At 60.7% G+C, this 57,671-nt stretch carries 49 protein-coding genes and 2 pseudogenes (1 of these 51 running past the window's edge); 27 read left to right on the top strand and 24 right to left on the bottom strand.

Features of this window, described 5'->3' with window-relative positions:
* Nucleotides 1-181 carry the 3' portion of a translation initiation factor IF-1 gene (gene infA, locus GVN17_RS08575; RefSeq protein ID WP_002553999.1) on the top strand. 38 nt of this gene lie to the left of the window's left edge, so 181 of the gene's 219 nt are visible here — the last part of the coding sequence; its start codon lies beyond the left edge, outside the window; its stop codon occupies nucleotides 179-181.
* A gap of 109 nt (nucleotides 182-290) precedes the next feature.
* Here infA and clpA read toward each other — a convergent pair whose 3' ends face one another.
* Both clpA and clpS read right to left on the bottom strand, forming a co-directional pair.
* Nucleotides 291-2,561, bottom strand: a complete 2,271-nt coding sequence (clpA, locus tag GVN17_RS08570; protein WP_166594819.1) for an ATP-dependent Clp protease ATP-binding subunit ClpA — start codon at nucleotides 2,559-2,561, stop codon at nucleotides 291-293.
* Nucleotides 2,562-2,590: 29 nt separating this feature from the next.
* Nucleotides 2,591-2,953, bottom strand: a complete 363-nt coding sequence (gene clpS / locus GVN17_RS08565) for an ATP-dependent Clp protease adapter ClpS (protein WP_166594818.1) — start codon at nucleotides 2,951-2,953, stop codon at nucleotides 2,591-2,593.
* Nucleotides 2,954-3,175: 222 nt separating this feature from the next.
* Here clpS and cspD point away from each other — a divergent pair, with 222 nt between their 5' ends.
* The 23 genes from cspD to nuoN all read left to right on the top strand — a co-directional run bounded on the left by cspD (nucleotide 3,176) and on the right by nuoN (nucleotide 30,233).
* On the top strand, nucleotides 3,176-3,439 hold the full coding sequence (gene cspD / locus GVN17_RS08560; RefSeq protein WP_166594817.1) for a cold shock domain-containing protein CspD: 264 nt from the start codon (nucleotides 3,176-3,178) through the stop codon (nucleotides 3,437-3,439).
* A gap of 631 nt (nucleotides 3,440-4,070) precedes the next feature.
* Nucleotides 4,071-6,296, top strand: coding sequence for an NADP-dependent isocitrate dehydrogenase (locus tag GVN17_RS08555; protein WP_166594816.1), 2,226 nt, complete (start codon nucleotides 4,071-4,073; stop codon nucleotides 6,294-6,296).
* Nucleotides 6,297-6,606: 310 nt separating this feature from the next.
* The gene (locus tag GVN17_RS08550; protein ID WP_166594815.1) at nucleotides 6,607-7,047 is read left to right on the top strand and encodes an NUDIX hydrolase; all 441 of its coding nucleotides are present in this window, start codon (nucleotides 6,607-6,609) and stop codon (nucleotides 7,045-7,047) included.
* A gap of 71 nt (nucleotides 7,048-7,118) precedes the next feature.
* On the top strand, nucleotides 7,119-8,249 hold the full coding sequence (gene mnmA, locus GVN17_RS08545; protein ID WP_166594814.1) for a tRNA 2-thiouridine(34) synthase MnmA: 1,131 nt from the start codon (nucleotides 7,119-7,121) through the stop codon (nucleotides 8,247-8,249).
* The gene (gene hflD / locus GVN17_RS08540) at nucleotides 8,249-8,869 is read left to right on the top strand and encodes a high frequency lysogenization protein HflD (RefSeq protein ID WP_166594813.1); all 621 of its coding nucleotides are present in this window, start codon (nucleotides 8,249-8,251) and stop codon (nucleotides 8,867-8,869) included. The genes mnmA and hflD overlap by 1 nt, the downstream gene beginning before the upstream one ends.
* Before the next feature lie 132 nt (nucleotides 8,870-9,001).
* Nucleotides 9,002-10,372 carry an adenylosuccinate lyase gene (purB, locus tag GVN17_RS08535; RefSeq protein ID WP_166594812.1) on the top strand — a complete coding sequence of 457 codons (1,371 nt, stop codon included), beginning with the start codon at nucleotides 9,002-9,004 and terminating at the stop codon, nucleotides 10,370-10,372.
* Between the two features lie 84 nt (nucleotides 10,373-10,456).
* On the top strand, nucleotides 10,457-11,623 hold the full coding sequence (locus GVN17_RS08530) for a cupin domain-containing protein (RefSeq protein ID WP_166594811.1): 1,167 nt from the start codon (nucleotides 10,457-10,459) through the stop codon (nucleotides 11,621-11,623).
* A complete protein-coding gene (locus tag GVN17_RS08525) occupies nucleotides 11,616-12,047 on the top strand; it encodes a GNAT family N-acetyltransferase (protein WP_166594810.1) in 432 nt (143 codons plus the stop codon). The genes GVN17_RS08530 and GVN17_RS08525 overlap by 8 nt, the downstream gene beginning before the upstream one ends.
* A gap of 169 nt (nucleotides 12,048-12,216) precedes the next feature.
* On the top strand, nucleotides 12,217-13,005 hold the full coding sequence (locus GVN17_RS08520) for a secretin N-terminal domain-containing protein (protein ID WP_166594809.1): 789 nt from the start codon (nucleotides 12,217-12,219) through the stop codon (nucleotides 13,003-13,005).
* A 482-nt stretch (nucleotides 13,006-13,487) separates the two neighbouring features.
* Nucleotides 13,488-14,813: an isocitrate lyase gene (gene aceA / locus GVN17_RS08515; RefSeq protein WP_166594808.1), complete on the top strand. Its 1,326-nt coding sequence runs from the start codon at nucleotides 13,488-13,490 to the stop codon at nucleotides 14,811-14,813.
* A gap of 485 nt (nucleotides 14,814-15,298) precedes the next feature.
* Nucleotides 15,299-15,712 (top strand): NADH-quinone oxidoreductase subunit A, encoded by a 414-nt coding sequence (locus GVN17_RS08510; protein ID WP_108239282.1) that lies wholly within the window; start codon nucleotides 15,299-15,301, stop codon nucleotides 15,710-15,712.
* 10 nt (nucleotides 15,713-15,722) lie between these two features.
* Entirely contained in the window at nucleotides 15,723-16,397 is a 675-nt protein-coding gene (locus GVN17_RS08505) for an NADH-quinone oxidoreductase subunit B family protein (RefSeq protein ID WP_074755324.1), read from the top strand.
* Between the two features lie 72 nt (nucleotides 16,398-16,469).
* The gene (nuoC, locus tag GVN17_RS08500) at nucleotides 16,470-18,251 is read left to right on the top strand and encodes an NADH-quinone oxidoreductase subunit C/D (RefSeq protein WP_166594807.1); all 1,782 of its coding nucleotides are present in this window, start codon (nucleotides 16,470-16,472) and stop codon (nucleotides 18,249-18,251) included.
* Between the two features lie 2 nt (nucleotides 18,252-18,253).
* On the top strand, nucleotides 18,254-18,751 hold the full coding sequence (gene nuoE, locus GVN17_RS08495) for an NADH-quinone oxidoreductase subunit NuoE (RefSeq protein WP_166594806.1): 498 nt from the start codon (nucleotides 18,254-18,256) through the stop codon (nucleotides 18,749-18,751).
* Nucleotides 18,748-20,109: an NADH-quinone oxidoreductase subunit NuoF gene (gene nuoF / locus GVN17_RS08490; protein ID WP_166594805.1), complete on the top strand. Its 1,362-nt coding sequence runs from the start codon at nucleotides 18,748-18,750 to the stop codon at nucleotides 20,107-20,109. The genes nuoE and nuoF overlap by 4 nt, the downstream gene beginning before the upstream one ends.
* Nucleotides 20,110-20,249: 140 nt before the next feature.
* Nucleotides 20,250-22,967, top strand: a complete 2,718-nt coding sequence (gene nuoG / locus GVN17_RS08485) for an NADH-quinone oxidoreductase subunit NuoG (RefSeq protein WP_166594804.1) — start codon at nucleotides 20,250-20,252, stop codon at nucleotides 22,965-22,967.
* Nucleotides 22,964-23,953, top strand: coding sequence for an NADH-quinone oxidoreductase subunit NuoH (gene nuoH, locus GVN17_RS08480; protein WP_166594803.1), 990 nt, complete (start codon nucleotides 22,964-22,966; stop codon nucleotides 23,951-23,953). Before nuoG ends, nuoH begins: the two co-directional genes overlap by 4 nt.
* An 11-nt stretch (nucleotides 23,954-23,964) precedes the next feature.
* Nucleotides 23,965-24,513 carry an NADH-quinone oxidoreductase subunit NuoI gene (nuoI, locus tag GVN17_RS08475; protein ID WP_062380730.1) on the top strand — a complete coding sequence of 183 codons (549 nt, stop codon included), beginning with the start codon at nucleotides 23,965-23,967 and terminating at the stop codon, nucleotides 24,511-24,513.
* 9 nt (nucleotides 24,514-24,522) lie between these two features.
* Nucleotides 24,523-25,023: an NADH-quinone oxidoreductase subunit J gene (gene nuoJ, locus GVN17_RS08470; protein WP_062380728.1), complete on the top strand. Its 501-nt coding sequence runs from the start codon at nucleotides 24,523-24,525 to the stop codon at nucleotides 25,021-25,023.
* Between the two features lie 4 nt (nucleotides 25,024-25,027).
* Complete coding sequence (gene nuoK, locus GVN17_RS08465) at nucleotides 25,028-25,339, top strand: NADH-quinone oxidoreductase subunit NuoK (protein ID WP_166594802.1); 312 nt, start codon at nucleotides 25,028-25,030, stop codon at nucleotides 25,337-25,339.
* The gene (gene nuoL / locus GVN17_RS08460) at nucleotides 25,336-27,183 is read left to right on the top strand and encodes an NADH-quinone oxidoreductase subunit L (protein ID WP_166594801.1); all 1,848 of its coding nucleotides are present in this window, start codon (nucleotides 25,336-25,338) and stop codon (nucleotides 27,181-27,183) included. The genes nuoK and nuoL overlap by 4 nt, the downstream gene beginning before the upstream one ends.
* Before the next feature lie 52 nt (nucleotides 27,184-27,235).
* Nucleotides 27,236-28,768 (top strand): NADH-quinone oxidoreductase subunit M, encoded by a 1,533-nt coding sequence (gene nuoM, locus GVN17_RS08455; RefSeq protein WP_166594800.1) that lies wholly within the window; start codon nucleotides 27,236-27,238, stop codon nucleotides 28,766-28,768.
* Between the two features lie 7 nt (nucleotides 28,769-28,775).
* The gene (gene nuoN / locus GVN17_RS08450; protein ID WP_166594799.1) at nucleotides 28,776-30,233 is read left to right on the top strand and encodes an NADH-quinone oxidoreductase subunit NuoN; all 1,458 of its coding nucleotides are present in this window, start codon (nucleotides 28,776-28,778) and stop codon (nucleotides 30,231-30,233) included.
* A gap of 978 nt (nucleotides 30,234-31,211) precedes the next feature.
* Here nuoN and GVN17_RS08445 read toward each other — a convergent pair.
* The 7 genes and pseudogenes from GVN17_RS08445 to GVN17_RS08420 form a co-directional block, all read right to left on the bottom strand.
* The gene (locus GVN17_RS08445) at nucleotides 31,212-32,276 is read right to left on the bottom strand and encodes an AI-2E family transporter (protein WP_166594798.1); all 1,065 of its coding nucleotides are present in this window, start codon (nucleotides 32,274-32,276) and stop codon (nucleotides 31,212-31,214) included.
* A 131-nt stretch (nucleotides 32,277-32,407) separates the two neighbouring features.
* Nucleotides 32,408-33,163 (bottom strand): methyl-accepting chemotaxis protein, encoded by a 756-nt coding sequence (locus tag GVN17_RS29890; RefSeq protein WP_371928521.1) that lies wholly within the window; start codon nucleotides 33,161-33,163, stop codon nucleotides 32,408-32,410.
* A gap of 102 nt (nucleotides 33,164-33,265) precedes the next feature.
* Nucleotides 33,266-33,997: pseudogene (locus tag GVN17_RS29885) on the bottom strand (cache domain-containing protein); the annotation flags it as partial.
* A gap of 194 nt (nucleotides 33,998-34,191) precedes the next feature.
* Entirely contained in the window at nucleotides 34,192-35,529 is a 1,338-nt protein-coding gene (locus GVN17_RS08435) for a sensor histidine kinase (RefSeq protein WP_166594796.1), read from the bottom strand.
* Complete coding sequence (locus tag GVN17_RS08430) at nucleotides 35,526-36,194, bottom strand: response regulator transcription factor (RefSeq protein ID WP_166594795.1); 669 nt, start codon at nucleotides 36,192-36,194, stop codon at nucleotides 35,526-35,528. Before GVN17_RS08430 ends, GVN17_RS08435 begins: the two co-directional genes overlap by 4 nt.
* On the bottom strand, nucleotides 36,194-36,523 hold the full coding sequence (locus GVN17_RS08425) for a PepSY domain-containing protein (RefSeq protein WP_166594794.1): 330 nt from the start codon (nucleotides 36,521-36,523) through the stop codon (nucleotides 36,194-36,196). The genes GVN17_RS08430 and GVN17_RS08425 overlap by 1 nt, the downstream gene beginning before the upstream one ends.
* Nucleotides 36,523-36,831 (bottom strand): PepSY domain-containing protein, encoded by a 309-nt coding sequence (locus tag GVN17_RS08420; RefSeq protein WP_166594793.1) that lies wholly within the window; start codon nucleotides 36,829-36,831, stop codon nucleotides 36,523-36,525. The genes GVN17_RS08425 and GVN17_RS08420 overlap by 1 nt, the downstream gene beginning before the upstream one ends.
* 165 nt (nucleotides 36,832-36,996) lie before the next feature.
* On the opposite strand from GVN17_RS08420, the gene GVN17_RS08415 reads away from it, so the two are divergent.
* The gene (locus tag GVN17_RS08415) at nucleotides 36,997-38,079 is read left to right on the top strand and encodes a patatin-like phospholipase family protein (protein WP_166594792.1); all 1,083 of its coding nucleotides are present in this window, start codon (nucleotides 36,997-36,999) and stop codon (nucleotides 38,077-38,079) included.
* A gap of 120 nt (nucleotides 38,080-38,199) precedes the next feature.
* Complete coding sequence (queD, locus tag GVN17_RS08410; protein ID WP_074755358.1) at nucleotides 38,200-38,556, top strand: 6-carboxytetrahydropterin synthase QueD; 357 nt, start codon at nucleotides 38,200-38,202, stop codon at nucleotides 38,554-38,556.
* A gap of 137 nt (nucleotides 38,557-38,693) precedes the next feature.
* Here queD and GVN17_RS08405 read toward each other — a convergent pair whose 3' ends face one another.
* The 7 genes from GVN17_RS08405 to GVN17_RS08375 all read right to left on the bottom strand — a co-directional run bounded on the left by GVN17_RS08405 (nucleotide 38,694) and on the right by GVN17_RS08375 (nucleotide 46,465).
* Nucleotides 38,694-39,647 (bottom strand): omptin family outer membrane protease, encoded by a 954-nt coding sequence (locus tag GVN17_RS08405; RefSeq protein ID WP_166594791.1) that lies wholly within the window; start codon nucleotides 39,645-39,647, stop codon nucleotides 38,694-38,696.
* 242 nt (nucleotides 39,648-39,889) lie between these two features.
* On the bottom strand, nucleotides 39,890-42,553 hold the full coding sequence (gene pepN, locus GVN17_RS08400) for an aminopeptidase N (protein WP_166594790.1): 2,664 nt from the start codon (nucleotides 42,551-42,553) through the stop codon (nucleotides 39,890-39,892).
* A gap of 36 nt (nucleotides 42,554-42,589) precedes the next feature.
* Nucleotides 42,590-43,420: a DUF2797 domain-containing protein gene (locus GVN17_RS08395; protein WP_178115711.1), complete on the bottom strand. Its 831-nt coding sequence runs from the start codon at nucleotides 43,418-43,420 to the stop codon at nucleotides 42,590-42,592.
* A complete protein-coding gene (locus GVN17_RS08390; protein ID WP_062380693.1) occupies nucleotides 43,417-43,677 on the bottom strand; it encodes a YeaC family protein in 261 nt (86 codons plus the stop codon). The genes GVN17_RS08395 and GVN17_RS08390 overlap by 4 nt, the downstream gene beginning before the upstream one ends.
* A 29-nt stretch (nucleotides 43,678-43,706) precedes the next feature.
* Nucleotides 43,707-44,579, bottom strand: coding sequence for a rhomboid family intramembrane serine protease (locus tag GVN17_RS08385; protein ID WP_166594788.1), 873 nt, complete (start codon nucleotides 44,577-44,579; stop codon nucleotides 43,707-43,709).
* A 24-nt stretch (nucleotides 44,580-44,603) separates the two neighbouring features.
* Nucleotides 44,604-45,575, bottom strand: coding sequence for a metallophosphoesterase (locus GVN17_RS08380; RefSeq protein WP_166594787.1), 972 nt, complete (start codon nucleotides 45,573-45,575; stop codon nucleotides 44,604-44,606).
* Nucleotides 45,575-46,465 carry an NAD(+) kinase gene (locus GVN17_RS08375; RefSeq protein ID WP_120127105.1) on the bottom strand — a complete coding sequence of 297 codons (891 nt, stop codon included), beginning with the start codon at nucleotides 46,463-46,465 and terminating at the stop codon, nucleotides 45,575-45,577. The genes GVN17_RS08380 and GVN17_RS08375 overlap by 1 nt, the downstream gene beginning before the upstream one ends.
* A gap of 465 nt (nucleotides 46,466-46,930) precedes the next feature.
* On the opposite strand from GVN17_RS08375, the gene GVN17_RS08370 reads away from it, so the two are divergent.
* Nucleotides 46,931-47,914 carry a DUF1853 family protein gene (locus GVN17_RS08370; RefSeq protein WP_166594786.1) on the top strand — a complete coding sequence of 328 codons (984 nt, stop codon included), beginning with the start codon at nucleotides 46,931-46,933 and terminating at the stop codon, nucleotides 47,912-47,914.
* Here the strand turns inward: GVN17_RS08370 and GVN17_RS08365 are convergent.
* From GVN17_RS08365 to glyA, 8 genes and pseudogenes are all read right to left on the bottom strand, one after another.
* Nucleotides 47,877-49,160, bottom strand: coding sequence for an arsenic transporter (locus tag GVN17_RS08365; RefSeq protein ID WP_166594785.1), 1,284 nt, complete (start codon nucleotides 49,158-49,160; stop codon nucleotides 47,877-47,879). The genes GVN17_RS08370 and GVN17_RS08365 overlap by 38 nt on opposite strands.
* The gene (locus tag GVN17_RS08360) at nucleotides 49,160-50,365 is read right to left on the bottom strand and encodes an MFS transporter (protein WP_166594784.1); all 1,206 of its coding nucleotides are present in this window, start codon (nucleotides 50,363-50,365) and stop codon (nucleotides 49,160-49,162) included. Before GVN17_RS08360 ends, GVN17_RS08365 begins: the two co-directional genes overlap by 1 nt.
* Nucleotides 50,366-50,614: 249 nt before the next feature.
* Nucleotides 50,615-51,955 (bottom strand): MFS transporter, encoded by a 1,341-nt coding sequence (locus GVN17_RS08355; protein ID WP_166594783.1) that lies wholly within the window; start codon nucleotides 51,953-51,955, stop codon nucleotides 50,615-50,617.
* Between the two features lie 309 nt (nucleotides 51,956-52,264).
* Entirely contained in the window at nucleotides 52,265-53,173 is a 909-nt protein-coding gene (locus GVN17_RS08350; protein ID WP_166594782.1) for a 1-aminocyclopropane-1-carboxylate deaminase/D-cysteine desulfhydrase, read from the bottom strand.
* Nucleotides 53,174-53,354: 181 nt separating this feature from the next.
* Nucleotides 53,355-55,394, bottom strand: coding sequence for an NADPH-dependent 2,4-dienoyl-CoA reductase (locus GVN17_RS08345; protein WP_166594781.1), 2,040 nt, complete (start codon nucleotides 55,392-55,394; stop codon nucleotides 53,355-53,357).
* A gap of 216 nt (nucleotides 55,395-55,610) precedes the next feature.
* Nucleotides 55,611-56,042 (bottom strand): hypothetical protein, encoded by a 432-nt coding sequence (locus GVN17_RS08340; RefSeq protein ID WP_166594780.1) that lies wholly within the window; start codon nucleotides 56,040-56,042, stop codon nucleotides 55,611-55,613.
* A gap of 100 nt (nucleotides 56,043-56,142) precedes the next feature.
* Nucleotides 56,143-57,090: a lipoyl synthase gene (gene lipA / locus GVN17_RS08335; protein WP_166594779.1), complete on the bottom strand. Its 948-nt coding sequence runs from the start codon at nucleotides 57,088-57,090 to the stop codon at nucleotides 56,143-56,145.
* 89 nt (nucleotides 57,091-57,179) lie between these two features.
* Nucleotides 57,180-57,671: pseudogene (gene glyA / locus GVN17_RS08330) on the bottom strand (serine hydroxymethyltransferase); the annotation flags it as partial.

Raw genomic sequence — 57,671 nt, 5'->3', positions numbered from 1 at the left:
CGTCGACACCCTGCCCAACACCATGTTCCGTGTGGAGTTGGAAAATGGGCACGTCGTAACCGCGCACATCTCCGGCAAGATGCGCAAGAACTACATTCGTATTCTGACCGGCGACAAGGTCCGCGTTGAACTGACGCCGTATGACCTGAGCAAAGGGCGCATCACCTACCGCGCCCGCTAACAGGTCCACACAAAAACGCCCGGCTTATGACCGGGCGTTTTTGTTGGTGCGACTCAAGACAGCAAAAAGGCGCCAATCGGCGCCTTTTTGCTGTGCAGGGGTTGAAACGTCAGGCCATTTCCGCCGTGGTTTCGTAATCGAACGTGATCTCACCATCCTTGAAGTCGATGTGAACCACACCGCCATGCTCGGACAACTCGCCGAAGAGGATTTCCTCGGCCAGTGGACGCTTGATCTTGTCCTGAATCAGACGTGCCATTGGGCGAGCGCCCATTGCCGCGTCGTAGCCACCTTCGGCCAGGTAACTTCTGGCAGCGTCGGTGACTTCCAGCAGAACCCGCTTGTCTTCCAGCTGCGCCTGAAGTTCGGTGAGGAACTTGTCCACCACGCTTTTGATGACCTCATGGCTGAGGCGACCAAATTGGATGATGGTGTCCAGACGGTTGCGGAATTCCGGCGTGAAGCTCTTCTTGATGACTTCCATCGCATCAGACGAGTGATCCTGATGGGTGAAGCCAATCGAAGCACGCGCCGCGGTTTCAGCACCGGCGTTGGTGGTCATGATCACAATCACGTTGCGGAAGTCCGCTTTGCGACCGTTGTTGTCAGTCAGCGTACCGTGGTCCATCACCTGCAGCAGCAGGTTGAAGACTTCCGGATGCGCCTTTTCGATCTCATCGAGCAACAACACGCAATGTGGCTGTTTGGTGATGGCTTCGGTCAGCAAACCGCCTTGATCGAACCCGACATACCCCGGAGGCGCACCGATCAGACGCGAAACGGTGTGGCGCTCCATGTACTCGGACATGTCGAAACGAACCAGCTCGATCCCCAACGCCTTGGCCAGCTGACGCGCCGCCTCGGTTTTACCCACACCGGTCGGGCCTGCGAACAGGAACGAACCGACAGGCTTGTCAGGCGACTTGAGACCGGCACGGGACAGCTTGATCGCCGTGGACAGCGAATCAATGGCTGCATCCTGACCGAAGACGGTCAGTTTCAGATCGCGTTCGAGGTTACGCAGCAGTTCCTTGTCGGAACTGTTGACGTGCTTGGGCGGAATCCGCGCGATTTTTGCAACGATGTCTTCCACCTGCGGCACTTCGATGCGCTTGACCCGAGACTCGACCGGCTGCAGACGCTGATAGGCACCCGCCTCGTCGATGACGTCAATCGCCTTGTCGGGCATGTGACGGTCATTGATGTAGCGCGACGCCAGTTCAGCAGCGGCGCGCAGGGCTTCATCGCTGTATTCGATGTTGTGGTGTTGCTCGAAACGACCTTTCAGGCCACGCAAAATACCGATGGTGTCTTCGACCGACGGCTCGGAGACGTCGACTTTCTGGAAGCGACGGGCAAGCGCACGGTCTTTTTCGAAGATGCCGCGGAATTCCTGGAACGTGGTCGAACCGATGCAACGGATATCACCCGAAGACAGCAGCGGCTTGAGCAGGTTGGAGGCGTCCATCACGCCGCCCGACGCAGCACCGGCACCAATGATGGTGTGGATTTCGTCGATGAACAGGATGGCATGCGGGCGTTTTTTCAGCTCACCGAGTAACGCCTTGAAGCGCTTCTCGAAGTCACCACGGTATTTGGTACCGGCCAGCAAGGCACCGAGGTCCAGGGAGTAAACGACGCTGTTCGCCAGCAAATCGGGTACCTGATTGTCGACGATGCGCTTAGCGAGGCCTTCGGCGATGGCCGTCTTGCCGACACCGGCCTCACCGACCAGCAACGGGTTGTTCTTGCGACGGCGCGCGAGAATCTGAGCAACACGCTCGACTTCCAGCTCACGGCCGACAAGGGGATCGATGCGGCCTTGACGGGCCAATTCATTCAGATTGCTGGCATAGGCATCCAGAGGATTGCCCGAAGAAGAAGACTCACCGCCCTCATCATCCTGCATATCTTGCTCACCTTCAGAGTGATCGCCATGCCCAGGCACTTTGGAAATGCCATGAGCGATATAGTTGACGACATCGATACGGGCAACGCTCTGCTGTTTCAGCAGAAATACCGCCTGACTTTCCTGCTCGCTGAAAATCGCCACCAGCACGTTGGCGCCAGTGACTTCACGCTTGCCGGAACTCTGCACATGGAAAACCGCACGTTGAAGCACACGCTGGAAGCCCAAAGTCGGTTGCGTCTCGCGATCCTCATCATGAACGGGGATCAACGGCGTCGTGGAGTCGATGAACTCCTGAAGGTCGTGTTTGAGTTTGTCGAGGTTCGCGCCGCAGGCACGGAGAACAGTGGCGGCAGCCTCATTGTCCAATAGGGCCAACAGAAGGTGCTCGACGGTCATGAATTCATGACGTTTGGAGCGGGCCTCCTTGAAAGCCAAATTGAGGGTGACTTCGAGCTCACGGTTTAACATAGCTTCACCTCTTACCCAAGTGTCCGGCGTTAACCGTCCTTCTCGATCTCACAGAGTAGCGGATGCTGGCTTTCCCTGGCGTATTGGTTGACCTGCATTGCCTTGGTCTCGGCGATGTCGCGGGTAAACAATCCACATACTGCCCGTCCCTCTGTATGGACGGCCAGCATGACCTTGGTCGCCAGCTCACGATTCAGATTGAAGAACACCTCCAGCACTTCAACAACGAAATCCATGGGGGTGTAGTCATCGTTGAACAAAACCACCTTGTACATCGGTGGCACCTGCAATGTCGGCTTGGCTTCCTGCACCGCGATGCCCGCCGCTTCGTCCTCATGGGACTGCGGGTCATCCTGATTGAATGTTAGTCGAATCTTGCTCATTGCATGCATGGTAAAGGACGTTCGTAGGGGACGAAATTAAATAGATTGGTCATGATCATGCACATTATCGATTGGACCGCCACATGACCTTGACTATCGGCTAATCGGTGTTACAAACAATAGAACCCACATTGGGTAAAAAGGGTCCGCGCAGTCAACCAAAATTTTTTAGGTCCGGCGGATGAGAGGTGATGATACTCCCATCGGAGTCCTTTGCAGAGGGATGTGACTATGCTAAGCGGTAAGGTCAAGTGGTTTAACAACGCCAAGGGGTATGGCTTCATCGTTGAAGACGGCAAGTCCGAGGACCTGTTCGCCCACTACTCGGCGATCAAAATGGACGGCTACAAGACGCTCAAGGCCGGTCAGCCGGTCAACTTTGAGATCATCCAGGGCCCCAAAGGTCTGCACGCGGTACAGATCAGCGCCGCAGCGACCAAAGATCCCGTTCACGCTCCTACCACGCAACACGAACACAGCAAGGATCACGCCTGAGCCGGACCGTTCAAGCGCGAGACTCTAAAACCGGCCAGCCCTTCATTGGGCTGACCGGTTTTTTTATGCGTCGTCACCGTGGTTTTCTATCTATAGAGGCAACGCAGGCCTGCAAAGACAGCAAACTGGCCCTGACCCGCTACCGCTCTTGAGCTTGTGTGCGGGATCGCTGATACCCTCCCCCGGCATCCAATGCTCCTTTAGTCGAAAACCGGCTTGCGATTCACGAAGCCTTCACTACGCTTCAACGACTGCGACAGTCTGCCGCAGACCCCGTGAGACGCGGGCTTCAAGGTTTTGCGGAATTTCTGCGGTGGCAACCGGGAGGCTGAACCGATCAACGCGAGCGTCAAGCGTTCACACTACTATCGTATTAATGGCCGGGACCGGTGGTATACTCGCCGCCGGTGACCATAGGGTCATTGGGGGCCGAGCCATCTGAAACGCGACTTTCAGCCCTCCGAGGCCGAACGCTCAACCCGCATTCGGCCGCTTGACGCTCGATTGATGAACCCCATATCACGCGACGAAATTCTCGACTTTCGGCTCATCGTTTCCTTGGGCGAAAGTGCCTACCCTGCGCATCTCGAAATTTTGTGTACGCTCAGCAAAGAAGAGAGTTATCCCGAAAATGTCCAACCGCTCGAAGATCATCTATACCTTCACCGACGAAGCTCCTGCCCTCGCCACCTACTCACTGCTGCCGATCATCGAAGCGTTCACCGCTTCCGCTGACATCGCCGTCGAGACTCGCGACATCTCCCTTGCAGCCCGTATCCTTGCCAGCTTCCCTGAGCAGCTGGGCGACAAGAAGGTTTCCGACGATCTGGCAGAGCTGGGTGAACTGGCGACCACGCCGGAAGCCAACATCATCAAGCTGCCGAACATCAGCGCCTCGGTTCCACAACTGAAGGCCGCGATCAAGGAACTGCAAGCCAAGGGCTACAACGTCCCGAACTACCCGGACGAAGTTGTCACCGAAGCCGACAAAGTCGCTCAGGCCGGTTACGACAAGGTAAAAGGCAGCGCCGTGAACCCGGTTCTGCGTGAAGGTAACTCCGATCGCCGCGCACCGCTCTCGGTCAAGAACTACGCGCGCAAGCACCCGCACAAGATGGGCGCCTGGGCTGCAGACTCCAAGTCCCACGTTGCCCACATGGACAGCGGCGACTTCTACGGCAGCGAGAAATCCGCGCTGATCGAAAACGCCGGCTCCGTGAAGATCGAACTGATCGGCAAGGACGGCAAGAACACCGTTCTGAAAGAAAAGACACCGGTCCTGGCCGCTGAAATCATCGACTGCGCCGTCATGAGCAAAAAAGCCCTGCGCGCATTCGTGGCCAAGGAAATCGAAGACGCCAAGAAGCTGGGCGTGCTGTTCTCCGTTCACTTGAAAGCCACCATGATGAAGGTCTCCGACCCGATCATGTTCGGCGAGTTCGTGGCCGAGTACTACCAGGACGCGCTGAAGAAGCACGCTGAAGTCCTGAAAGAAATCGGTTTCAACCTGCACAACGGCATCGGCGACCTGTACGCCCGCATCAAGGATCTGCCCGCTGACCAGCAGGCGCAGATCGAAGCGGACGTCAAAGCCGTGTACGCGACCCGCCCTCCTCTGGCAATGGTCAACTCCGACAAAGGCATCACCAACCTGCACGTGCCGAGCGACGTCATCGTCGACGCTTCGATGCCTGCGATGATTCGTGATTCCGGCAAGATGTGGAACAACGACGGCGTCCTGCAGGACACCAAGGCCGTGATCCCGGATCGTTGCTACGCCACCATCTATCAGGCTGTCATCGAAGACTGCAAGAAACACGGCGCCTTCGATCCGACCACCATGGGCAGCGTACCGAACGTTGGCCTGATGGCTCAGAAAGCCGAAGAATACGGCTCTCACAACAAGACCTTCCAGATCGAAGCTGACGGCGTGGTTCGCGTCACCGACGACAAAGGTCAGGTGTTGATGGAGCAGAACGTTGAAGCGGGCGACATCTTCCGCATGTGCCAGACCAAAAACGCGCCGATCCAGGACTGGGTCAAACTGGCCGTCAACCGTTCGCGCCTGAGCAACACCCCGGCCATTTTCTGGCTGGACCCACAGCGTGCCCACGACGCCGTGATGATCAAGAAGGTCGAGAAGTACCTGAAAGACCACGACACCACTGGCCTGGACATCACCATCAAGTCGCCAGTCGACGCGATGAAGGTTTCCCTGGAGCGCATCCGCGCTGGCAAGGACACCATCTCGGTCACCGGTAACGTGCTGCGTGACTACCTGACCGACCTTTTCCCGATCATGGAACTGGGCACCAGTGCCAAGATGCTGTCGATCGTACCGCTGATGAATGGCGGCGGTCTGTTCGAAACCGGCGCTGGCGGTTCGGCACCGAAGCACGTTCAACAGCTGAACGAAGAGAACTTCCTGCGTTGGGACTCGCTGGGCGAATTCCTGGCACTGGCGGCTTCCTTGGAGCATCTGGGCAACGTCTACAACAACCCGAAAGCGCTGGTACTTGCCACTGCCCTGGACAAGGCCACCGGCCAGTTCCTGGACAACAACAAGTCGCCATCGCGCAAGGTGGGCGGTATCGACAACCGCGGTAGCCACTTCTACCTGGCGACCTACTGGGCTCAGGCCCTGGCCGCTCAGACCGAAGATAAAGAGCTGCAAGCCAAGTTCACCCAGCTGGCTAAAACCCTGACCGACAACGAAGCGACCATCGTCGCCGAGCTGAACGGCGTACAGGGCAAGCCTCTGGACATCGGCGGCTACTACTTCGCCACGCCGGAACTGGCCAGCAAAGCCATGCGTCCAAGCAAGACCTTGAACGACGCGATCAACGCGCTAAAGTAAGGCTTGCCGGATCGGCGGTTCAGGCCGTCGAACGCAACTTGAAAACCCCGGCCATGCGCCGGGGTTTTCTTTTTCAGGCGACACAGAGGTCATCCACTGTTCGCAGCCACATATCGGCACCCGCTTGTGGCGGCAAACATCTCATTTGGCTTGGCAACACGATCTGTGGGAGCGAATTCATTCGCGAAAAGGCGTTACTAGCCGATAAATCTCCATCGGCTGTAATATTTCTCGCGAATGAATTCGCTCCCACAGGGAATGTGCAGTTCCTTGCCATCGGTCATCTGCCCCACCTCAGAGAGCCCTTTACATGACCTGGCAACCCCACATCACTGTCGCCACCATTGTCGAAGACAACGGTCGCTTCCTGTTCGTCGAAGAACTGAAAAACGACAAGCTTGTCCTCAATCAACCTGCCGGGCATCTGGAACCGGACGAAACGCTGCGCGAAGCTGCGATCCGCGAAACCCTGGAAGAAACCGGCTGGGAGGTCGAGCTGACCGGCGTGGTCGGCATTTATCTGTACACCGCGCCCAGCAACGGCGTGACCTACCAGCGCGTGTGCTTCGCCGCCAAACCGATCAAGCATCATCCGGGGCGCGAGCTGGACACCGGCATCGTCGGCGCCCCGTGGCTGACCCGCGACGAGCTGGCCCATCAGCCCGACCGCTGGCGCAGTCATCTGGTGCTGGACTGCCTCGACGACTACCTCGCAGGCCCCCTACACAGCCTCGATGTTGTGCGCAATTGAATAGCTTTTAGCCTTGGCGCCGACTCCCTGCTAGAATCGCGTCCTTTTCCAAGCTACCCATCGAAACCCCTATGTCTGATTCAGCCTTTTCCAATACAGAAAAGAAGCGCGTCATTGTCGGCATGTCCGGCGGCGTGGATTCTTCGGTCTCCGCCCTTCTGCTCATGGAGCAGGGGTATCAGGTGGAAGGCCTGTTCATGAAGAACTGGGAAGAAGACGACGGAACGGAATACTGCACCGCCATGGACGACCTCGCGGACGCCCAGGCCGTGTGCGACCGAATCGGTATCAAGCTGCACACAGTGAACTTCGCCGCCGAGTACTGGGATAACGTCTTCGAGCACTTCCTTGAAGAGTACAAGGCCGGTCGCACGCCGAACCCGGACATCCTGTGCAACCGCGAGATCAAGTTCAAAGCGTTTCTCGATTACGCCTTCATGCTCGGCGCCGACCTGATCGCCACCGGACACTACGTGCGGCGTCGCGACATCGATGGCCGCACCGAGCTGCTCAAGGGCCTGGACCCCAACAAGGACCAGAGCTACTTCTTGCACGCCGTCGCGGGCGAACAGATCGCGAAGACCCTGTTCCCCGTTGGCGAACTGGAAAAGCCGGAAGTCCGTGCCATCGCCGAGAAGTACGAACTGGCCACCGCCAAGAAAAAGGATTCCACCGGCATCTGCTTCATCGGCGAGCGCCGCTTCACTGACTTCCTGAAGCAGTACCTGCCCGCTCAACCGGGCGAGATCAAGACCACCGAAGGCGACGTCATCGGGCGCCACGCTGGCCTGATGTACCACACCATCGGTCAGCGTCAGGGCCTGGGCATCGGCGGCCTGAAAGACGCGGGCGACGAGCCGTGGTATGTGCTGGAAAAGGACCTGGTGAACAACGAATTGATCGTCGGCCAGGGCAACGAGCACCCATGGCTGTTCTCCCGCGCCCTGCTCGCTTCGGAAATCTACTGGGTCAACCCGATCGACCTCAGCACACCACGCCAGTTAACCGCCAAGGTCCGTTACCGCCAGGGCGATCAACACTGCACCCTGGAACGCACCGCCACCGGCTACCGCGCCACGTTCGACGAGCCGCAACGCGCCGTGACGCCGGGCCAGTCCGTGGTCTTCTACGACGGCGAAATCTGTCTCGGCGGTGGCGTCATTGAAATCGCCGAACCCTGGCACAGCAAGGACCCTCGTTGATGAGTCCGATTCAAGAGCAACTCACCGCATTGGGCGGCGTGTTTCAGGCCGCCGTGCTGGTGGACCGCATCGCCAGGACCGGTCAGGCCAGCGAAACCGCCGTGGGCTGCCTGCTGGGCGGTCTGCTGGTGATGGACCCCAAGGACACACTGGAGGTGTTCGGCGGGGACGATCTGAACCTGCGCGAAGGTTATCGCGCCCTCGCCAGCGCTCTTGAACGCGACCCGGGCACATTGCAACGGGAGCCATTACGTTACGCACTGGCCATGCTCGGCCTGGAACGTCAGTTATCCAAGCGCGACGACATGCTGGAAACCATCGGCAAACGCCTGCCTCAGATCCAGTCGCAAGTGGAGCATTTCGGCATCGTTCACGAGAACGTGATCGCCGCCAGCGGCGCGCTGTATCAGGACACCCTGAGCACCCTGCGCCAGCGGATTCAGGTCCACGGCGACATGCGCAACCTGCAACAACCCAACAACGCCTCGAAAATCCGCGCCCTGCTGCTGGCCGGGATTCGCTGCGCACGGCTTTGGCGACAAGTGGGCGGTCACCGCTGGCAACTGGTCATCAGCCGTCGCAAGTTATTGAAAGAACTGTATCCGCTGATGCACGGCTGATCGCCGCGCACCTGGAAACAGCCCGTTACGCACACACGGCGCGATCCATCTCGGTCAGTCGGCCTCGGCTGACCCGAATTTTCATGTATGATACGCGCCCCATTTCGTTGCCCGACTGTCCGAGAGCACCCCATGCAGCTTTCTTCGCTCACTGCGGTTTCCCCTGTAGACGGCCGCTACGCCGGCAAAACCCAGGCCCTGCGCCCTATATTCAGCGAATACGGCCTGATCCGTTTCCGCGCCCTCGTCGAGGTTCGCTGGCTCCAGCGCCTGGCGGCACACCCGCAAATCCCTGAAGTCCCGGCGTTTTCCGCCGAAGCCAATGCCATCCTCGATGCGCTGGCCGATGACTTCGCCCTCGAACACGCCGAGCGCGTGAAAGAAATCGAGCGCACCACCAACCACGACGTCAAGGCGATCGAATACCTGCTTAAAGAGCAGGCGGCCAAATTGCCGGAGCTGGCCAAGGTCAGCGAATTCATTCACTTCGCCTGCACCAGCGAGGACATCAACAACCTGTCCCACGCGCTGATGCTGCGCGAAGGCCGTGACACCGTGCTGCTGCCGCTGATGCGTCAGATCGCCGAGTCGATCCGCGAGCTGGCGATCCGTTTCGCCGCCGTGCCGATGCTGTCGCGCACCCACGGCCAGCCTGCCTCGCCGACCACCCTCGGCAAAGAGCTGGCGAACGTCGTCTACCGCCTGGAGCGTCAGATCGCTCAAGTCGCCGCCGTTCCGCTGCTGGGCAAGATCAACGGCGCCGTCGGCAACTACAACGCGCACCTGTCCGCCTACCCGGACATCGACTGGGAAGCCAACGCGCGCGCCTTTATCGAAGGCGAGCTGGGTCTGGGTTTCAACCCGTACACCACGCAGATCGAACCGCACGACTACATCGCCGAGCTGTTCGACGCCATCGCGCGCTACAACACCATTCTGATCGACTTCGACCGCGACATCTGGGGCTACATCTCCCTCGGTTACTTCAAGCAGAAGACCGTCGCAGGCGAAATCGGCTCGTCGACCATGCCGCACAAGGTCAACCCGATCGACTTCGAAAACTCCGAAGGCAACCTGGGCATCGCCAACGCGCTGTTCCAGCACCTGGCGAGCAAGCTGCCGATTTCCCGCTGGCAGCGCGACCTGACCGACTCCACCGTCCTGCGCAACCTCGGTGTGGGCTTCGCTCACAGCGTGATTGCCTACGAAGCCAGTCTCAAGGGCATCGGCAAGCTGGAGCTGAACGAGCAGAAGATCGCCGCTGATCTGGACGCGTGCTGGGAAGTCCTGGCCGAGCCGATCCAGACGGTGATGCGTCGCTACGACATCGAGAACCCGTACGAAAAACTGAAAGAGCTGACACGCGGAAAGGGCATCAGCCCAGAGGCGTTGCAGACTTTCATCGACGGCCTGGACATGCCTGCCGAAGCCAAGGCCGAGCTGAAAAAGCTCACCCCGGCCAACTACATTGGCAACGCCGTGGCACAAGCCAAGCGTATCTGATCCAGCCGCACACGCTCTGAACGCCCGGCTGAGCCGGGCGTTTTTATTCCAGTCTGAAAAACACGTTTTTTCAATAGGTTACACATGAATCCTGATATTCCTGTTCAGCTGCTTGGTGGCATTACAGCGCGAGAGTTCCTGCGCGATTACTGGCAGAAAAAACCCCTGCTGATCCGCCAGGCGATTCCGGACTTCGAAAGCCCGATCGACGCTGACGAACTGGCCGGCCTGGCCCTGGAAGAAGAGATCGAGTCGCGCCTGATCATCGAGAACGGCATTCGCCCATGGGAACTGCGCCGCGGCCCGTTCGCCGAGGACGAGTTCAGCAAGCTGCCGGAAACCGAGTGGACCCTGCTGGTTCAGGCCGTCGATCAATTCGTGCCTGAAGTGGGCGAGCTGCTGGACAATTTCCGCTTCCTGCCGAGCTGGCGCATTGACGACGTGATGATCAGCTACGCCGCGCCAGGGGGCAGTGTTGGCCCGCACTTCGATAACTACGACGTGTTTCTGCTACAAGGCCATGGCAAGCGTCACTGGAAAATCGGCCAGATGTGCGACACCGACACCCCGCTGCTTGAGCATGCCGACCTGCGCATCCTCGCCGACTTCCAGGGCACCGATGAGTGGACGCTGGAACCGGGCGACATGCTGTACCTGCCGCCACGCCTGGCTCACTGGGGCGTTGCCGTCGACGACTGCCTCACCTATTCGGTCGGTTTCCGCGCCCCGAGCGCGGCGGAAGTGCTGACCCACTTCACCGACTTCCTCAGCCAGTTCATGTCGGACGAAGAGCGTTACACCGACGCCGACGCGCAACCGGTCAGCGACCCGCACGAAATTCAACGCGACGCGCTGGATCGCCTGAAGGCCCTGCTCGCCGAACACATGAGCGACGAGCGCCTGCTGCTGACTTGGTTCGGCCAGTTCATGACCGAGCCACGCTACCCGGAAATGGTGGTCGGGCCGGAACTGGACGATGCTGAACTGCTCGACAGCATGGAACAGGGCGCGATCCTGATTCGCAACCCGAGCGCGCGCCTGGCGTGGTCCGAAGTCGACGAGGACCTGCTGCTGTTCGCCAGCGGCCAGAGCCGTCTGCTGCCCGGTCGTCTGCGCGAGCTGTTGAAACTGGTCTGCTCTGCCGATGCACTGCATATCGACAATCTGGGCCAATGGCTGGCAGATGACGATGGTCGTAACCTGCTCTGCGAGCTGGTCAAACAAGGAAGTCTGGGGTTTGCTGATGAATAAGATCCACGTACGGGTAGCCGACTGGCAGAAAGACAACGCCGACATCCGGCGTATTCGCGAAGCTGTGTTCATCGCCGAGCAATCGGTGCCGCCCGAACTGGAGTGGGACGCCGAAGACGCAGGCGCAGGCGCACTGCATTTTCTGGCACTGGAAGGCGACTACCCGATTGGCACGGCCCGGCTGCTACCAGACGGCGAGATCGGGCGATTGTCGGTCCTTAAAGACTGGCGCGGCCTGAAAGTCGGCGACGCGCTGCTCAACTTCGTCATTGCCGAAGCGGAAAAGCGCGACCTCAAGGAGCAGAAACTCAGCGCCCAGGTGTACGCCACGGCGTTTTATGAGCGTTTTGGCTTTACCGTGGTGAGTGAAGAGTTCCTCGAAGCCGGTCTGCCTCACGTGGACATGGTGCGCAGCTCGCGCTAAACCGGCGATCTCGCGCACACTGAACGCCCTGCCGCCCTCGCCTTGGCTGACTATGCTGAGACCAGGACGCCGGGGCGTTCTGCTGTCTGCGATTCAATTTGGCCGTGTGCAGGCCGACAAACTGGCACACTCAACGCTTTGATGCGCCCCCTTCGCGGAGATCACACCGATGTCGTTACGCACCCTGCTCGCTTCAGTGCTGTTGGTTTGCAGCTTCACAGCCGTTGCCGCCACCGAAGTCATTCCCTTGAATTACCGCACCAGCGACGACCTGATGCCCACCGTGAAATCCTTTCTCGGCAACGAAGGCACCGTGAACGCCTACGGCAATAAGCTGATCGTGAATGCTGAACCGGCGAAAATCGGCGAGCTGCGCGACCTGCTGTCTCAGCTCGACACCGCGCCGAAACGCCTGATGATCAGCGTCGACACCAGCGACAACACCGTCCAGAACGACCAGGGCTATTCGGTCAACGGCACCGTGCGCTCACAAAATGGCCGCGTCAGTGCCGACGGCAAAACCCGGATCATTAATTACGGCACTGCCAGTCGTGACGGCGGCGTGCAACAGGTGCAGGCCAATGAAGGCACCCCGGCACTGATCCAGGTTGGTCAGAGCATTCCGATCACCAATGTGCAGACCGACTCATACGGCTATGCACAGACCAACACCCAATACCGCAACGTCACCCGCGGCTTCTACGTGACAGCCACGATTACTGGCGACATCGTTCACCTGAACATCAGCACCAACAACGACCGCATGAGCCAGCAACAGGCCGACGCGATCAAGGTGCAGAGCACAGACACGCAAGTCAGCGGGCGATTGGGCGAATGGATCACCCTCGCCGGGGTCAGCGACCAGTCCCGCGCCGACGAGCAGGGCGTCACCCGCCGCTATTCGACCCAGGGCCGCGACGACATGACCTTGCGCGTGAAGGTCGACAGCCTCGACTGAGCCCCTCCTGAGACACCTTTCCCTCCTTCAATATGTAGTGCCATTCAGAGCACTACATTTCGCCTGTTTCCCGTGACCACCCAGTATTCCCGCCGACTCCCCCGTACCAGCACCTCCGAGCCCGAAACTGACTGATGAGTCGTATTAGACGAAAGATGTAGTGCGCTAAAAATATCACTACAAAACGTTTGACGACGAAAAAAAGCCGAGGCATGATGGCCTCGCTCCCGCAGAAAAGAAGGTTTTGTAGAACGCAGCAGAATCGCGTCCGAACTTAACAAGATCGAGCCGATTCGCGTCTTTTAAGCCCAAAAGGCCGTTTCATCGCCTCACCACCGTGATCGCGAACAAACACCCCGATTGCAACGCATGCTTTCCGATTTCGTGAGCACCCAAAAGTGCGCCTTGAAGAAACCTCAGGCGCTGACAGAGCAACGAGCTTCACCTCTAGACCCACAAGACCAAGCGACGAGGTTTACCCCATGGCACTGACACGCGAACAACACATTGCAGCCATCGAGAAAGACTGGGCCGAGAATCCACGCTGGAAAGGCGTGACCCGCACCTACTCCGCTGCTGACGTCGTCCGCCTGCGTGGCTCGATCCAGCCAGAACACACGTTCGCCAAATTGGGCGCTGAAAAGCTCTGGAACCTGGTGACCCAAGGCGCGAAACCGTCCTTCCGTCCCGACAAAGACTTCGTCAACTGCATGGGAGCCCTGACCGGCGGTCAGGCCGTGCAACAAGTGAAGGCCGGTATCCAGGCGATCTACCTGTCCGGCTGGCAAGTGGCCGCGGACAACAACTCCGCCGAATCGATGTACCCCGACCAGTCGCTGTACCCGGTGGACTCGGTGCCGACCGTGGTCAAGCGCATCAATAACTCGTTCCGCCGCGCTGACCAGATTCAATGGAAAGCCGGCAAGAACCCGGGCGATGAAGGTTACATCGACTACTTCGCGCCGATCGTGGCGGACGCCGAAGCCGGTTTCGGCGGCGTACTGAACGCCTACGAGCTGATGAAAAGCATGATCGAAGTAGGCGCCGCAGGCGTGCACTTCGAAGACCAACTGGCCTCAGTGAAGAAATGCGGCCACATGGGCGGCAAGGTGCTGGTGCCGACTCAGGAAGCCGTGCAGAAGCTGGTGGCTGCGCGCCTGGCGGCTGACGTCGCTGGCGTTCCGACCATCATCCTGGCCCGCACCGACGCCAACGCGGCGGACCTGCTGACCTCGGACTGCGACCCGTACGACAAGCCGTTCGTGACCGGCACCCGTACCCCGGAAGGCTTCTACAAAGTGCGCGCCGGTCTGGATCAGGCCATCGCTCGCGGTCTGGCGTATGCGCCGTATGCCGACCTGATCTGGTGCGAAACCGCCAAACCGGACCTGGACGAAGCCCGTCGTTTCGCCGAGGCGATCAAGAAGGAATACCCGGATCAACTGCTGTCGTACAACTGCTCGCCTTCCTTCAACTGGAAGAAGAATCTGGACGACGCGACCATCGCCAAATTCCAGCGCGAGCTGTCGGCGATGGGCTACAAGCACCAGTTCATTACCCTGGCGGGCATCCACAACATGTGGCACAGCATGTTCAACCTGGCGCACGACTACGCCCGCAACGACATGACCGCCTACGTGAAGCTGCAAGAGCAGGAGTTCGCTGACGCTGCCAAAGGCTACACCTTCGTGGCGCACCAGCAGGAAGTGGGCACCGGCTACTTCGACGACATGACCACCGTAATTCAGGGCGGCCAGTCCTCGGTCACCGCACTGACCGGCTCGACCGAAGAAGAACAGTTCCACTGAGTTCAACGCGTCATGCAGAGGCCGCCCATGGGCGGCCTTTGTCATTTGCGGGCATTTAATCTCCTACTCAAGTAGTAGGTCATCAGTCGATAGACATGACGAATGGATCTGCAAAAGTTAATAAGAAAGATCGCCTATTAGCTCGTCATTTGACGGTAGCTGTTACGCCAACTTCATCAGCTCACGGGAACAGATGCAAAAAGCAATTTCAAATGATAGTAATTATCATTTAACCCCTCGCTTTTTCTTTACCGTTTACAGAAAACATAATTAACGAAATGAGCTGTAATGCCCGTGTTCAGAGGCCCCAAGCACGTCATCCGTGATCTGGCTCATTAATCCCGTGAATAAATTTGATGTAGAAAATTTACTTGCCCCTGTTTTGCACATAAAATCCCGTGATTGATCGCTCTGCGACATATCGTCACTGCCTCTACTTCTTTTTCAAGCTCAGAGACCTTTGCTCTCTGCTAAGGATTGCCAGCATGTCCGAATCGACAGGTTTGATTGCCCACAACTGGGGCTTCGCCATTTTCCTTTTGGGCGTCATCGGCCTCTGCGCATTCATGCTCGGTCTCTCCAGCCTGCTCGGTTCCAAAGCCTGGGGTCGCAGCAAGAACGAACCGTTCGAATCCGGCATGCTGCCTACAGGCGGCGCCCGCCTGCGGCTCTCCGCAAAATTCTATCTGGTCGCGATGCTGTTCGTGATTTTCGATATCGAAGCCCTCTTTCTGTACGCCTGGTCTGTGTCCGTCCGCGAAAGCGGCTGGACCGGCTTCGCCGAAGCTCTCGTTTTCATAGCAATTCTGTTGGCAGGTCTTGTCTACCTATGGCGGGTAGGGGCGCTCGATTGGGCTCCCGTTGGTCGTCGTAATCGGCAGGCGAAGCTAAAACAATGAGGCTTTGGCAATGCAATACAATCTCACCAGGATCGACCCCGATGCTCCTAACGAGCAGTATCCGATTGGCGAACGGGAAACCGTTTCCGATCCGTTAGAGGATCAAGTTCACAAAAACATCTTCATGGGCAAGCTCGAAGACGTGCTGAGCGGTGCTGTCAACTGGGGTCGCAAGAACTCCCTTTGGCCGTACAACTTTGGTCTGTCTTGCTGCTACGTGGAAATGACCACCGCCTTCACGGCGCCTCACGACATCGCGCGCTTTGGCGCCGAAGTCATCCGGGCATCGCCGCGTCAGGCCGACTTCATGGTCATCGCCGGCACCTGCTTCATCAAGATGGCCCCGATCATCCAGCGCCTTTACGAGCAAATGCTCGAACCTAAATGGGTCATTTCCATGGGTTCGTGCGCCAACTCCGGTGGCATGTATGACATCTATTCCGTTGTGCAGGGCGTGGACAAGTTTCTGCCTGTCGATGTCTACGTGCCCGGCTGCCCGCCCCGCCCAGAGGCATTTCTGCAAGGCTTGATGCTGTTGCAGGAATCCATTGGCCAGGAGCGACGTCCTCTGTCCTGGGTCGTCGGCGACCAAGGCGTGTACCGCGCCGAGATGCCGTCGCAGAAGGAACAGCGCCGCGAACAGCGTATCGCGGTGACCAACCTGCGCAGCCCCGACGAAGTCTGATCCAGTTTTCTTTACAAAAAGAAGCCTGAACCTGGGTTCATTCTGTACGTTGACCGATAGCGATCGAGACCTATGACTGCAGACACCGCTCTGTACATCCCGCCTTACAAGGCTGACGACCAAGAGGTCGTCGTTGAATTGCACAACCGTTTTGGCGCCGACGCGTTCACCGCCCAATCCACCGTCACTGGCATGCCAGTGCTGTGGGTGGCGCGCGCCAGACTGTTCGAAATCCTGACATTCCTGCGCAACGTGCCCAAGCCGTACTCGATGCTGTACGACCTGCACGGCGTTGACGAACGCCTGCGCACCAAGCGCCGTGGCTTGCCGGACGCTGACTTCACCGTCTTCTACCACCTGCTGTCGGTAGAGCGTAATAGTGACGTCATGATCAAAGTGGCCTTGTCCGAGGGCGACCTCAGCGTGCCGACCGTCACCAGCATCTGGCCGAACGCCAACTGGTACGAGCGTGAAGTGTGGGACATGTTCGGGATCGACTTCCCGGGCCACCCGCACTTGAGCCGCATCATGATGCCGCCGACCTGGGAAGGTCACCCGCTGCGCAAGGACTACCCTGCCCGCGCCACCGAATTCGACCCGTACAGCCTGACGCTGGCCAAACAGCAACTGGAAGAGGAAGCCGCGCGTTTCCGTCCGGAAGACTGGGGCATGAAGCGTTCCGGCACCAACGAGGACTACATGTTCCTCAACCTGGGTCCGAACCACCCTTCCGCTCACGGTGCATTCCGTATCGTGTTGCAGCTGGACGGCGAAGAGATCGTCGACTGCGTACCTGACATTGGCTACCACCACCGTGGTGCCGAAAAGATGGCCGAGCGTCAGTCCTGGCACAGCTTCATTCCGTACACCGACCGTATCGATTACCTCGGCGGCGTGATGAACAACCTGCCGTATGTGCTCTCGGTCGAGAAGCTGGCCGGCATCAAGGTGCCTGAGAAGGTCGACGTCATCCGCATCATGATGGCCGAGTTCTTCCGGATCACCAGCCACCTGCTGTTCCTGGGTACGTACATCCAGGACGTCGGTGCGATGACCCCGGTGTTCTTCACCTTCACCGACCGCCAGAAAGCCTACACCGTGATCGAAGCCATCACCGGTTTCCGCCTGCACCCGGCATGGTACCGCATCGGTGGCGTCGCTCACGACCTGCCACGCGGCTGGGACAAGCTGGTCAAGGATTTCGTCGAATGGCTGCCGAAACGCCTGGACGAATACACCAAGGCTGCGCTGCAGAACAGCATCCTCAAGGGCCGTACCATCGGCGTCGCCGCCTACAACACCAAAGAGGCCCTGGAATGGGGCGTCACCGGTGCCGGGCTGCGTTCCACCGGTTGCGACTTCGATCTGCGCAAGGCGCGCCCGTACTCGGGTTACGAGAACTTCGAATTTGAAGTGCCGCTGGCGCACAACGGCGATGCCTATGACCGCTGCATGGTTCGCGTCGAAGAGATGCGCCAGAGCATCAAGATCATCGACCAGTGCATGCGCAACATGCCGGAAGGCCCGTACAAAGCGGATCACCCGCTGACCACGCCGCCGCCGAAAGAGCGCACCCTGCAGCACATCGAAACCTTGATCACGCACTTCCTGCAAGTTTCGTGGGGCCCGGTCATGCCGGCCAACGAATCCTTCCAGATGATCGAAGCGACCAAGGGCATCAACAGTTATTACCTGACGAGCGACGGCGGCACCATGAGCTACCGTACCCGGATTCGCACCCCAAGCTACCCGCACCTGCAGCAGATCCCTTCGGTGATCAAAGGCAGCATGGTCGCGGACTTGATCGCGTACCTGGGTAGTATCGACTTCGTTATGGCCGACGTGGACCGCTAAGCATGAACAGCACGCTTATCCAGACAGACCGTTTCGCCTTGAGCGAATCCGAGCGCTCGGCCATCGAGCACGAAATGCATCACTACGAGGACCCGCGCGCGGCGTCCATCGAAGCCCTGAAGATTGTCCAGAAGGAACGCGGCTGGGTGCCGGACGGCGCGATTTACGCCATTGGCGAAGTGCTGGGCATCCCCGCCAGCGACGTTGAAGGCGTGGCCACGTTCTACAGCCAGATCTTCCGTCAGCCCGTGGGCCGTCACATCATCCGCGTCTGCAACAGCATGGTCTGCTTCATCGCCGGTCACGAAGACATCGTCGGCGAAATCCAGAACAAGCTGGGCATCGGCCTGGGTCAGACCACCGCCGATGGCCGCTTCACGCTGCTGCCGGCCTGCTGCCTGGGCAACTGCGACAAGGCGCCGGCGGTCATGATCGACGACGACACTTTCGGCAATCTGCAGCCCGCTGGCGTTGCCCAGCTGCTGGAGGGTTACGTATGACCATCACTTCCTTCGGCCCGGCCAACCTGATCCAGCGCACGCCGGAAACCCACCCGCTGACCTGGCGCCTGCGCGACGACGGCGAGCCCGTGTGGTTCGACGAATACGTGGCCAAAGACGGCTACGCGGCTGCCCGCAAGGCCTTCGCCCAGCAATCCCCTGACGAAATCGTTCAGTCGGTCAAGGACTCCGGCCTCAAGGGTCGCGGCGGTGCAGGCTTCCCCACGGGCGTGAAGTGGGGCCTGATGCCCAAAGACGAATCCATGAACATCCGCTACCTGCTGTGCAACGCGGACGAGATGGAACCGAACACCTGGAAAGACCGCATGCTGATGGAGCAACTGCCCCATCTGCTGGTAGAAGGCATGCTGGTCAGTGCCCGCGCGCTGAAGGCCTACCGGGGCTACATCTTCCTGCGTGGCGAATACGTCACCGCTGCCAAGCACTTGAACCGCGCCGTGGCTGAAGCCAAGGCGGCAGGTCTGCTGGGCAAGAACATCCTGGGCACCGGGTTCGACTTCGAACTGTTCGTGCACACCGGCGCCGGGCGTTACATCTGCGGTGAAGAGACCGCGCTGATCAACTCCCTGGAAGGCCGTCGCGCCAACCCGCGCTCCAAGCCGCCCTTCCCTGCCGCTGTCGGCGTGTGGGGCAAGCCGACCTGCGTGAACAACGTCGAAACCCTGTGCAACGTCCCGGCGATCGTGAACAACGGCAACGACTGGTACAAATCGCTGGCCCGCGAAGGCAGCGAAGACCACGGCACCAAGCTGATGGGCTTCTCCGGCAAGGTGAAGAACCCCGGCATCTGGGAATTGCCGTTCGGTCTGCCCGCGCGCGAGCTGTTCGAAGACTACGCGGGCGGCATGCGCGATGGCTTCAAGCTCAAATGCTGGCAGCCCGGCGGTGCCGGTACCGGTTTCCTGTTGCCTGAGCACTTGGACTGCGCCTTCTACGCCGGTGGCGTGGCCAAGGTCGGCACCCGAATGGGTACGGGCCTGGCGATGGCGGTGGACGACAAGGTCAACATGGTGTCGTTGCTGCGCAACATGGAAGAGTTCTTCGCCCAGGAGTCGTGCGGTTTCTGCACCCCTTGCCGCGATGGCTTGCCATGGAGCGTGAAGATGCTGCGCGCCCTCGAAAATGGCCAGGGTCAACCGGGCGATATCGAGACGCTGCTGGGGTTGGTCAACTTCCTCGGCCCAGGCAAGACCTTCTGCGCCCACGCACCGGGCGCCGTGGAACCTCTGGGCAGCGCGATCAAATACTTCCGCTCGGAATTCGAAGCCGGCATCGCACCTCAACGTGCGGCGCCCGGTCTCGTTCCCGGCAAAGCACCGACGATTGTCGGCGCATAAAAAAGACTGACCGGTCGATAAGCCTCAAAAACCTGTCGACCTTTGCCCCGGTTGCGCCTCACTGGCTGTTTGAACCGTGGCAGCACCGAGATTCCATTAGCCACGCCCGCTGACACCGGGCCAACGAAGAACTTTGAACCATGGCTACTATCCACGTAGACGGCAAAGCGCTCGAAGTCGATGGCGCAGACAACCTGTTACAGGCCTGTCTGTCGCTGGGGCTCGACATCCCTTATTTCTGCTGGCATCCAGCCCTTGGCAGCGTTGGCGCCTGTCGCCAGTGCGCGGTCAAGCAGTACACCGACGAGAACGACACCCGTGGTCGTATCGTCATGTCCTGCATGACCCCTGCCACGGACAACACCTGGATCTCCATCGACGACGACGAATCCAAGGCGTTCCGCGCCAGCGTCGTCGAATGGCTGATGACCAACCACCCGCACGACTGCCCGGTCTGCGAGGAAGGCGGTCACTGCCATTTGCAGGACATGACCGTGATGACCGGCCACAACGAGCGCCGGTATCGCTTCACCAAACGCACCCACCAGAACCAGGAGCTGGGCCCGTTCATCGCGCATGAGATGAACCGTTGCATCGCCTGCTATCGCTGCGTGCGCTTCTATAAAGACTACGCCGGGGGCACCGACCTCGGCGTGTTCGGCGCCCACGACAACGTGTACTTCGGTCGCGTTGAAAGCGGCACGCTGGAAAGCGAGTTCTCCGGCAACCTCACCGAGGTCTGCCCGACCGGTGTGTTCACCGACAAGACCCACTCCGAGCGCTACAACCGCAAATGGGACATGCAGTTCTCGCCGAGTATCTGCCATGGCTGCTCCAGCGGTTGCAACATCAGCCCCGGCGAGCGTTACGGCGAAATCCGCCGCATCGAGAACCGCTACAACGGTTCGGTGAACCAATACTTCCTGTGTGACCGTGGCCGTTTCGGCTATGGCTATGTCAACCGCACTGACCGTCCACGTCAGCCGCTGCTGACCCAAGGCAACGTCAAGCTGAGCCTGGACGAAGCACTGGACAAGGCCGCCGACCTGCTGCGCGGTCGCAACATCGTCGGCATCGGTTCGCCACGTGCCAGCCTGGAAAGCAACTTCGCCCTGCGCGAACTGGTCGGTGCCGAGCATTTCTACTCGGGCATCGAAGCCGGTGAGCTGGAGCGTGTGCGTCTGGTCGTTCAGGTCCTGAAAGACAGCCCGCTGCCGATCCCGACCCTGCGTGAAGTCGAAGAGCACGACGCCGTGTTCATCCTCGGCGAAGACGTCACTCAGACCGCCGCACGCATGGCCCTCGGTCTGCGTCAGTCGGTGAAAAACAAGGCTGAAGACATGGCCGCTGCGATGAAAGTCCAGCCATGGCTCGACGCCGCCGTGAAGAACATCGGTCAGCACGAACTGAACCCGCTGTTCATCGCCAGCCTCGCTGACACCCGTCTGGACGACATCGCCGAAGAGTGTGTACACGCCGCTCCCGACGATCTGGCCCGCATCGGTTTTGCCGTGGCCCACGCCATCGATGCAAGCGCCCCTGCGGTTGCGGGTCTGGACGCCGAAGCGCTGGAACTGGCCGGTCGTATCGCTGAGGCCCTGCTGGCCGCCAAGCGTCCGTTGATCGTGTCCGGCACTTCGCTGGGTTCCAACGCGCTGATCGAAGCCGCTGCCAACATCGCCAAAGCCCTGAAACTGCGCGACAAGAACGGCTCCCTGAGCCTGATCGTGCCGGAAGCCAACAGCATGGGCCTGGCCCTGTTCGGTGGTGATTCGGTCGATGCCGCGCTGGATCAAGTGATCTCGGGCAAGGCCGACGCCATCGTCGTGCTGGAAAACGACCTGTTCACCCGCGTTGACGCTGCCAAGGTCGAAGCTGCACTTAAAGCCGCAAAAGTGGTGATCGTCGCTGACCACCAGAAGACTGCGACCACTGACCGTGCTGACCTCGTGCTGCCAGCCGCCAGCTTCGCTGAAGGCGACGGTACGCTGGTCAGCCAGGAAGGCCGCGCCCAGCGCTTCTTCCAGGTCTATGATCCGACCTACCTCGACGCCAGCATCCAGATCCATGAAGGCTGGCGCTGGCTGCACGCCCTGCGCGCGACCCTGCTGAACAAGCCTGTGGACTGGACGCAACTGGACCACGTCACCGAAGCCGTCGCCGCGAGTAATGCGCAACTGGCCGGTATCGTCGGTGCCGCCCCTTCCGCCAGCTTCCGCATCAAGGGCCTGAAACTGGCCCGCGAACCGCTGCGTTACAGCGGCCGGACGGCCATGCGCGCCAACATCAGCGTGCATGAACCGCGTACCTCGCAGGACAAGGACACCGCGTTCTCGTTCTCGATGGAAGGTTACTCGGGCTCCGCCGAACCGCGCTCCCAGGTGCCTTTCGCATGGTCGCCGGGCTGGAACTCCCCACAAGCGTGGAACAAGTTCCAGGACGAAGTGGGTGGTCACCTGCGTGCAGGCGATCCGGGCGTACGCCTGATCGAAAGCAGCGGCGACAAGCTGAGCTGGTTCGCAGCCGTGCCTCGCGCCTTCTCCCCTGCCCAGGGCACCTGGCAGGTCGTGCCGTTCTTCCACCTGTTCGGCAGCGAGGAAAACTCCTCGAAAGCCGCACCGGTGCAAGAGCGTATCCCTGAAGCCTACGTGTCGCTGGCCAAGTCCGAAGCGGACCGCCTGGGCGTCAACGACGGTGCCTTGCTCAGCCTCAACGTTGCCGGTCAGACCCTGCGTCTGCCACTGCGCATCAATGAGGAACTGGGCGCAGGTCTGGTGGCACTGCCATCGGGTCTGGTCGGCATTCCTCCGGCCCTGGCCGGGAAAACCGTTGAGGGTCTGCAGGAGGCAGCACAATGACGTGGTTTACCCCTGAAGTGATCGACTCGATCATCGCGGTCCTCAAGGCCATCGTGGTGCTGCTCGCCGTGGTGGTCTGCGGCGCGCTGCTCAGCTTCGTCGAACGTCGTCTGCTGGGCTGGTGGCAGGACCGTTACGGTCCGAACCGCGTCGGCCCGTTCGGTATGTTCCAGATCGCTGCGGACATGCTGAAGATGTTCTTCAAGGAAGACTGGAACCCGCCCTTCGTCGACAAGATGATCTTCACCCTGGCGCCGGTCGTCGCCATGAGTGCCCTGCTGATCTCGTTCTCGATCATCCCGGTCACCCAGACCTGGGTGGTCGCCGACCTGAACATCGGCCTGCTGTTCTTCTTCGCCATGGCCGGTCTCTCGGTCTACGCGGTGTTGTTCGCCGGTTGGTCCTCGAACAACAAGTACGCCCTGCTGGGCAGCTTGCGTGCCTCGGCACAAACCGTCTCGTACGAAGTGTTCCTGGGCCTGTCCCTGATGGGCATCATCGTGCAGGTCGGTTCGTTCAACATGGGCGACATCGTTCAGTACCAGGCCGATCACCTGTGGTTCATCATTCCGCAGTTCTTCGGCTTCTGTACCTTCTTCATCGCTGGCGTCGCCGTGACTCACCGTCACCCGTTCGACCAGCCGGAAGCGGAACAGGAACTGGCCGACGGTTACCACATTGAATACGCCGGCATGAAGTGGGGCATGTTCTTCGTCGGTGAGTACATCGGCATCATCCTGATCTCGGCGCTGCTGGTGACCCTGTTCTTCGGTGGCTGGCACGGCCCGTTCAACATCCTGCCGCAACTGTCGTTCATGTGGTTCGTCCTGAAAACCGCGTTCTTCATCATGCTGTTCATCCTGCTGCGCGCTTCTATCCCGCGTCCGCGTTATGACCAGGTGATGGATTTCAGCTGGAAGTTCTGCCTGCCACTGACCCTGATCAATTTGCTAGTGACCGCTGCGGTCGTCTTGGCGGCTCAGTGAGGATTTGACCCATGTTCAAATATATTGGCGACATCGTTAAGGGTACGGGTACCCAGCTACGCAGCCTGATCATGGTCTTCGGCCATGGCTTCCGTAAGCGCGACACCCTGCAATACCCGGAAGAAGCGGTTTACCTGCCACCGCGTTACCGTGGCCGTATCGTCCTGACCCGCGACCCCGACGGCGAAGAGCGCTGCGTAGCGTGCAACCTGTGCGCCGTGGCCTGCCCGGTCGGCTGCATCTCGCTGCAGAAAGCCGAGACCGAAGACGGTCGCTGGTACCCGGACTTCTTCCGCATCAACTTCTCGCGTTGCATCTTCTGCGGTCTCTGTGAAGAAGCCTGCCCGACCACCGCGATCCAGCTCACGCCGGATTTCGAAATGGCCGAGTTCAAACGTCAGGATCTGGTGTACGAGAAGGAAGATCTGCTGATCTCCGGTCCCGGCAAGAACCCTGACTACAACTTCTACCGCGTTGCGGGGATGGCAATCGCTGGCAAGCCGAAAGGCGCCGCACAGAACGAAGCCGAGCCCATCAACGTCAAGAGCTTGCTGCCTTAAGGAAGAAAGATGGAATTCGCTTTCTATTTCGCATCCGGCATTGCTGTTGTGGCCACCCTTCGGGTGATTACCAACACGAACCCGGTGCACGCCCTGCTCTACCTGATCATTTCGCTGATCGCCGTGGCCATGACCTTCTTCAGCCTCGGCGCGCCGTTCGCCGGTGCCCTGGAAGTGATCGCCTACGCCGGTGCCATTATGGTGCTGTTCGTGTTCGTGGTGATGATGCTGAACCTGGGCCCGGCCTCGGTTCAGCAGGAACGCGCCTGGCTCAAACCCGGTATCTGGCTCGGCCCGATCCTGCTGGGCGGCTTGTTGCTGGCCGAACTGCTGTACGTGCTGTTCGCCAATTCCACCGGTGCCGGTATCGGTCACACCACGGTGGACGCCAAGGCCGTCGGCATCAGCCTGTTCGGTCCTTACCTGCTGGTTGTCGAACTTGCGTCGATGCTGCTGCTCGCCGCAGCCGTGACGGCGTTCCATGTCGGCCGCAACGAGGCGAAGGAGTAAACCCATGCACTCGACGATCCCTCTCGAACATGGCCTGGCGGTTGCCGGTGTCCTGTTCTGCCTCGGCTTGGCGGGCCTGTTGGTACGCCGCAACATTCTGTTCGTGTTGATGAGCCTGGAAGTGATGATGAACTCTGCCGCACTGGCCTTCGTCGTGGCGGGCAGCCGCTGGGCGCAGCCTGACGGTCAGATCATGTTCATTCTGGTGATCAGCCTTGCCGCAGCCGAGGCCAGCATTGGCCTGGCGATCCTGCTGCAACTGTATCGCCGCTTCCACACTCTCGATATCGACGCTGCCAGCGAGATGCGCGGATGAACCTACTCTTCCTGACGTTCGTATTCCCTCTGATGGGCTTTTTGCTGCTGTCGTTCTCGCGCGGCAAATGGTCGGAAAACCTGTCTGCCCTGATCGGTGTCGGCTCCATTGGCCTGTCGGCCATCGTCGCTGCCTACGTGATCTGGCAATTCAACGTCGCGCCGCCGGAAGGCGGTCACCTGACCCTGGTGCTGTGGCAGTGGATGTCGGTTGACGGCTTCGACCCTAACTTCGCCCTGTACGTCGATGGCCTGTCCATCACCATGCTGGGTGTCGTGGTCGGCGTCGGCTTCCTGATCCACCTGTTCGCGTCCTGGTACATGCGCGGTGAAGACGGCTACTCGCGTTTCTTCTCCTACACCAACCTGTTTATTGCCAGCATGTTGTTCCTGATCCTGGGCGACAACCTGCTGTTCATCTACTTCGGTTGGGAAGGCGTGGGCCTGTGCTCGTACCTGTTGATCGGTTTCTATTACAGCAACCGCAACAACGGCAACGCCGCACTGAAAGCCTTCATCGTGACCCGCATCGGCGACGTGTTCATGGCGATCGGCCTGTTCATCCTGTTCCAGCAACTGGGCACGCTGAACATTCAGGAACTGCTGGTCCGTGCGCCTCAGCACTTCAAGGTCGGCGATTTCTGGATCGTGCTGGCGACCCTGATGCTGCTGGGCGGTGCGGTCGGTAAATCGGCGCAACTGCCGCTGCAAACCTGGTTGGCAGACGCAATGGCCGGTCCTACCCCGGTGTCGGCACTGATCCACGCCGCCACCATGGTGACCGCGGGCGTCTACCTGATCGCCCGTACCCACGGCCTGTTCGCCCTGGCGCCGGACATCCTGCACCTGGTCGGCATCGTCGGCGGTGTGACCCTGGTGCTGGCCGGTTTCGCAGCCCTCGTGCAGACCGACATCAAACGTATCCTCGCCTACTCGACCATGAGCCAGATCGGCTACATGTTCCTGGCGCTCGGTGTGGGTGCCTGGGAAGGCGCGATCTTCCACCTGATGACCCACGCATTCTTCAAGGCCCTGCTGTTCCTTGCCTCCGGCGCGGTGATCGTTGCCTGCCACCACGAGCAGAACATCTTCAAGATGGGCGGCCTGTGGAAGAAACTGCCGCTGGCCTACACCAGCTTCATCGTCGGCGGCGCGGCCCTGGCGGCACTGCCGATCCTGACCGCAGGCTTCTACTCCAAGGACGAGATCCTCTGGGAAGCCTTCGCCAGCGGCCATCAGTATCTGCTCTACGCAGGTCTGGTCGGTGCCTTCATGACGTCGCTGTACACCTTCCGCCTGATCTTCATCGCCTTCCACGGCGAAGCGAAGACCGAAGCCCACGCTGGCCATGGGATTTCCCACTGGCTGCCGTTGAGCGTGCTGATCGTGCTGTCGACCTTCATCGGCGCCTGGATTCATCCACCGCTGGCTGGCGTACTGCCGGAAAGCGCGGGGCACGCCGGTGGCGAAGCCAAGCACAGCCTGGAAATCGCCTCGGGTGCCATTGCCCTGGCCGGTATCCTGCTGTCCGCGCTGCTGTTCCTCGGCAAGCGTCGTCTGGTGACGGCCATCGCCAACAGCGGTCCGGGTCGTTTCCTGTCCGCCTGGTGGTTCGCGGCTTGGGGCTTCGACTGGGTTTACGATTTGCTGTTCGTCAAACCTTACCTGGCTATCAGCCGTATGCTGCGTGGCGACCCGCTCGACCACACCATCGGCCTGATCCCGCGTCTCGCGAAAGCCGGTAACACGTTGATGAGCCGCAGTGAAACCGGTCAGCTCCGCTGGTACGCCGCTTCGATCGCCGCAGGTGCCGTACTGGTACTTGGCGCGATTGTGCTGGTCTGATGAGTCGATCTGACATGAACCTTGCGACTTTGCGAAAGGAATTGAGCCCGTCATGATTCTGCCTTGGCTAATCCTGATCCCCTTCATCGGCGGCCTGCTGTGCTGGCAAGGTGAGCGCTTCGGCCCTACCCTGCCGCGCTGGATTGCGCTGCTGACAATGTCCCTCCTCACGGCCCTGGGTCTGTGGTTGTGGATGACCGGTACTTACAGCTACGCGCCAGCCCCTGGCGCCGATCCGACCTGGGCCGTTGAATTCAAGGCCCAGTGGATCCAGCGCTTCGGCATCAGCGTGCACCTGGCGCTGGATGGCCTGTCGTTGCTGATGATTCTCCTGACCGGCCTGCTGGGTATCCTCTCGGTACTCTGCTCGTGGAAAGAGATCCAGCGTAACGTCGGCTTCTTCCACCTCAACCTGATGTGGATCCTGGGCGGTGTCGTCGGCGTGTTCCTCGCCATCGACCTGTTCATGTTCTTCTTCTTCTGGGAAATGATGCTGGTGCCGATGTACTTCCTCATCGCGCTCTGGGGTCACAGCTCGGCAGACGGCAAGAAAACCCGTATCTACGCCGCGACCAAGTTCTTCATCTTCACTCAGGCCAGCGGCCTGATCATGCTGGTGGCGATCCTCGGTCTGGTGCTGGTGCATTTCAACCAGACCGGCGTAATCACCTTCGCCTACGCGGACCTGTTGAAGACCAAGCTGTCCCACAGCACCGAGTACATCCTGATGCTGGGCTTCTTCATCGCCTTCGCGGTGAAGCTGCCGATCGTGCCGCTGCACTCCTGGTTGCCTGACGCTCACGCCCAGGCTCCAACCGCAGGTTCCGTGGACCTGGCGGGTATCCTGCTGAAGACCGCTGCGTATGGCCTGCTGCGTTTTGCCCTGCCGCTGTTCCCGAACGCCTCGGCGGAGTTCGCGCCGATTGCGATGATCCTCGGCCTGATCGGTATCTTCTACGGCGCCTTCCTGGCGTTCGCGCAGACCGACATCAAGCGCCTGATCGCCTTCTCCAGCGTCTCGCACATGGGCTTCGTGCTGATCGGTATCTACTCCGGCAGCCTGCAAGCGCTGCAAGGTGTGGTGGTTCAGATGCTGGCGCACGGTCTGTCGGCCGCCGCGCTCTTTATCCTCAGCGGTCAGCTGTACGAGCGCACCCACACTCGCGACATGCGTGAAATGGGCGGCTTGTGGAACAAGATCGCGTACCTGCCGGCCATCAGCCTGTTCTTCGCCGCCGCGTCGCTGGGCCTGCCAGGCACCGGTAACTTCGTCGGCGAGTTCCTGATCCTGATTGGCAGCTTCGTCCACGCACCGTGGATCACGGCCATCGCGACGTCCGGCCTGGTGTTCGGTTCGGTGTATTCGCTGATCATGATCCACCGCGTGTACTTCGGCCCGGCCAAGACCGAGGAAATCCTCAAGGGCATGGACGGTCGGGAATTGATCATGGTGCTCGGCCTGGCCGTGTTGCTGGTCCTGCTGGGTATCGCCCCGCAGCACGTTCTCGACACTTCCACGGCGACCATGCATGGCGTGCAGCAATGGCTCGGCACCGCCTTCACTCAACTCGCTTCGGCCCGGTAAGAGCGCTATGGACCTGACGATTCAACACTTTATTGCGCTGGCGCCGCTGCTGATTACCAGCATCACCGTTGTGGTGGTGATGCTGGGCATCGCATGGCGTCGCAATCACTCGCAATCGTTCCTGCTCACCGTGGCGGGACTCAACCTGGCATTGCTGTCGATTTACCCGGCCCTCAAGGTCGCGCCGCTGGTGGTCACTCCCCTGCTGCAGATCGACAGCTTCGCCCTGCTGTACATCGGCATCATCCTGGTCTCGACCCTGGCGTGTGTCACCCTGGCACACGCCTATCTGGGTGAAGGCAAGGCGGGTTACCCGGGCAACCGCGAAGAGCTTTACCTGCTGATCCTGATGGCTGCGGCCGGTGCGATGGTGCTGGTCGCCGCGCAACACCTGGCCAGCCTGTTCATCGGTCTGGAACTGCTGTCGGTGCCGGTCTACGGTCTGGTGGCGTACGCCTTCTTCAACAAGCGTTCGCTGGAAGCCGGTATCAAGTACATGGTGCTGTCGGCCGCTGGCTCCGCGTTCCTGCTGTTCGGCATGGCGCTGCTGTACGCCGACGCGGGCAGCCTGGGCTTCGCAGAAATCGGCAAGGCCCTCGCGGCCACCGGCATGCCAAGCCAGATGGCGAGCCTGGGTCTGGGCATGATGTTGATCGGCCTGGGCTTCAAGCTGTCGCTGGTGCCGTTCCACCTGTGGACCCCGGACGTGTACGAAGGCGCTCCTGCCCCGGTGGCGGCGTTCCTCGCCACCGCCAGCAAGGTCGCGGTGTTCGGTGTGCTGGTTCGCCTCTTCCAGATCTCCCCGGCCGCCACCAGCGGCGTGCTGACCGATGTCATGTCGGTCATCGCCGTCGCGTCGATCATCATCGGTAACCTGCTGGCTCTGACTCAGAACAACCTCAAGCGTCTGCTGGGTTATTCGTCCATCGCGCACTTCGGCTACATGATGATCGCGATGGTCGCCAGCAAAGGCATGGCCGTCGAGGCGATCAGCGTGTACCTGGTGACCTACGTCCTGACCAGCCTGGGTGCGTTCGGCGTGATCACGCTGATGTCGTCGCCGTACAGCGGTCGCGATGCGGATGCGCTGTTCGAATACCGTGGTCTGTTCTGGCGTCGTCCTTACCTGACGGCTGTCCTGACCGTGATGATGCTGTCGCTGGCCGGTATTCCGCTCACCACCGGCTTCATCGGTAAGTTCTACATCATCGCCACCGGCGTCGAAGCTCACCTGTGGTGGTTGACCGGTTCGCTGGTGATCGGCAGTGCGATCGGTGTGTTCTATTACCTGCGGGTGATGGTGACGCTGTATCTGCAAGACTCGAAGATCCAGCGCCACGATGCCCCGTTCAACTGGGCGCAACGTGCGGGTGGTGTGATGCTGTTGGGGATTACGCTGCTGGCGTTCTTCCTGGGTGTCTATCCACAGCCGCTGTTGACACTGGTGCAACACGCCGGGTTGTGATGGTTCGGTAGATATGAAAAAGCCCTGCTCTTGAGCGGGCTTTTTTATGGGCGGGTGGTGCTGTTTTTTGAGTGAAGATCCGTTATCGGTGGCGTCGCTTATATTGGTTCCGCCCTTACGGCGGGTCACTTTTGTAAAAGCGACAAAAGTAACCAAAAACGCATGCTCCTGGTTTGGCCCTGACTTCGTCAGGGTTCCCTCACTCCGGCGACGCTCCGTGGGCCCGCGCCGAACGGACATCCATGTCCTTGCGGCGCTCTCGCGGCATCCATGCCGCTCGACCCACTCCACGCCGCCTGCGTTCGGCCTGCACCCAAGTCGCGTTCGGCGGTGTCTGGACCTTCGCGTTAGAAAAGCTTCGCTGGCTGGAGCTAACGCTCTTCGCGGGTCAGGCGCTCACGCTTTCCCCGTCATACCTCAATCCCCTGTGGGAGCGAATTCATTCGCGAAAAATGGCTCTGGCGATAGAGATGCACCGGATGTACCGGCATTGCGGTCGGGCGCCCACGTAATCTCTGTCATACCTCAATACCCCTGTGGGAACGAATTCATTCGCGAAAAGTGTCTCTGGCGATGGAGATGTACCGGATGTACCGGATGTACCGGCCATTCGCGAATGAATTCGCTCCCACAGTTGAGACCTGTGTCTGGATTAAACCTCTGCGCACGTCATTACATCGCGAAGAGCGTTAGCTCCAGCAAGACCGCTTTTGATCTTTTCCCACGCCAGTCCAAACACCGCAGAACGCGACTTGGGTGCAGGCCGAACGCAGTCGGCGCGGGCCCACGGAGCGTCGCCGGAGCGAGGGAACCCTGACGCAATCAGGGCCAAACCAGGAGCAGGCACCCTTAGTTACTTGGGGGTGGTGCGGCAATCCGACTTTTCCAAGTAACTCGCCGGAGGCGAAATCTTCTGCCCCCAGGCAGAACCTATATCAGCATCACCCGAGACAACGGATATACACACAAAACAAAAAACTACCCCGGCAACCTCACCGTCGTCTTCGCCCCGGTAAACAACCCCCACGTCGACATGAACAACGCCGCAATCATCGGCCCGATCACAAACCCGTTCAGCCCGAACACTGCCATCCCCCCCAGCGTCGAAATCAAAATCAGGTAATCCGGCATCCGCGTGTCCTTGCCCACCAGAATCGGTCGCAGCACGTTATCCACCAATCCGATCACGAACACCCCGAACAACCCCAGCACCACGCCCTGCCAAATCATCCCGCTCAGCAGGAAATACGCTGCCACTGGCGCCCAGACGATCCCCGCCCCTACCGCCGGCAACAGCGACAGAAAAGCCATCGCCACCGCCCACAACAACGCGCTGGGAATGTCCAGAATCCAGAAAATCAGACCGCCCAGCGCACCTTGGGTGATCGCCACCACCACATTGCCCTTCACCGTCGCGCGCACGACACGGGTGAACTTCAGTTGCAGTCGACGCTTCTGCGCCTCCGCCAAGGGAACGGCGATGCGAATACGACGGGTCAGGTCCTGGCCGTCGCGCAGGAAGAAAAACAGCAGGTACAGCATGATGAAAAAACTCACCACGAAATCGAACGTGCCCTGTCCGAAGCTGAACGCCTGGGTCGCCAAGTATTGACTGCCCTGCATCGCCGTCTTTGAAATCTTGTCCTGCAGCCCGTTGAAGTCTCCGATACCCAGACGGTTGAGCCAATGTTGCATCGAGGTCGGCAGCAACGCCTTGAATTCGGCGAGGTATTTAGGGATGTCAAGCTGGCCGCTTTCGACGCTTTTGTACAACGCAGCACCTTCCTGGACCATCAGCATGCTGATGATGATCACCGGCAAGATTGCGATTACCAGGCAGATCATCAATGTGCACAGCGAGGTGAGGTTGCGTTGCCAGCCGAAGCGCGCCACCAGTCGCCGTTGCAGGGGTGCGAAGATGATGCCCAGCACCACCGCCCAGAACACCGCACCGTAAAACGGCAGCAGTATCCAGATGAAGGCCAGCGTCACCAGGACCACCAGCAGCATCAGGGTTTTGTTTTGCAGCGAGGTCTCGTTCATGTTCCTTCCATGTCATTAAGCCCCGCTAAACGCAGGGCCTGATGATTAGTCCGTCAATCGCAACAGGAGTGCCGCCGGAGAGAGGCTGCAGGAAGGAAACGATGGGCCATTGCGGCCCACCGTGTGGCGCATCAGATGCGGAACTGGCCCACCAGTTGGCCAAGACGATGATTGAGGTCGGTCAGGCTGCGCGACGTGGTGGCACTGTGGCGGGTCTCGTCGGCAACGCTTTCGACCGCCACGGCGATCTGATGCACGCTGCGGTTGATTTCTTCGGCCACGGCCGTCTGTTCTTCGGCGGCGCTGGCGATCTGCGCGTTCATCGAATTGATCGTGCCGATCAGTTGGCCGATGGTGTCCAGCGACGCACCCGCTTCGTTGGCCCGGGCGGAGGTGCCATCGCCGGCCTCGCTGGAGCGGCGCATGGCGGCCACGGCGCCTTGGGTGCCCTGTTGCAGGCGGTCGATCATGCCCTGAATTTCTTGCGTGCTTTGTTGCGTGCGGCTGGCCAGGGCGCGGACTTCATCGGCCACCACCGCAAACCCGCGACCCGCTTCGCCCGCCCGTGCCGCTTCGATGGCCGCGTTCAGCGCCAGTAAGTTGGTCTGTTCGGCGATGGAACGGATCACCCCCAGCACGCCGACGATGGACGTCACGTCGTTCTGCAGGCTGTCGAGCGACGCGCCGCTATGACGAATGTCACTCACCAGCGCATGGATCTGCTGAATGCTGCCGTCGACGACGCGCTTGGCGGTCTGGCCTTCCTGATCGGTCTGCTGCGCCGCCACCGACGCGCCTTGCGCGCTCTTGGCGACTTCCTGCGCGGCGGCTGACATCTGGTTGATCGCCGTCGCCACTTGATCGGTTTCGTGACGTTGGCGCTCCATGGCCTGTTCGGAACGCTGCGCCTGACGGGTCACTTCACCCACGAGGCCGGTCAGTTGCGAGGTCATTTCCGCGATCTGCCGCACCAGCCCGTGAATCTTGTCGACGAAGCGATTGAACGAGCCCGCCAGATCACCCAGTTCGTCCTGCGAGGTCACGGCCAGGCGGCGGGTCAAGTCGCCCTCCCCGGCCGCGATGTCGTCCAGGTTGGCTTTCATCAACTGCAATGGCCGCAGGATGGTGCCGGACGTCCAGACGCCGATGACGGCAATGATCACCAGCACCACCAATGCGATGCCGAGGATGGTGATCAGCATCTGCTCGGTTCGCTGGGCGATGGCCTTGCGGACTTCAGCGACCTTGGCGTCGATATTATCCAGGTTCACCGAGGAGCCGATGGCCATATCCCATTTGGGCAGGAACTCGGTGTAGCCAACTTTGGGCAAGGACTCGTTGGAGCCCGGCAATGGCGAGGCGTACTCCAGGTAATGCGTCCCCGATTTACCGGCTTCCACCAAACCGACAACATAAGGAATGCCATTAGTGTCGCGGGTGTCTTTGAAGCTTTTGCCGATGCCGTCAGGACTGTCGCCTTTGAAGAGGCGAACGATTTGAGAGTCGTAGCCAAAGAAGTAACCGTCTTTGGCGTATTTGACTTGGGAGAGCATTTTGATGACTTGGGCGCGGGCCTCCATATCACCTGGAGCCGAGGCGTCGTAGAGCGGCTTGATGGTTCCCATGGCCACCGCCACATAGCTTTGCAAGGTGGCTTTGGCTTCAGCGAGCAAACGCTGACGGGTCTCTTCGACTTCGCGGTTCGCTTGTTCACGGAGCATGAAAACCGTACTGACGCTGATGATCAGCGCAAACAGCAACACCGGAAGCACGGAAAGGGAGAGAACTTTGGCTTTCAGATTTAGCCGCATAGGTGTCATGACCTTTTATTATTGTGGGCATCGGGCCATCCAGGCTCCTTAAGGGTTAACGGCGCCGCGGCGCAGAAGTTGAGGCCGCGACGGCAAGCAATCGCTTAATGGACGCCCGGTTGAGCGATGTGTCGCTCCGGCAGGTCGATGCGCACCTGCAACCCGCCCAGCGGACTGTCGAGCAACTGAACGTGCCCACCCCACGCCTCAACGATGTCTTTGACGATCCCCAGCCCCAATCCGTGCCCGGTCACCTGTTCATCCAGCCGGTTGCCACGGCCCAGCATCTCGACCCGCTGCTCTGGCGGAATCCCCGGCCCGTCGTCGTCGATCAGCAGGCGGTATTGGCCCTGTTCGTGTGTGATGGTGAGGCAGACGGCGCTGTCGGCCCACTTGCAGGCGTTGTCCAGGAGATTTCCAAGCAGTTCCAGGATGTCTTCACGGTCCCACGGCAGGACCAGATCGGCGGCCACGTGGTTGTTCAGCTCCAAGTGCTCGCCATGGATCATTCGCAGGGTGGAAAACAGCCCCGGCAGCTCGGCAGAACAGTCGAATCGCACACTTGGCAGCGCATCGCCTGACAGACGTGCACGATTCAGCTCACGCTCCAGTCGTTGCTGAATCTGTTGCAGCTGATCGCGCAAGGTGGCGCGCACGTGGGGCAATTGTTCCAGCTTTTGCCCTTCCGTCAGGCTCATCAGCACCGCCAACGGTGTTTTCAAGGCATGACCGAGATTGCCCAAAGCGTTGCGAGATCGCTTGAGGCTGTCCTCAGTGTGCGTCAGCAAATGGTTGACCTGGGCGACCAGCGGCTCAAGCTCCAGCGGCACCTCCTGATCGAGCTGCGAGCGCTGGCCCTGTTGCAGTTGGAGTATCTGCGCCCTGGCCTTGTCCAGCGGACGTAAGGCACGGCGTACGGTCACCCGTTGCAGAATCAGGATCAGCATCAGCGCGGCCAGCCCCAACCCCAGGCCAATGCGCTGCACTTGCGCGAAGCTGGCCTGCACCGGGGTGTAGTCCTGGGCGACCGTGATGGAAATCTTCTGGCCAAACTTCCGGTAATCCGATTGAAGCAACAACAGGGATTGCCTGCTTTTTTCCAGCTCGAAGTCGGCGTGCAACCCGGCTTGGTCAGGTTGTGGCAACTCCAGGTCCCACAACGATCGCGAGCGCCAGTGCCCACCGTCGAAGTCAATGCGGAAATAATGGCCGGAGTACGGCCGCTGATACCCCGGCGACAGCCGCTGTTCATCTAACTGCAGGCCATTGGGGCCACGCACGATAGCCACCAGCAGCAATTCGGCGTCGTTGCGCAGCCCCGATTCCAGATAGCGTTGCATACCGACTTCGAACAGCCACAGGCTGACCTGCGCCAGCACCAGACCAATGATCAGCAGCACGCTGATCAGGCCAAGGCTGAGGGTGCGTTGTATCGACCTCACCCGCCCGTTCCGCCAAATCGATAGCCTTGGCCGCGCCGGGTTTCGACCACCGCTCGGCCCAGCTTGCGGCGCAGGTGGTTGACGTGCACTTCGATGACGTTGGAATCACGCTCGTTTTCCCCATCGTACAGGTGCTCGGCCAGGTGGCTCTTGGACAGGATCTGTTCGGGGTGCAGCATGAAATAGCGCAACAGCCGGAACTCGGCGGCGGTGAGCTGGATGTCTTCGCCGTCGCGGCTCACGCATTGACGGCCCTCATCCAGATGCAGGCCCGCCGCTTCGAGTTTCGGCTGGTTCGCCAGGCCTCGGGCACGGCGCAGCAGCGCCTGGATGCGTAGCTGTAATTCTTCGGGATGAAAGGGTTTGGTGAGGTAATCATCGGCACCGGCTTTCAACCCTTCGATCCGCTCGGCCCAGGAGCCCCGAGCGGTGAGAATCAGCACGGGTGTCGCCAGGCCGTCCGCGCGCCATTTCTGCAAGACGTCCAGCCCCGAAAGCCCCGGCAGCCCGAGGTCCAATACGATCAGGTCGTAGGGCTCACTCATCCCTTGGTGAACGGCGTCGCGGCCATCGGCCAGCCAGTCCACCGCGTACCCCTGCCGAGTCAAACCGCTGACCAGCTCGTCCGCCAGGGGCACGTTGTCTTCAACCAGTAACAGGCGCATCAATCGTCTTCCTTGTCTTCCAGCAAACGGCTGTCGCGGGCATCGAATTTGAGTTCACGAACCACGTGATCGGACGTCAGCAACTCGATCTCGTAGACCAGAACGTCGTGTTTCTCTTCCAGCTCCGCTTCCAGGAGTTTAGAACCGGGATAGCGTCCCAGTGCCTGTTCGATGAACTGCTCAAGCGGCAGAATGACGCCCTTTTGCCGAAGGGCGAGGGCCTCATCCTGATCCAGATCCCGTGCAGCGCAGACCGTGCAGGCCGTGACTGCACAGGCGGCGATCAGGCCGTGGGCGAACAGGACGGAAGGACGCTTACCGGCGATCATCAGGTGTCCTGATGGTCTTTGAGGATTTGGCCGTTGGTGGCGTCGAGTTCGACATCCCACTCGACACCCTTACCGTCGCGCAGCTCGACCTGATAAACGTACTTGCCATATTCCTGTTCCAGCTCGGTCTCGGTAACGGTTGCGCCAGGGTGTTTGGCCAGCGCGGCCGCGTTAAGTTTTTCGAAAGATTGAATAGTACCTGCATCTCGCAGGCGCAGCGCTTCGTCCGGGCCCAGATCTTTGGCCTGTACGTAGCCAGCAGTGAGTGCGAGAGCAGAAGCGGCGAAAAAGGCAGTGAACAGTTTCATGGTGAATCTCCGTTGTGGTCGTCTTGTTGACGGAAACAACGATAACCAACCGAACTTAATTGAAGCTGAAAGGTACGGCCACCTGCCATCACCTTTGGCACAGACCCCGCTTTTCGCAGGCGAGCCAGCCGATATACTTCGCCTCTGCTTATCTCCGGAGTGCCCATGAGCGCCATTCAGATCAAGACGCCCGCGTTGACCCTCAAGGCCGGGAAACGGGCGATGGCCCGGATTCATGACCACGGATTGGCCCCCGCCGATGTCGGCATCATTCCGGGTGCGGCGGGCGGGCCCAAGGCGCTGGGTATTCAAGGGCTGGATCTGGCGCTGTTCGGCGAATGGCTGCCACGTTTCAAGCGGGAACGCTCGCTGATCGGCGCGTCCATCGGTGCGTGGCGTTTTGCGAGCGCCTGTCTGCCTGACCCGGTGGAAGGCCTGACCCGGCTCGGTCAGCTCTACAACGAACAAAGCTTCGCCAAGGGCGTGACCATGGCCGAGGTCACGCGCAGTTGCGTGAAGATGCTCGACGACCTGTTGCAGGGGCGCGATGCCCGTGTGCTGAGCACCCCCCACCACCGACTCAACGTGATGATTGTGAAAAGTCACGGCCTGCTCGCGCTGGATCATCGCGGCGGTCTGGGCCTCGGGCTGGGCTCAGTGATCGCCAACAACCTCATCGGACGCGCGCGGTTGTCGCGGCATTTCGAACGGCTGATCCTGCACGACGCTCGCCTCGCCCCACCGCTCTCGCCCTTGACGGATTTTCCCTCCCGCTGCCTGCCCCTCGACGTGTCGAATCTGCGCCAGGCGCTGCTGGCCTCGGGTTCGATTCCGATGGTGATGCAAGGCGTGATGGACATTCCGGGTGTCGGGCCGGGTACGTTCCGCGACGGCGGCCTGCTGGATTACCACCTCGACCTGCCCTACAGCGGCAGCGACATCGTGCTGTATCCGCATTTCACCGATAAAATCATCCCCGGCTGGTTCGACAAAGCCCTGCCGTGGCGGCGCGGTGACCTGGGGCGGTTGCAAGACGTGGTGCTGCTGGCGCCGTCCCGCGATTATCTGGCGACGCTGCCGTTCGGCAAGCTCCCGGACCGCAGCGATTTCAAGCGTTTCATCGGTAACGACCCGGAACGCCAGCGCTATTGGCGAACGGCCATGGAACAGAGCCGAAGGCTGGGCGACGAGTTCATCGACCTGGTGGACAGCGGGCGTCTGGCCGGTCGGCTGGAGACGCTGATCTGACCGGGTGATTTTCAACCGGGCGGTCAGGTTCTGACGGTGCCTCGGCAAACCATTGCTGGTAAACTCGCCCCCTGCATTTTTTCGCCCAGGCGATCGCCACCTTTCAAGGCTCTCAATACCGTGGAAATCTTCAAGGAATTTACGTTCGAATCGGCTCACCGCCTTCCTCACGTCCCGGAGGGCCACAAGTGCGGCCGTCTGCACGGCCACTCGTTCCGGGTCGCGATTTACCTGCAAGGCGAACCTGATCCGCACACCGGCTGGATCCGTGACTTCTCCGAGATCAAGACGATCTTCAAACCGCTGTACGAGCGTCTGGATCACAACTACCTGAACGACATTCCCGGTCTGGAAAACCCGACCAGCGAAGTGTTGGTGAAGTGGATCTGGAATGAGCTGAAGCCGCTGCTGCCGGAGTTGTCGGCCATCCGTATTCATGAAACGTGCACCAGCGGTTGCGTGTATCGCGGGGATTGATCGATGCCAGCGGGGCAGTCGTTTTCGCCCCCCCCTTCGCTTCAAACGTGCTCACGAATACGGCCGGGCCAATCAGCTGAGCATTGGCTGACTGGCGCCTTTCGTGAGCAAGCTCACTCCCACAGGGGCGGGTTCATTCAGAAGCGGTAGTTCAGCGCCAGGCTGGACAGCACAGTCCGGTTGGCTTGGGAGCCGGCTTTGCCACCGTGATACTCGCGTTCCCCCGTCTTCAGATTCTTTTCAAGCATGCTGCCCTTGGCCTCGGCGTACGTTTGATAATCGACGTTCCCCTTGAGCGATAGCTGCGGCGTCAATTTATACGACACGCCCACTGCCAAGCTCTGCATTTTTCCACGATTGCCGTTGTTGCCGGTGAAGGTGACGTTGCGAAGATGATGCTGGTCGTAGTCCCGAGCTTTGACCCACTGGCTGTATTTGAAGCGCCCTTCCAGCGTCCAGTTGTCGTGGGTGTACAACCCGACCAGCCCCACAAACGGCGTAGCGAATGTTTGTTCATAGCTGATGCTTTTCAGTTTGGCGGGAATCTGGCCAGTGATATCTCGGAAACCGTCATCCGATGAATACGTAAAGCGTCCGCCCTTGGCTTCCCAGCCGAACTCGCTGTGCTGGTAGCCGAGCATCGCGCCTAACGCCAGATCCTCCCGCTTGAACGCCCATACCGTGGCTGCGAATTCGGCTTGCCAGGCTTTCTTCACCTTGGTGTCCGGGTGGTCCGAATAGTCGGTCCAAGGCTCGTCCTCGCCGTCCATCCAGTCGTAATCCTTCATGTGGCTACGACCCTTGCCCATCTGCGTCCAGCCCTTGGCATCCAGCGACAGCCATTCGGCGGGGTTAAACGTCACCCCCAGGTGCAACGTTGGCACCTGTTTGATAGCCCAGTTGAGCTGGCTGAGTTTTTTGCCCTCGTCGTAGACTTTTTCCCTGGACTGACCATTGAGCAGTCCCAGCCCCACACTCAGTTCAACATCCCCCGCGCCAAACCGCTGTTCCTCGGTGACATGAGCATGGGCCAACGCCTCTTGCCCCAATGCGGCCAACCCCAGCAACGCCCACGTATTCCGTGACTTCATCAACTCGCCCATACCTTTTTATTGGAAGAAACGCTCGCTGCCCACGCAAGGCATCAACAAGCGGCGAAAGGATGAACGTGACGGCAGGACGTTTCTGCCAGCCGATTCGTATCAGGGTGTGTGAAAGCTGGACGCTAGGACAGGGAGGTTTCCTACAGGATTGGGCGATCAGTGTTGCGGATACGCATAAAAAAGGGCCGCCCGCGTTCACGGGCAGCCCTTGTCAGTAAAGCTAACGGCGATTACGCCAGGCTTTTACTCACCACTTCATACACGTCCGGCGACAGCTGACCGGAAGCGCGAATCCGCTCCAGTTCGCCCTTCATCAGCGCCTGACGCTTGTCGTTATACTTGCGCCAGCGGGTCAGCGGGGCCAGTTGGCGCGACGCGATCTGTGGGTTGAAGCCGTTCAGCTCGATCACCAGATCCGCCAGGAAGCGATAGCCCGAACCGTCTGCCGCGTGGAAGTTGATCAGGTTTTGCCCGGCAAACGCGCCGATCAACGCCCGCACCTTGTTCGGGTTCTTCATCGTGAAGGCCGGGTGCTGCATCAGGGCTTTCACACGTTCCAGACCGCCCGGCAAGGTGCTGCCAGCCTGAACGCTGAACCACTGATCCATGACCAACGCGTTGTCCTTGAAGTTCTCGGCGAACACCGCCAACGCCTTGGCCTTCTCGGCTTCGAACGGCGAGTTGACCAGCACGGCCAGCGCGGTCAGACGCTCGGTCATGTTGTCGGCGCTGTCGAACTGTTCGATGGCCGCCGTCAATACCTCTGGTTTGCCGGTCAGCATCAGGTACGACAGCGCGATGTTTTGCAGGGCGCGGCGGGCGAAGTGCTCGGACTCGGCCACATACGCCGTCCGCTTGGACACCTCGCGGTTAGCCTCGTAACGCTTCCACAGCGCCTCGCTCAGGCTGTTCGCCAGTTGCTGACGGGCGAACTCGCGGGCGGCGTGGATAGCATCGACGTCGGCCACTTCGCTGATTTCGGTGAGGTAGGCCTCCCCCGGCAACGACAGCATTTCCGCGACCATGGCCTGATCCAGCGATTCGTCGGCCAGCACCGTGCCCAGCGCGGTGATCAGACGCTGATCCAGCACCAGCGCCTCGCCTTTCTGATGCTGAGCGACCAGTTCCTGCAACACCTGCACCGACAGCTGCTGACCGGCATCCCAGCGGTTGAAGCCGTCGCTGTCGTGTTGCATCAGGAACATCAGCTGGTCGCGGTTGTACGGGAAGCTGAGTTTGACCGGCGCCGAGAAGCCGCGCAGCAGCGACGGCAGCGGCTGCTCGTTAATGTCGACGAAGGTGAAGATCTGTTCGGCTTCGGTCACAGCGATCACGCGGGACGTGCCGGTGGCCGAGGACTCGCCCTGCAAGCGCAGCGGAATTTCCTGACCTTGCTTGTCGAGCAGGCCCAGGGAAACCGGGATCACGAACGGCTTTTTCTCTTCGCCTGGCTGACCGGGGGTGGTCGGCGCGCTTTGGCGGAAGGTCAAGCTGTAGGTTTTGGCTGCGGCGTCGTAGGACTCGGTCACCGCCAGACGTGGGGTGCCCGCTTGCGAGTACCAGCGCTTGAACTGGGTCAGCTCGATGCCGTTGGCGTCTTCCATGGCCTTGACGAAGTCGTCGCAGGTCACGGCCTGGCCGTCATGGCGCTCGAAGTACAGGTCGCTGCCCTTGCGGAAGCCGTCAGCGCCCAGCAGGGTGTGGATCATGCCGACCACTTCCGAGCCCTTTTCGTACACGGTCAGGGTGTAGAAGTTGGAAATCTCGATGAAGCTGTCCGGGCGCACGGCGTGGGCCATGGGGCCGGCGTCTTCGGCGAACTGGTGGGTGCGCAGGTAGGCGACGTCCTGGATGCGCTTGACCGTGGCCGAGTTCATGTCGGCGGAGAAGCCGGAATCGCGGAACACGGTGAAGCCTTCCTTGAGCGACAACTGGAACCAGTCGCGGCAGGTCACGCGGTTGCCCGACCAGTTGTGGAAGTATTCGTGGGCGACGATGGCCTCGACGCGCTGGTGAGCGGCGTCGGTCGCGGTTTCGGCGCGGGCCAGCACGGCGCTGGAGTTGAAGATGTTCAGGCCCTTGTTTTCCATGGCGCCCATGTTGAAGTCGTTGACCGCCACGATCATGAAGATGTCCAGATCGTATTCGCGGCCGTAGACCTCTTCGTCCCAGCGCATGGATTTCTTCAAGCTGTCCATGGCGTGCTGGCACTTGTCGATGTTTTCCTGCTCGACGTAAATGCGCAGCGTGACTTTGCGGTCGGTCATGGTGATGAAGGTGTCTTCGATGCACCACAGGTCACCGGCCACCAGCGCGAACAGGTAGGCCGGCTTCTTGAACGGGTCTTCCCAAGTGATCCAGTGACGGCCATCTTCGGAAGGACCGGCTTCGATCGGGTTGCCGTTGGACAGCAGGATCGGGAAGTCCTGTTTGTCGGCGATCACCGTCGTGGTGAAGCTGCTCATCACGTCCGGGCGGTCGAGGTAATAGGTGATCTTGCGGAACCCTTCGGCCTCGCACTGGGTGCAGAACATGCCGCTGGACTTGTACAGGCCTTCCAGTGCGGTGTTGGTTTCCGGGTGGATCTTCACGCTGGTGTCGAGGGTGAAGGTCGCGGATTTGGGGTGGACGGTCAGGTTGTCCGGGGTCAGTTCGTAGTCATCCGATGCCAGGTCCACGTCGGCCAGCTTGACCGACAGCAGTTCCAGCAACTGGCCGTCCAGAACCAACGGGGGCAAGCCTGCGCCCCTTTCCGGATTGCGGCGCATGACCAATTGCGCGTGCACCAGCGTGTGGTCGTCGAACAATTCGAAGGTCAGGTGGGTCTCGTCAATGAGGTACTCAGGCGCCTGATAATCCTTCAGGTAAATCATTTTCGGCTGTTCGGTGCGCATGATGCTGTCCTTGTTCTTTGAGCTGAAAATACGAGGCTAGTGGTGCACGGCGAGCTGATAGGCCGTGTACTTGCGGATGTTGATCACGCCGGTGTCGAAGATCAGGTATTGACCCTTGATGCCCAACAACGTGCCCTCGGCAATGGGGTCCTTGTCCAGGTTGAAGCTGACGATCTTGGTCGGGTAGGCCTCGACCGGGTAGCGGATCTCGATCGGCTCGACATCGTTCAGCAGCTGGATGGCTTGCAGGCCGAAACGCGCTTGCAACGCTGTCAGACCCTCAGTGCAGGACTCGAACAATTGCTGACGGATGGCCGCCAGGTCAACCGATGGCGCATCGCCTTTGAGTAATGCGCGCCAGTTCGTGCGGTCGGCCACCTGACTGCGGAACAGGTCTTCGACAAAGCCCGATTGCTGACGGGTCGCCACGCGCACGATCGGCAACGCCTGACTGGCACCCTGATCGAGCCAGCGGGTCGGCAGCTGCGTGGCGCGAGTAATGCCGACTTTCACGCCCGACGAATTGGCCAGGTAAACCACGTGATCGGTCATGCAGAATTGCTCGCCCCAGGACGGATCGCGGCAGGTGCCGTGTTCGTGGTGGCACTTTTCCGGGCTCATGATGCACACATCGCACTGCGCCAGTTTCTGCATGCAGGGGTAGCAATAGCCCTGGCTGAAGCTGGTTTTGGTGCGACGGCCGCAATGGCTGCAATGGATGGCACCCAGGTATTCCAGGCGCACGCTCTTGCCGATCAGTGGATTGACCGGGATTTCCGAGTCACCCAGACGAAACGCGTATTGCACCTGCGTGGCGTCAAGCCGCGCAGACATTTTGTTGACGGAACCTCGACCCATTTCGATCAATGGATGGCATCCGATTTGAAGAGAATGTTCGGCACCGGCGCCGATTTTGACGCGCATTCCTGCGGGCCCATGTAGCCGATGCGCTGTTCTTCGGGCACGTTGCGCACTTCCCAGGCGATCAGCGCCTGCAGCGACAGTTCACGTTGTTCCTGCGTCAGCTTGCGGCCATCGGACCACTTGCCGATCTCCACGGCCAGTTTCAGGCTCTCGTAGATGTCCGGGGTGATGTTTTCGATCATTTCGACAAAAGAGGACATTGGGTTCTCCCAGAATTAAGCGAGCAATTTTAAGGGGTACGGCGCGCCAATGCACCGCCCACAAGACCTGTTGCACAACCGATGATCAGTCCGCCGACGTGCGCCCCGTTGGCGATTTCGCCAAACCCCAGGAGGCTGATCAGCCCGGACATACACAGCACCAGCCACGCCAGCATCATCACCAATACGCCGCGAGGCAGGCGATAAATGGGGTTGGGTGCGAGCAATTGAAAGATCCAACAGTGACCGAGCAGCCCGTAAAGCACCCCGGACAGCCCGCCGAACAGGCTCGGACCGCTCCAGAAATACTGGCCGTAATTGGAAAACGCGCTGAACGCGAGGGTCAACCCCAGCAAATGCCAGCTGCCCTGACGCATCTCGATGCGTCGCCCCAGCTCCCAGAACCAGAGGGCGTTCATCACCAGGTGCAGGATGCCGAAGTGGATCAGCATCGGCGACACGACCCGCCACCACTGCCCTGCCGCCAGCGTGACGCTGACCGGGGTGAACATCACGTAATCGCCGCTGACGCGGAAATCGTTGAAGGTCAGCCAGCTCAGCGCTTCATAGTTGTCGCCCAGCAGCGTTACACCCGCAACGATCAGGCACAGCAGCAGAAAGACACTGGTCACCGGGCTGCTGCGCACTTGCAGCAAAGGGCTTGGGCGAGTCTGCGCCACGACCTCACGACCCGGCGGCAGTTGCGCCGTGGGGTCGCCTTCCGGGTATTGCTGATAGAGCTGGCGCACGTCGTCGGCCAGTTGCGGCGCGTCGGGCACCCACAGCACTTGCTGGCCCGCCTCTTCGCTGACCCGGTGCGGCACGTTGAGGCGCCGCAGCAGTTCGACGAAGCCGCTCAGATCAGTGTTCAACGGCAGACGCAAAACGGCGACCGGATTCATGGGGTACGGCTCATTGCGAAAGGCTCATTGGGAGGTTTCTGGTCGCTTCACATCGACCCACACGAACTTGTTCGGGTCGATTCGGGTTTCCTGGTCCAGTCGATACGCCACCAGCTTGCCGTACAGCACCGCGCTGTAATCCAGGCACGCGAGGTTCGGGCGGATCGGCGCGGGCACGCCGCTGCGCCAGTAGTGACCGACGAACAGCAGCGGCTCATCGACCCCGTAGCGCAGCAAGGCGCTTTTCTCGGTGTCGGACAGCGGCCGCTTGGCCACGGGCTCGGGCAACGCATCCGGCTGGAACACCACATCGCCGTAGGTCTGCGGGTTGTCTTCCCAGAACTTGGTGCGGAACGAGGCGCGGGTCAGGCCGTCGCCGCCGGTGAGCGTCATGCCGTGGGGCAAGCGCATGTCGGTGCCGCGCAGCAGGCGGTCGAACACCGCGCTGGCGAAGCTGCCGGGCACGGCGGACGCCTGAACGAACGCCTGATCCACCCGGCCATCGCCATGGGCGCTGCGCAAGGGCTCGATCAGGTTGGCGTCCCAACAGGCGTGTACCAGCCGGAAGCGTTCGGCGTCGATGAACAACGGCAGTTCGTAGAACCACTTCAGGAAGTCATTCCAGTCAGCGGGATGCCCTTCGAATTGCGCCAGGGTTTCGCCCAACAAACGGGCATGGCGTGGCGTGTGTTCGCGCACGAACTGCTTGCCACTGTCCGGTGGCGCAGGCGTGGACCAGCCCAAAGCGTTGAATTCATGGTTGCCCATGATGCAGAACGCCTGGCCGGCCACGACCATGTCGTGAACGATGTGCAGCGCCTCGCGAATGCGCGGGCCGCGGTCGATAATGTCGCCGAGGAACAGGGCGATGCGTTCAGGGTGGCGCCATACGCCCGCCTGAAACCGGTAACCGAGGGTGTCGAGCAAGTGCTCAAGGGTCTGGGCACAACCATGCACGTCACCGATCAGATCGTAGCTACGCGCGGGATCGAGCATCAGTCGCCCCCGCCGCCAAGCCGACTGCCCCAACCGAGTTTGGTCCGGCAGACTTCGTAATAATTGTGGTCGAGCGGGTGAATCAGGCGCAGTTTCTGCGGTTTCTTTTTCACGGTCACGGTGTCACCCGGCGCGCAGGTGAAGTGGTTTTGTCCATCGCAGGAGACCTGTGGATAAATCGTCATGTCCTTTGAGACAACGATTTTCAGCTCACTGTTGCCGTCGACGACAATTGGCCGTCCGGACAGGGTGTGCGGGTACATCGGCACGATGACGATGGCGTCCAGCTTGGGGTGCATGATCGGGCCGCCCGCCGACAGCGCATAGGCTGTGGAACCGGTTGGCGTGGCGACAATCAGGCCGTCGGCTTTCTGGCTGCAGACGAATTGACCGTCGATGTAGATCTCGAATTCGATCATCCGCGTGGACTTGCCGGGGTGCAGCACCACGTCGTTGAGCGCGTCGCCTTGGCCGATGGCTTCGCCGTGGCGGCGGACTTCGGCTTGCAGCAGGAAGCGGTTTTCTACCAGATAGTGGCCGTCGAGCACCTCGGCGACCTTCACTTCCAGCTCGTCAGGGCGGATGTCGGTCAGAAAGCCCAGGCTGCCCCGGTTGATCCCTAGCACCGGGACGTTGTGCTTGGCCAGCGCCCGCGCCGCGCCCAACAGGCTGCCATCGCCACCGACGACGATGACCATGTCGCAGACCTCGCCCAGCATCTTGCGCGACGACGTTTGCATCCCGTGCCCCGGCAGGACCTCGGCGATGGCGTCTTCGAGAATCACATGCAGATGCCGCGACACCAGGAATTTCTTGAGCCGGCGAACGGTCTCCAGCACCTGGGAACTGCCCAGGCGACCGATGATGCCGATATTACGAAATTGCTCCATGGGGCTCCCGCAGGGTTCAGGCACAGAAAGAACGCGATTATGGGCGAAGGGGTCGGGGGCGGCAAATGGGGCGCGTCCATAATGCCCTGACGACGAAGGACATGTGTCGCCTGCACCGGCGTATCGCGAATGAATTCGCTCCCACAGGTGTTCAGTGGTGCCCCGTAGCCCGGGCTTGGCGCAGTCTCAACTGTGGGAGCGAATTCATTCGCGAAAAATGGGTCCGGCAACGGAGATGTGTCGGCTACCGACCTATCGCGAATAAATTCGCTCCCACAGGGGTTCAGTGGTGCCCCGTAGCCCGTGCTTGGCGCAGTCTCAACTGTGGGAGCGAATTCATTCGCGAAAAATGGGTCCGGCAACGGAGATGTGTCGGCTGTACCGACCTATCGCGAATAAATTCGCTCCCACAGGGGTTCGGTAACGCCGCGCATTCAGAGGCGTCCGCCCTGCTATCCTGAGCCCATGACCCCCTTCCCGACCCTCACCGCCCTGCCCCGTCAACTGCGCACGCCTCAGGTGCGGGATCTGGCGTGGGCGATTCTGTCGCCGCCGATGCTGGCGGTCACCGAGTGGCCGCAGCGTCATCCCTTGAGCGGCAGTGACTGGGTGCAACATCCCCAGGCGCTGGAGGCCTTCTTACGGCAGCTCGATCAGGACAGCGGCGAACTCGTGGAATGGCTGTCGCGCAGTTCGATCCGCCGATTGGGTCTTTATTACGAACGTCTCTGGCATTTCGCGATTCATCACGCGCCAGGGGTGGAGATGCTGGCGGCCAACCTGCCGATTCGCATCGGGGGGCATACCTTGGGCGAGCTGGACATGGTCTTGAAGGACAGGGACGGCATTCATCACGTCGAACTGGCGATCAAGTTCTATCTGGGCGAACGGCACACCGACGGCCATGACCCGGCGAACTGGCTTGGGCCGGGTTCTCATGACCGACTGGGGCTGAAACTGGCGCACTTGCATCAGCATCAATTGCCGATGTCCGGGCGTGAGGAAAGCCGCCACGCACTCTCGGCACTCGGGATCGAATCCTTCAGCGCCGCGCTGTGGCTGGGGGGGTATCTGCTGTATCCATGGCCGGACAGCGGCGCATCCCCGCAAGGCGCGCACCCCGAGCATCTTCGCGGCACATGGGTGCATCGCAAGGACTGGGCCGCCTTCGCTCTGCGTCACGCCGAAGGTCGCTGGCAACCGCTGCCACGCCATGCGTGGTTGGGGCCTGCCCGGTATGACGAGGTGTGGAGCGCAGAAGCGTTCGAGGCCTGGCGCCACCAACTCGCGCCCACGGCTCAAGCGCAATTGCTGGTGCGCCTGACTGAACACCCGGACTACCATTGGCAAGAGGCCGAGCGGGTATTTCTGGTGTCAGACCGGTGGCCGCACGCCCCGGAAGACGACGAGGTCAGACACTCAATCGCAACACCAGCGCCGCCAGTGTGATCAGCAGCACCGGCAACGTCAGCACGATGCCGACGCGGAAGTAATAGCCCCAACCGATGCTGACGCCTTTCTGCGCCAGCACATGAAGCCACAGCAACGTCGCGAGGCTGCCGATGGGCGTGATCTTCGGCCCCAGATCGCTGCCGATGACGTTGGCGTAGATCATCGCTTCCTGCAACGGGCCATGGGCGTGGCTCGCGTCGATGGACAGCAGGCCGATCAGCACCGTGGGCAGGTTGTTCATCACCGAGGACAGCAGCGCCGTCAGTACACCGGTGCCCATTGCCGCGCCCCACAGGCCGTGTTCGGCGAAGCGGTCGAGCCAGCCCGCAAGGTAAGTCGTCATGCCTTCGTTGCGCAGGCCGTACACCACGAGGTACATGCCCAGCGAGAAAATCACGATCTGCCACGGCGCTTCTTTCAGCACCTTGCCGGTGGAAATCTGATGCCCCTTGGCCGCGATGCCCCACAAAATCGCGGCGCACACCGCCGAAATCGCACTGATGGGAATACCCAATGGCTCAAGCGCAAAGCACCCCACCAGCAGAATCCCCAATACCCACCAACCGGCGATGAACGTGGGTCGGTCGTGGATGGCCGACGAAGGCTCGGCAAGCTGCGAGGCGTCGAAGGTCTGCGGGATGTCCTTGCGGAAAAACAGCATCAGGATCGCCAGCGTGGCCGCGACGCTCACCAGGTTGACCGGGACCATCACCGAGGCGTAGCGATTGAAGCCGATGCCGAAATAGTCGGCGGACACGATGTTCACCAGGTTCGACACCACCAGCGGCAGGCTCGCGGTGTCGGCGATGAAGCCCGCCGCCATGACGAACGCCAGCGTGGTTGCCGGGGAAAACCGCAGCGCCAGCAGCATCGACATGACGATGGGCGTGAGAATCAGGGCCGCGCCGTCGTTGGCGAACAGCGCCGACACCAGCGCGCCGAGCAGCACGATGAACGCGAACAGCCTGCGCCCTCTCCCCTTGCCCCAACGCGCCACGTGCAACGCGGCCCAGTTGAAGAATCCGGCTTCATCGAGCAACAGGCTGATGATAATCAGCGCGATGAAGGTGCCGGTGGCGTTCCAGATGATGTGCCAGACCTGCGGAATGTCCGACAGGTGCACGACGCCGAAGAGCAACGCCAGCACGGCGCCGAACGTCGCACTCCAGCCGACGCCCAGCCCTTTGGGTTGCCAGATCACCAGGGTGATGGTGACCAGAAAGATCAGGACCGCTATCAGCATCAGCGTTTCGTTCTCGGAAGCAGGATCGCCAGGATGCCCAGAAGCGGGAGGAAGGAACACAGCGTGTAGACATACACGATGCCGTGAAGGTCCGCGAGGTGGCCTAATAATGCGGCGCCGATGCCGCCGAAGCCGAACATCAGGCCGAAGAAGATCCCGGCGATCATGCCGACGTTGCCTGGCACCAGCTCTTGTGCGTAAACGACGATGGCCGAGAACGCCGAGGCCAGGATGAAGCCGATGATCACGCTCAGCACGCTGGTCCAGAACAGGTCAGCGTACGGCAGCGCAATGGTGAACGGCGCCACGCCAAGGATCGAGAACCAGATCACCGCCTTGCGGCCGATCTTGTCGCCAATCGGCCCACCGAAGAAGGTGCCCGCCGCAACGGCTGCGAGGAACATGAAGAGGTGCAACTGCGAGCTGGCGACCGTCAGCTGGAATTTCTCGATCAGGAAGAAGGTGAAGTAGCTGGTGAAGCTGGCCATGTAGAAATACTTGGAGAACACCAGCATCGCCAGCACCACCAGCGCGCTGGTCACCCGGCCTTTGGACAGGCCGTGGGTCGCGGCGTGGCCGGCCTTGAGCTTGAACAGCGCCAGGTGCTGTTTATACCAGCGGCTGATGACGTACAGCAGGCCCACCGAGAACAGTGCGATCAGCGCGAAGTAGGCGATGTGGCCTTGGCCAAACGGGATGATGATCGCCGCCGCCAGCAAGGGTCCGATGGCCGAACCGCTGTTGCCGCCCACCTGAAACGTCGATTGCGCCAGGCCGAAACGCCCACCGGACGCGAGTCGGGCGATCCGCGAGGCTTCGGGGTGAAACGTCGAGGAACCGATGCCGATCAGGCCCGCCGCCAGCAGAATCAGCGGAAAGCTGCCCACCGTCGCGAGCATCAGCACCCCGGCCAGAATGCACAGCGACCCTACCGGCAAGACCAGCGGATTGGGGTGGCGGTCCGTGAAATAACCGACCCAGGGCTGCAGCAGCGAGGCGGTGACCTGGAATGTCAGGGTGATCAGGCCGACCTGGGTGAAGCTCAGGCCATACGAGGCTTTGAGCATCGGGTAGATCGACGGCAGGATCGACTGAATCAGGTCGTTGAGCAGGTGCGCCAGCGCCACTGCGCCAATGATGCGCAGGACCAGCGGGCTGGATTGGGGGATCGCGGAAGTCGCGGTCGAAGGGCTGGTGACGGCCATCGGGTTCATCCATCGAACGGGTGATGTGCCGCACGCAATTGATGACAAGAAATGTCAGCGGCACTGAGGGCCGTAAATGTGCCATTTTTTGGGGCGGTGTTGCCATGTTTTGTTGCGGGAATTGTGAGCTGCGGGGTGCCCGCACTCGCGCGACCTGTAGGAGTGAGTTTGCTCGCGATGGCGGTCTACTCATGATGAAAATATCGCTGAATGATCGCTATCGCGAGCAAGCTCGCTCTTACAGGGGGGTCAGGCGATGGACTGGGCAGCGGCACGCCGCTCCAGCGACCCGTCCACGTCATGCAGCGAGACCTTCGACGTCTCTGGCAACGCCAACCCGCCCACTAGCCCCAGTGCCGCGACCATGATCAGGTAAAACGCCGGTGACAGGTTGCTGCCCGTCAGGCCAATCAGCCAGGTCGCCATCAGCGGTGCGGTACCGCCGAAAATGGTGTAGGCAATGTTGTAGGTGATCGCCGAGGCCGTATAACGCGTGCGCGTGGGAAAGGTCTCGGACAGCAGCGCCGCCGTGACCACGTTGCACAGCACCGCGCCGGTCGCCAGCAGCATCACGCCGATGATGGAGCCTGCGAACGAACCGGAACTGGCCATCAGGAACGACGGATAGACCACCCCCGCCAGCAGGACACAGGCGGTAATCACCGTGGCTCGACGCCCGACCTTGTCAGAAAACGCCCCGGCCACCGGGCACAACAACGACGCAAACAACAATGCGATCAACGACACCAGCAATGCGGTGGCGCGGGTTAGACCTCCGGCCACTTGCAGGTAGGTCGCGAAGTACGTGGTGAACATATAGAAGGACAGCGCCGTCAGCGAGATGAATGCGCCCAGAGCGAGAATCGCGGCGCCGTGGTTGCGCAGGGTTTCCTTGAGCGGCGAATGGGCCACGGCGTGTTCTTCGGTGACGGCCTGGAAGGCCGGAGTTTCGTCCAGTTTCCAGCGCAGGTACAGGCCGACCAGCCCGAGGGGCGCGGCGACCAAGAACGGCAGGCGCCAACCCCAGCTGCTCATGGCATCCGCCGACAGCGAGGCTTCCAGTGCGTAGGCGAAAATTGCTGCTGATGCGAACGCCGCGAAGGTCGAGACCGGCACGAAGCTGCCGTACCACGCCCGTTTGCCCCGAGGCGCGTGCTCCATCAGGTAGGCGCAGGCCCCCGCGTATTCACCCCCGGCGGAAAAGCCTTGGGCGCAGCGGATGATGGTCAGAAGGATTGGCGCGATCACGCCGATGGCGGCGTAGGTGGGGAGCAGCCCAATGATCGTGGTCGCCCCGGCCATCAACAGAATGGTGAAAGCCAGGGTGCGTTTGCGGCCGATCTTGTCGCCGAGCATGCCGAAAAACACACCGCCCAAGGGACGGAAGGCGAAGGCCACAGCGAACACGGCGAAGGTCTTGAGCAGCGCCGCGCTGGCGTCGCCGCTGGGGAAAAATTGCTGAGCGATAGTCGTAGCTAAAAATCCGTAGACCGCAAAGTCGAACCATTCGACAAAATTGCCGATGCCGGCCGCCACGATGACTTTTCTCAGGGTGGCAGGGTCAACCTGCTCGATGGCTGGAGTGGTCATGAAAACCTCGGCGCGCGTAGGAAAGATCCGATTATCGGTACAGCGCCTGAGCCGCCTTACTCCAGAAGTGTCGTCGACGTACTCAGGACCGACCTGTCATGGGGTCTGATCCGCAGGATTCGTGCCAGAGGCGCTGGTTTAGGGCATTCACCTCAAATTGAACGGCTCGACGCTAACTCTCTGTAGGAGCGAATTCATCCTGGGCGGCGATCCGACGAAAAATGGACCAGGCAACGGAGAGACGTCGTCTGAACCCGCGCCTCGCGAATGAATTCGCTCCAACCGTGGAGGGATGTGTCGTTGCCGGGCTCAGTACGCGGCGCAGAGTGCGTTGGAAGCTCGCTTGCCTTGCAGACCGCCGGTATGCACAAAGATCAGCCGCGTGCCTTGCGCGAACCGCCCCGCTTCGACCGCCTGCTGCAACGCCAACACCGCCTTGCCAGTGTAGAGCGGTTCGAGGGGCACGCCGCTTTGCGATTCGCTGGTGGCAATGAAGTCCAGCAATATTGCGTCAACCTTGGCAAAACCTCCGCGACTGGCGTCGAGCAATTCGTATCGCACATCTCGGTCACCGCCGAGGATGGCGGCCACGTTTTCAGCGACCCCATGCCCTTCCGGAACCGCCATCGCCCCGTACACGCTGCGATTTTCTGCTTCGGCCAGCACCAAGCCGGCCAGCGTGGTGCCCGTTCCACACGCCAGCCACCAGCCGTCATAGTCGTCCCAGCCGATGTCGGAGAGTTGATCACGGGCCTGTTGCACGATCTCGGCGCAACCCAACGCGCCCTCCCGCCCACCGCCACCTTCAGGAATCGGATACAGCTGTGGATAACGCTCACGCCACGGCGTCCAGAAATCCGCTTCGTGTCGGGCACGATAGCCTGCATAGCCAAGCCAGTGGAGTTCCATCCCGAACGCTTGAAGGTCCAGCACGGTGGGCGTTTCCACGGCATGCCCCCGCAACAGCCCGACCGTGGAAAAGCCGAAACGCTTGCCCGCCGATGCCAGTGCGTGCAGGTGATTGGAATGCGCGCCGCCCAGACTGATCACCCCTTCGGCCCCTGTCTCTTTTGCAGCGGCGAGGTGGTGAGAGAGCTTGAACCATTTGTTGCCGCTGATCAGTGGGTCGATCAGGTCCAGACGCAGGATCGCGACGCTGACGCCGGACGCGGCGAGCCAGGGCAGGTTGAGAGGTTGGAGTGGGGCTTGGGGGAGCATGGCGTTCAGCGCGGGACGAAAGGTTCGAAGTCTACCGTGTAGCCCTGTCTGACGCTGAACCCTGTGGGAGCGAATTTATTCGCGAAGCGGCGGCACCCACCAAGCATGTGTGTCGCTCACACCCTTTTCGCGAATGAATTCGCTCCCACAGGAGCGTGCACTGCACACCCAGTGCGTAGGCTTACAACTCCGCCGCCAACCGCGAACCCTGGTTGATCGCGCGCTTGGCGTCCAGCTCGGCCGCAACGTCCGCGCCGCCGATCAAATGCACGTTCTGCCCCGCCGCTTGCAAGCCGTCGAAGAGTTCACGCAGCGGATCTTGCCCCGCGCAGATCACCACGTTGTCCACCGGCAGCACTTTTTCTTCACCCTCGGCGCCGATGCGGATGTGCAGCCCGGCGTCGTCGATCTTCAGGTATTCGACGCTGTTGAGCATCTGCACGTGCTTGTTCTTCAACCCGGCGCGATGAATCCAGCCGGTGGTTTTGCCGAGGCCGTCGCCGACCTTGGAGGTCTTGCGCTGCAACAGGTACACCTGACGCGCCGGGGCGTGGGCGTGTGGCTTGATCCCGGCGATGCCGCCCCGTGCTTCCAGCGCGCCATCGATGCCCCACTCTTCCCAGAACGCATCGCGGTCCAGACTGGTGGCGACACCCTGGTGCACCAGAAACTCCGACACGTCGAAGCCGATCCCGCCCGCGCCAATCACCACCACCGATTGACCGACGGGTTTGCGTTCCAGAATCACATCGAGGTAGCTCAGCACCTTGGGGTTATCCACGCCTGGAATCGCCGGAATCCGTGGCGCGATGCCGGTGGCCAGGATCACTTCGTCATAGCCCTTGCCCACCAGATCCTCGACCGCGACGCGGGTGTTCAAGCGCACATCAACGCCCGTGGTCTGCAATTTGCGGCCGAAATAGCGCAGCGTTTCAAAGAATTCTTCTTTGCCCGGAACGCGCTTGGCGATGTTGAACTGGCCACCGATTTCACTGGCGGAATCGAACAGCGTGACGGCATGCCCGCGCTCGGCGGCGACGGTCGCAGCCGCCAGCCCGGCAGGTCCGGCACCGATCACGGCGATTTTCTTGATCTGTTTGACCGGCAAATAATTCAGCTCGGTTTCGTGACAGGCCCGAGGGTTGACCAGACAACTGGTGAGCTTGCCGTCGAAGATGTGGTCGAGACAGGCCTGGTTGCAACCGATGCAGGTGTTGATCTCGTCGCTACGACCGGCGGCCGCCTTGTTGACGAACTCCGGGTCCGCAAGGAACGGACGGGCCATGGAGACCATGTCGGCGTCACCTTCGGCCAGAATGGCTTCAGCGACTTCCGGGGTGTTGATGCGGTTGGTGGTGATCAGCGGAATCGACACCTCGCCGCGCATTTTCGCCGTGACCTTGGCGAACGCGGCACGGGGCACCTTGGTGGCGATGGTGGGAATCCGCGCTTCGTGCCAGCCGATGCCGGTGTTGATGATCGTCGCGCCCGCCTGTTCGATGGCCTTGGCCAGCTGCACCACTTCTTCCCACGTGCTGCCGCCTTCGACCAGATCAAGCATCGACAGGCGATAAATGATGATGAAGTTGCGGCCCACAGCCTCACGAACCCGGCGCACGATTTCCACCGCCAGACGCATGCGGTTTTCATAGCTGCCGCCCCAACGGTCGGTGCGGTGGTTGGTGTGCGCCGCGAGGAATTGGTTAATCAGGTAGCCTTCCGACCCCATGATTTCCACGCCGTCGTATTCGGCGACCTGTGCCAGCGTTGCGCAGGTCACGAAATCCTGGATCTGCTTTTCGATGCCTTCCTCGTCCAGCTCCTTGGGCTTGAACGGGTTGATCGGCGCCTGAATGGCGCTCGGAGCCACTTGCTTCGGGCTGTAGGCATAACGGCCGGTGTGCAGGATCTGCATGCAAATCTTGCCGCCCGCCTCATGCACGGCGCGGGTGACGATGCGATGGTGCTCCGCCTCTTCCGGCGTGGTCAGCTTCGCCGACCCGGCATAAACGCCGCCTTCAACGTTCGGCGCCACCCCGCCGGTCACCATCAGGCCTACGCCACCCCGGGCACGCTCGGCGAAATAAGCCGCCATGCGCTCGAAGCCACCGGGCTTTTCTTCGAGCCCCGTGTGCATCGAGCCCATGAGCGTGCGATTGCGCAGCGTGGTGAATCCCAAGTCCAGGGGGGCCAGCAAATGCGGGTAGTGGGCGGCGGCCATATGAAACTCCATCAAGCATCATCACGTAGACGCGAACGCTCTTCGGGCGCTCGTCGTGTATTCAGGGACTACAGCGTAGTTCCCGTTCATGACGCCGACAGTAAACAGCATCGCAGTCGTGCTCAATGACCGAATGTGACAATTTATTGATCGAAGTGTGCAGGGCCTCGACCACCATGCTTTACGTGAAAGGTTTTCAGGCGAGATGGCCAGGGTTCAACGCCGACCGCTGTACAGCCGATTACATGCGAGGCGGTCGCTTTTCCAGGTGTTGAAATCGGTCACGATGTTCTGATTGTTGAACGTCAGTTCAAGGATGCATTCGTGATTGGACGTCGAGGTCGAAGTGGTCGGCGTCACCATGGTGCTGCCGCCCGGCCCGGCGCTGAGTTCGTTGATGCCGGTCGTCGTGGTGTTCGAATAGGCATCGTCCCATTTGGCCAGCGACAATCCGCTGGGCAGCTTCGACACGGAGGTTGGCCTGCCGAGCTTGGTGTAGGCCTCGTTGATGTTCGCCCCGACCAGTTGATTCTTGGCGATCAGGTCAGGCCCGGTAGGAATGCCGTTGGCCATGAGTTCACAGCCAGACAGCATCAGCACCGCGCCCCACACCACACAATTCCCTACTGCCTTCCCGATACGCGGCATCTTGTCGTCCCTTTTCCGGTAAAGGCCTTATTTTTTACACTTCATCCTGAAAGCGCAATCCATCGCAGGGGCGACGGGATGAATTCAGACAAACGACAGGCTAGCCGATCCAGGTCGTCTGCTGATCCGCGTGATACGAAGACCGCACCAGCGGCCCGGACGCGACATTCTTGAAGCCCAAACGCAGCCCTTCTTCAGCGAACCAGGCAAAGGTGTCAGGGTGCACGAACCGTTGAACCGGCAAGTGGCTGCGCGACGGTTGCAGGTATTGCCCCAGGGTCAGCATGTCGGTGCCGTGCTCACGCAGGCGTTGCATGACCTCGATGACTTCGTCGTCCGTTTCCCCCAACCCGAGCATCAGGCCGGATTTGGTGGGCACGTGGGGCACACACTTTTTGAAGTTTTCCAGCAGGTCCAGCGACCACTCGAAATCCGAACCGGGTCGGGCGGCGCGATAGAGGCGCGGCACGGTTTCCATGTTGTGGTTGAAGACATCGGGCGGCTCCTGCTCGGTGATGGCCAGTGCGACGTCCATGCGTCCACGGTAATCCGGGACCAGGGTTTCGAGCTGAACACCGGGCGACAGCTTTCGAATCGCGCGCAGGCAGTCGACGAAATGCCCCGCCCCACCGTCCCTCAGATCGTCGCGGTCCACCGACGTGATCACCACGTACTTGAGGCGCAAGTCGGCGATGGCCGTCGCCAGGTTGAGGGGTTCGTCGGCATCCAGCGGTTTCGGCCGCCCATGCCCGACGTCGCAGAACGGGCAACGCCGGGTGCAGATGTCGCCCATGATCATGAACGTCGCCGTGCCGCCGCTGAAGCATTCGCCCAGGTTCGGGCACGAGGCTTCTTCGCAGACGCTGTGCAGTTTGTGTTTGCGCAGCAGGGCCTTGATTCGGCCGACTTCCGGCGAGGTCGAAATGGGCACGCGAATCCAGTCCGGCTTGCGCGGAATGTCTTCGGTGGGAAGAATTTTCACCGGGATGCGCGCCACCTTCTCCGCGCCCCGTAATTTGACTCCGGCTTTCAACGGCTCCGGCAGCATGAATGACTCCTTGAATGAATGAGGCGGCTGTCGGGATTCGACGCGCGCAACGGCCGGCCGCAATGGCCAGCCGTTGACCGGGCGCTGAGTCAGGCCGAATACACCGGAAACAACGCGCACAGGCCTTTGACCTGACGGGCGACGTGGGCCTCCATCTCGGCATCGCCCAGGTTGTTGAGGATGTCGCAGATCCAGTTGGCCAATGCCGTGCACTGCGCGACCTCAAAACCTCGCGTGGTGACCGCTGGCGTGCCGATGCGCAAACCGGAGGTCACGAACGGCGACTGAGGATCGTTAGGCACGGCGTTTTTGTTGACCGTGATGTGAGCGCGGCCCAGTGCAGCATCGGCGTCTTTGCCGGTGATGCCCTGACGAATGAGGCTGACGAGGAACAGGTGGTTGTCGGTGCCGTCCGAGACCACGTCGTAGCCCCGCTGTTTGAACACCTCAGCCATGGCCTGGGCGTTTTTGATGACTTGCACCTGATAGTCACGGAAGGCGGGCTCCAGCGCTTCCTTGAAGCACACGGCCTTGGCCGCGATCACGTGCATCAACGGCCCGCCCTGCCCGCCCGGAAACAC

It is taken from the genome of Pseudomonas sp. SLFW (genome assembly GCF_009905615.1).
GTDB lineage: Bacteria > Pseudomonadota > Gammaproteobacteria > Pseudomonadales > Pseudomonadaceae > Aquipseudomonas > Aquipseudomonas bambusae.
This window is presented reverse-complemented; position numbering and strand designations above follow the sequence as displayed.

Bases quoted from the DNA above. Each gene is read 5' to 3' on its own strand.
- GVN17_RS08360 (WP_166594784.1), bottom strand. From the start codon at position 50,365: ATGGCCGTCACCAGCCCTTCGACCGCGACTTCCGCGATCCCCCAATCC.
- nuoH (WP_166594803.1), top strand. From the start codon at position 22,964: ATGACGTGGTTTACCCCTGAAGTGATCGACTCGATCATCGCGGTCCTC.
- GVN17_RS08445 (WP_166594798.1), bottom strand. From the start codon at position 32,276: ATGAACGAGACCTCGCTGCAAAACAAAACCCTGATGCTGCTGGTGGTC.
- nuoE (WP_166594806.1), top strand. From the start codon at position 18,254: ATGAACAGCACGCTTATCCAGACAGACCGTTTCGCCTTGAGCGAATCC.
- hflD (WP_166594813.1), top strand. From the start codon at position 8,249: ATGAGTCCGATTCAAGAGCAACTCACCGCATTGGGCGGCGTGTTTCAG.
- nuoL (WP_166594801.1), top strand. From the start codon at position 25,336: ATGAACCTACTCTTCCTGACGTTCGTATTCCCTCTGATGGGCTTTTTG.
- GVN17_RS08420 (WP_166594793.1), bottom strand. From the start codon at position 36,831: ATGAAACTGTTCACTGCCTTTTTCGCCGCTTCTGCTCTCGCACTCACT.
- GVN17_RS08345 (WP_166594781.1), bottom strand. From the start codon at position 55,394: ATGGCCGCCGCCCACTACCCGCATTTGCTGGCCCCCCTGGACTTGGGA.
- nuoI (WP_062380730.1), top strand. From the start codon at position 23,965: ATGTTCAAATATATTGGCGACATCGTTAAGGGTACGGGTACCCAGCTA.
- nuoC (WP_166594807.1), top strand. From the start codon at position 16,470: ATGACTGCAGACACCGCTCTGTACATCCCGCCTTACAAGGCTGACGAC.
- GVN17_RS08530 (WP_166594811.1), top strand. From the start codon at position 10,457: ATGAATCCTGATATTCCTGTTCAGCTGCTTGGTGGCATTACAGCGCGA.
- clpA (WP_166594819.1), bottom strand. From the start codon at position 2,561: ATGTTAAACCGTGAGCTCGAAGTCACCCTCAATTTGGCTTTCAAGGAG.
- GVN17_RS08415 (WP_166594792.1), top strand. From the start codon at position 36,997: ATGAGCGCCATTCAGATCAAGACGCCCGCGTTGACCCTCAAGGCCGGG.
- nuoN (WP_166594799.1), top strand. From the start codon at position 28,776: ATGGACCTGACGATTCAACACTTTATTGCGCTGGCGCCGCTGCTGATT.
- nuoF (WP_166594805.1), top strand. From the start codon at position 18,748: ATGACCATCACTTCCTTCGGCCCGGCCAACCTGATCCAGCGCACGCCG.
- GVN17_RS08355 (WP_166594783.1), bottom strand. From the start codon at position 51,955: ATGACCACTCCAGCCATCGAGCAGGTTGACCCTGCCACCCTGAGAAAA.
- GVN17_RS08430 (WP_166594795.1), bottom strand. From the start codon at position 36,194: ATGCGCCTGTTACTGGTTGAAGACAACGTGCCCCTGGCGGACGAGCTG.
- GVN17_RS08405 (WP_166594791.1), bottom strand. From the start codon at position 39,647: ATGAAGTCACGGAATACGTGGGCGTTGCTGGGGTTGGCCGCATTGGGG.
- GVN17_RS08365 (WP_166594785.1), bottom strand. From the start codon at position 49,160: ATGCTGATAGCGGTCCTGATCTTTCTGGTCACCATCACCCTGGTGATC.
- GVN17_RS08375 (WP_120127105.1), bottom strand. From the start codon at position 46,465: ATGGAGCAATTTCGTAATATCGGCATCATCGGTCGCCTGGGCAGTTCC.
- lipA (WP_166594779.1), bottom strand. From the start codon at position 57,090: ATGCTGCCGGAGCCGTTGAAAGCCGGAGTCAAATTACGGGGCGCGGAG.
- GVN17_RS08505 (WP_074755324.1), top strand. From the start codon at position 15,723: ATGCAATACAATCTCACCAGGATCGACCCCGATGCTCCTAACGAGCAG.
- GVN17_RS08340 (WP_166594780.1), bottom strand. From the start codon at position 56,042: ATGCCGCGTATCGGGAAGGCAGTAGGGAATTGTGTGGTGTGGGGCGCG.
- GVN17_RS08385 (WP_166594788.1), bottom strand. From the start codon at position 44,579: ATGAATCCGGTCGCCGTTTTGCGTCTGCCGTTGAACACTGATCTGAGC.
- GVN17_RS08425 (WP_166594794.1), bottom strand. From the start codon at position 36,523: ATGATCGCCGGTAAGCGTCCTTCCGTCCTGTTCGCCCACGGCCTGATC.
- GVN17_RS08520 (WP_166594809.1), top strand. From the start codon at position 12,217: ATGTCGTTACGCACCCTGCTCGCTTCAGTGCTGTTGGTTTGCAGCTTC.
- clpS (WP_166594818.1), bottom strand. From the start codon at position 2,953: ATGCATGCAATGAGCAAGATTCGACTAACATTCAATCAGGATGACCCG.
- cspD (WP_166594817.1), top strand. From the start codon at position 3,176: ATGCTAAGCGGTAAGGTCAAGTGGTTTAACAACGCCAAGGGGTATGGC.
- GVN17_RS08380 (WP_166594787.1), bottom strand. From the start codon at position 45,575: ATGCTCGATCCCGCGCGTAGCTACGATCTGATCGGTGACGTGCATGGT.
- aceA (WP_166594808.1), top strand. From the start codon at position 13,488: ATGGCACTGACACGCGAACAACACATTGCAGCCATCGAGAAAGACTGG.
- GVN17_RS08525 (WP_166594810.1), top strand. From the start codon at position 11,616: ATGAATAAGATCCACGTACGGGTAGCCGACTGGCAGAAAGACAACGCC.
- GVN17_RS29890 (WP_371928521.1), bottom strand. From the start codon at position 33,163: ATGGAGCGCCAACGTCACGAAACCGATCAAGTGGCGACGGCGATCAAC.
- GVN17_RS08550 (WP_166594815.1), top strand. From the start codon at position 6,607: ATGACCTGGCAACCCCACATCACTGTCGCCACCATTGTCGAAGACAAC.
- GVN17_RS08510 (WP_108239282.1), top strand. From the start codon at position 15,299: ATGTCCGAATCGACAGGTTTGATTGCCCACAACTGGGGCTTCGCCATT.
- nuoJ (WP_062380728.1), top strand. From the start codon at position 24,523: ATGGAATTCGCTTTCTATTTCGCATCCGGCATTGCTGTTGTGGCCACC.
- pepN (WP_166594790.1), bottom strand. From the start codon at position 42,553: ATGCGCACCGAACAGCCGAAAATGATTTACCTGAAGGATTATCAGGCG.
- nuoG (WP_166594804.1), top strand. From the start codon at position 20,250: ATGGCTACTATCCACGTAGACGGCAAAGCGCTCGAAGTCGATGGCGCA.
- GVN17_RS08555 (WP_166594816.1), top strand. From the start codon at position 4,071: ATGTCCAACCGCTCGAAGATCATCTATACCTTCACCGACGAAGCTCCT.
- nuoK (WP_166594802.1), top strand. From the start codon at position 25,028: ATGCACTCGACGATCCCTCTCGAACATGGCCTGGCGGTTGCCGGTGTC.
- GVN17_RS08370 (WP_166594786.1), top strand. From the start codon at position 46,931: ATGACCCCCTTCCCGACCCTCACCGCCCTGCCCCGTCAACTGCGCACG.
- GVN17_RS08350 (WP_166594782.1), bottom strand. From the start codon at position 53,173: ATGCTCCCCCAAGCCCCACTCCAACCTCTCAACCTGCCCTGGCTCGCC.
- nuoM (WP_166594800.1), top strand. From the start codon at position 27,236: ATGATTCTGCCTTGGCTAATCCTGATCCCCTTCATCGGCGGCCTGCTG.
- GVN17_RS08390 (WP_062380693.1), bottom strand. From the start codon at position 43,677: ATGTCCTCTTTTGTCGAAATGATCGAAAACATCACCCCGGACATCTAC.
- purB (WP_166594812.1), top strand. From the start codon at position 9,002: ATGCAGCTTTCTTCGCTCACTGCGGTTTCCCCTGTAGACGGCCGCTAC.
- mnmA (WP_166594814.1), top strand. From the start codon at position 7,119: ATGTCTGATTCAGCCTTTTCCAATACAGAAAAGAAGCGCGTCATTGTC.